Annotated in this window: 49 protein-coding genes (1 of these 49 running past the window's edge); 34 read left to right on the top strand and 15 right to left on the bottom strand. The window is 70.2% G+C overall.

Features of this window, described 5'->3' with window-relative positions; translation table 11 throughout:
- Positions 1–73 precede the first annotated feature (73 nt).
- The 7 genes from ABT352_RS32560 to ABT352_RS32530 form a co-directional block, all read right to left on the bottom strand.
- Positions 74–622, bottom strand: coding sequence for a DUF8788 domain-containing protein (locus tag ABT352_RS32560; RefSeq protein WP_350948829.1), 549 nt, complete (start codon positions 620–622; stop codon positions 74–76).
- Positions 619–1,086: a DUF8788 domain-containing protein gene (locus tag ABT352_RS32555; protein ID WP_350948828.1), complete on the bottom strand. Its 468-nt coding sequence runs from the start codon at positions 1,084–1,086 to the stop codon at positions 619–621. Before ABT352_RS32555 ends, ABT352_RS32560 begins: the two co-directional genes overlap by 4 nt.
- A gap of 38 nt (positions 1,087–1,124) precedes the next feature.
- A complete protein-coding gene (locus tag ABT352_RS32550; RefSeq protein WP_350948827.1) occupies positions 1,125–1,907 on the bottom strand; it encodes a hypothetical protein in 783 nt (260 codons plus the stop codon).
- Between the two features lie 25 nt (positions 1,908–1,932).
- Complete coding sequence (locus ABT352_RS32545; protein WP_350948826.1) at positions 1,933–2,433, bottom strand: DUF8788 domain-containing protein; 501 nt, start codon at positions 2,431–2,433, stop codon at positions 1,933–1,935.
- A gap of 44 nt (positions 2,434–2,477) precedes the next feature.
- On the bottom strand, positions 2,478–4,019 hold the full coding sequence (locus ABT352_RS32540) for a phenylacetate--CoA ligase family protein (protein WP_350948825.1): 1,542 nt from the start codon (positions 4,017–4,019) through the stop codon (positions 2,478–2,480).
- A complete protein-coding gene (locus ABT352_RS32535) occupies positions 4,016–5,605 on the bottom strand; it encodes a pyridoxal phosphate-dependent decarboxylase family protein (protein WP_350948824.1) in 1,590 nt (529 codons plus the stop codon). The genes ABT352_RS32540 and ABT352_RS32535 overlap by 4 nt, the downstream gene beginning before the upstream one ends.
- 772 nt (positions 5,606–6,377) lie before the next feature.
- Entirely contained in the window at positions 6,378–7,181 is an 804-nt protein-coding gene (locus ABT352_RS32530; RefSeq protein ID WP_350948823.1) for an IclR family transcriptional regulator, read from the bottom strand.
- A 133-nt stretch (positions 7,182–7,314) separates the two neighbouring features.
- Here ABT352_RS32530 and ABT352_RS32525 point away from each other — a divergent pair, with 133 nt between their 5' ends.
- From ABT352_RS32525 to ABT352_RS32490, 8 genes are all read left to right on the top strand, one after another.
- Positions 7,315–8,847: an ABC transporter substrate-binding protein gene (locus tag ABT352_RS32525; RefSeq protein ID WP_350948822.1), complete on the top strand. Its 1,533-nt coding sequence runs from the start codon at positions 7,315–7,317 to the stop codon at positions 8,845–8,847.
- Positions 8,848–9,020: 173 nt separating this feature from the next.
- Positions 9,021–9,944, top strand: coding sequence for an ABC transporter permease (locus tag ABT352_RS32520; protein ID WP_350948821.1), 924 nt, complete (start codon positions 9,021–9,023; stop codon positions 9,942–9,944).
- The gene (locus ABT352_RS32515) at positions 9,941–10,804 is read left to right on the top strand and encodes an ABC transporter permease (protein WP_350948820.1); all 864 of its coding nucleotides are present in this window, start codon (positions 9,941–9,943) and stop codon (positions 10,802–10,804) included. The genes ABT352_RS32520 and ABT352_RS32515 overlap by 4 nt, the downstream gene beginning before the upstream one ends.
- The gene (locus tag ABT352_RS32510; RefSeq protein WP_350948819.1) at positions 10,794–11,813 is read left to right on the top strand and encodes an ABC transporter ATP-binding protein; all 1,020 of its coding nucleotides are present in this window, start codon (positions 10,794–10,796) and stop codon (positions 11,811–11,813) included. Before ABT352_RS32515 ends, ABT352_RS32510 begins: the two co-directional genes overlap by 11 nt.
- Entirely contained in the window at positions 11,810–13,120 is a 1,311-nt protein-coding gene (locus ABT352_RS32505) for an ABC transporter ATP-binding protein (protein ID WP_350948818.1), read from the top strand. The genes ABT352_RS32510 and ABT352_RS32505 overlap by 4 nt, the downstream gene beginning before the upstream one ends.
- 11 nt (positions 13,121–13,131) lie before the next feature.
- Positions 13,132–14,223, top strand: coding sequence for an LLM class flavin-dependent oxidoreductase (locus ABT352_RS32500; protein ID WP_350948817.1), 1,092 nt, complete (start codon positions 13,132–13,134; stop codon positions 14,221–14,223).
- Between the two features lie 119 nt (positions 14,224–14,342).
- Entirely contained in the window at positions 14,343–14,861 is a 519-nt protein-coding gene (locus ABT352_RS32495) for a flavin reductase family protein (RefSeq protein ID WP_350948816.1), read from the top strand.
- A complete protein-coding gene (locus ABT352_RS32490; protein ID WP_350948815.1) occupies positions 14,861–15,322 on the top strand; it encodes a cupin domain-containing protein in 462 nt (153 codons plus the stop codon). Before ABT352_RS32495 ends, ABT352_RS32490 begins: the two co-directional genes overlap by 1 nt.
- Positions 15,323–15,524: 202 nt before the next feature.
- Here the strand turns inward: ABT352_RS32490 and ABT352_RS32485 are convergent, their stop codons facing one another.
- Entirely contained in the window at positions 15,525–16,130 is a 606-nt protein-coding gene (locus ABT352_RS32485) for a class I SAM-dependent methyltransferase (protein WP_350948814.1), read from the bottom strand.
- A 286-nt stretch (positions 16,131–16,416) separates the two neighbouring features.
- Here ABT352_RS32485 and ABT352_RS32480 point away from each other — a divergent pair, with 286 nt between their 5' ends.
- The 4 genes from ABT352_RS32480 (at position 16,417) to ABT352_RS32465 (ending at position 23,951) form a co-directional block, all read left to right on the top strand.
- Entirely contained in the window at positions 16,417–16,977 is a 561-nt protein-coding gene (locus ABT352_RS32480; RefSeq protein WP_350948813.1) for a hypothetical protein, read from the top strand.
- Positions 16,978–17,381: 404 nt separating this feature from the next.
- Positions 17,382–19,919 (top strand): glutamate--cysteine ligase, encoded by a 2,538-nt coding sequence (locus tag ABT352_RS32475; RefSeq protein ID WP_350948812.1) that lies wholly within the window; start codon positions 17,382–17,384, stop codon positions 19,917–19,919.
- A gap of 79 nt (positions 19,920–19,998) precedes the next feature.
- The gene (locus ABT352_RS32470; protein ID WP_350948811.1) at positions 19,999–21,786 is read left to right on the top strand and encodes an N-acetylglutaminylglutamine amidotransferase; all 1,788 of its coding nucleotides are present in this window, start codon (positions 19,999–20,001) and stop codon (positions 21,784–21,786) included.
- Entirely contained in the window at positions 21,786–23,951 is a 2,166-nt protein-coding gene (locus tag ABT352_RS32465) for a S9 family peptidase (protein ID WP_350948810.1), read from the top strand. Before ABT352_RS32470 ends, ABT352_RS32465 begins: the two co-directional genes overlap by 1 nt.
- A gap of 186 nt (positions 23,952–24,137) precedes the next feature.
- On the opposite strand, the gene ABT352_RS32460 is transcribed toward ABT352_RS32465, so the two are convergent.
- On the bottom strand, positions 24,138–25,382 hold the full coding sequence (locus ABT352_RS32460; protein ID WP_350948809.1) for an ROK family protein: 1,245 nt from the start codon (positions 25,380–25,382) through the stop codon (positions 24,138–24,140).
- Between the two features lie 508 nt (positions 25,383–25,890).
- Here ABT352_RS32460 and ABT352_RS32455 point away from each other — a divergent pair.
- Positions 25,891–27,093 (top strand): CaiB/BaiF CoA transferase family protein, encoded by a 1,203-nt coding sequence (locus ABT352_RS32455; RefSeq protein WP_350948808.1) that lies wholly within the window; start codon positions 25,891–25,893, stop codon positions 27,091–27,093.
- A gap of 63 nt (positions 27,094–27,156) precedes the next feature.
- Here ABT352_RS32455 and ABT352_RS32450 read toward each other — a convergent pair whose 3' ends face one another.
- From ABT352_RS32450 to ABT352_RS32440, 3 genes are read right to left on the bottom strand one after another with little or no spacing between them, the layout of a single operon-like run.
- Complete coding sequence (locus tag ABT352_RS32450) at positions 27,157–28,413, bottom strand: MFS transporter (RefSeq protein WP_350948807.1); 1,257 nt, start codon at positions 28,411–28,413, stop codon at positions 27,157–27,159.
- Between the two features lie 10 nt (positions 28,414–28,423).
- The gene (locus ABT352_RS32445) at positions 28,424–29,452 is read right to left on the bottom strand and encodes an acyl-CoA dehydrogenase family protein (RefSeq protein ID WP_350948806.1); all 1,029 of its coding nucleotides are present in this window, start codon (positions 29,450–29,452) and stop codon (positions 28,424–28,426) included.
- Positions 29,452–30,552 (bottom strand): acyl-CoA dehydrogenase family protein, encoded by a 1,101-nt coding sequence (locus tag ABT352_RS32440; RefSeq protein WP_350948805.1) that lies wholly within the window; start codon positions 30,550–30,552, stop codon positions 29,452–29,454. The genes ABT352_RS32445 and ABT352_RS32440 overlap by 1 nt, the downstream gene beginning before the upstream one ends.
- A 352-nt stretch (positions 30,553–30,904) precedes the next feature.
- Here ABT352_RS32440 and ABT352_RS32435 point away from each other — a divergent pair, with 352 nt between their 5' ends.
- From ABT352_RS32435 to ABT352_RS32415, 5 genes are all read left to right on the top strand, one after another.
- Positions 30,905–32,452 (top strand): AMP-binding protein, encoded by a 1,548-nt coding sequence (locus ABT352_RS32435; protein WP_350948804.1) that lies wholly within the window; start codon positions 30,905–30,907, stop codon positions 32,450–32,452.
- A 63-nt stretch (positions 32,453–32,515) separates the two neighbouring features.
- Entirely contained in the window at positions 32,516–33,649 is a 1,134-nt protein-coding gene (locus ABT352_RS32430; protein ID WP_350948802.1) for a thiolase family protein, read from the top strand.
- Positions 33,650–33,672: 23 nt separating this feature from the next.
- Entirely contained in the window at positions 33,673–34,818 is a 1,146-nt protein-coding gene (locus ABT352_RS32425; RefSeq protein WP_350948801.1) for an acyl-CoA dehydrogenase family protein, read from the top strand.
- A gap of 19 nt (positions 34,819–34,837) precedes the next feature.
- Positions 34,838–35,602 (top strand): SDR family NAD(P)-dependent oxidoreductase, encoded by a 765-nt coding sequence (locus ABT352_RS32420; protein WP_350948800.1) that lies wholly within the window; start codon positions 34,838–34,840, stop codon positions 35,600–35,602.
- A 26-nt stretch (positions 35,603–35,628) separates the two neighbouring features.
- On the top strand, positions 35,629–36,555 hold the full coding sequence (locus tag ABT352_RS32415; protein ID WP_350948799.1) for a LysR family transcriptional regulator: 927 nt from the start codon (positions 35,629–35,631) through the stop codon (positions 36,553–36,555).
- On the opposite strand, the gene ABT352_RS32410 is transcribed toward ABT352_RS32415, so the two are convergent.
- A complete protein-coding gene (locus tag ABT352_RS32410) occupies positions 36,500–37,393 on the bottom strand; it encodes a LysR family transcriptional regulator (RefSeq protein WP_350948798.1) in 894 nt (297 codons plus the stop codon). The genes ABT352_RS32415 and ABT352_RS32410 overlap by 56 nt on opposite strands.
- Before the next feature lie 318 nt (positions 37,394–37,711).
- Here ABT352_RS32410 and ABT352_RS32405 point away from each other — a divergent pair, with 318 nt between their 5' ends.
- Genes ABT352_RS32405 through ABT352_RS32395 form a run of 3 tightly spaced genes read left to right on the top strand, consistent with a single transcriptional unit; the run spans position 37,712 to position 41,077 of the window.
- Positions 37,712–38,716 (top strand): LLM class flavin-dependent oxidoreductase, encoded by a 1,005-nt coding sequence (locus ABT352_RS32405; protein ID WP_350948797.1) that lies wholly within the window; start codon positions 37,712–37,714, stop codon positions 38,714–38,716.
- Between the two features lie 39 nt (positions 38,717–38,755).
- Positions 38,756–39,871, top strand: coding sequence for an acyl-CoA dehydrogenase family protein (locus ABT352_RS32400; protein ID WP_350948796.1), 1,116 nt, complete (start codon positions 38,756–38,758; stop codon positions 39,869–39,871).
- A 12-nt stretch (positions 39,872–39,883) separates the two neighbouring features.
- Positions 39,884–41,077: an acyl-CoA dehydrogenase family protein gene (locus ABT352_RS32395; RefSeq protein WP_350948795.1), complete on the top strand. Its 1,194-nt coding sequence runs from the start codon at positions 39,884–39,886 to the stop codon at positions 41,075–41,077.
- 67 nt (positions 41,078–41,144) lie between these two features.
- Here the strand turns inward: ABT352_RS32395 and ABT352_RS32390 are convergent, their stop codons facing one another.
- Together ABT352_RS32390 and ABT352_RS32385 are read right to left on the bottom strand one after the other, a co-directional pair.
- A complete protein-coding gene (locus ABT352_RS32390; protein WP_350948794.1) occupies positions 41,145–42,329 on the bottom strand; it encodes an FAD-dependent oxidoreductase in 1,185 nt (394 codons plus the stop codon).
- The gene (locus ABT352_RS32385; protein WP_350948793.1) at positions 42,326–43,387 is read right to left on the bottom strand and encodes an amidohydrolase family protein; all 1,062 of its coding nucleotides are present in this window, start codon (positions 43,385–43,387) and stop codon (positions 42,326–42,328) included. The genes ABT352_RS32390 and ABT352_RS32385 overlap by 4 nt, the downstream gene beginning before the upstream one ends.
- 308 nt (positions 43,388–43,695) lie before the next feature.
- On the opposite strand from ABT352_RS32385, the gene ABT352_RS32380 reads away from it, so the two are divergent.
- The 13 genes from ABT352_RS32380 to ABT352_RS32315 form a co-directional block, all read left to right on the top strand.
- Positions 43,696–44,499, top strand: a complete 804-nt coding sequence (locus ABT352_RS32380; protein ID WP_350948862.1) for an IclR family transcriptional regulator — start codon at positions 43,696–43,698, stop codon at positions 44,497–44,499.
- 125 nt (positions 44,500–44,624) lie between these two features.
- Positions 44,625–44,939, top strand: coding sequence for a non-heme iron oxygenase ferredoxin subunit (locus ABT352_RS32375; protein WP_350948792.1), 315 nt, complete (start codon positions 44,625–44,627; stop codon positions 44,937–44,939).
- A 61-nt stretch (positions 44,940–45,000) separates the two neighbouring features.
- On the top strand, positions 45,001–46,185 hold the full coding sequence (locus ABT352_RS32370) for an NAD(P)/FAD-dependent oxidoreductase (protein ID WP_350948791.1): 1,185 nt from the start codon (positions 45,001–45,003) through the stop codon (positions 46,183–46,185).
- 119 nt (positions 46,186–46,304) lie between these two features.
- Positions 46,305–47,279, top strand: coding sequence for an alpha/beta fold hydrolase (locus ABT352_RS32365; protein ID WP_350948790.1), 975 nt, complete (start codon positions 46,305–46,307; stop codon positions 47,277–47,279).
- Between the two features lie 191 nt (positions 47,280–47,470).
- A complete protein-coding gene (locus ABT352_RS32355) occupies positions 47,471–49,081 on the top strand; it encodes an enoyl-CoA hydratase-related protein (RefSeq protein ID WP_350948789.1) in 1,611 nt (536 codons plus the stop codon).
- Positions 49,078–49,830 carry an enoyl-CoA hydratase gene (locus ABT352_RS32350; protein ID WP_350948788.1) on the top strand — a complete coding sequence of 251 codons (753 nt, stop codon included), beginning with the start codon at positions 49,078–49,080 and terminating at the stop codon, positions 49,828–49,830. Before ABT352_RS32355 ends, ABT352_RS32350 begins: the two co-directional genes overlap by 4 nt.
- Before the next feature lie 159 nt (positions 49,831–49,989).
- Entirely contained in the window at positions 49,990–51,069 is a 1,080-nt protein-coding gene (locus ABT352_RS32345; RefSeq protein ID WP_350948787.1) for a phosphotransferase, read from the top strand.
- A 48-nt stretch (positions 51,070–51,117) separates the two neighbouring features.
- Positions 51,118–52,098: a DUF7064 domain-containing protein gene (locus ABT352_RS32340; protein WP_350948786.1), complete on the top strand. Its 981-nt coding sequence runs from the start codon at positions 51,118–51,120 to the stop codon at positions 52,096–52,098.
- Between the two features lie 345 nt (positions 52,099–52,443).
- Positions 52,444–53,493 carry an ABC transporter substrate-binding protein gene (locus tag ABT352_RS32335; protein WP_350948785.1) on the top strand — a complete coding sequence of 350 codons (1,050 nt, stop codon included), beginning with the start codon at positions 52,444–52,446 and terminating at the stop codon, positions 53,491–53,493.
- Between the two features lie 3 nt (positions 53,494–53,496).
- On the top strand, positions 53,497–54,339 hold the full coding sequence (locus ABT352_RS32330; protein ID WP_350948784.1) for an ABC transporter ATP-binding protein: 843 nt from the start codon (positions 53,497–53,499) through the stop codon (positions 54,337–54,339).
- Positions 54,336–55,238 carry an ABC transporter permease gene (locus ABT352_RS32325; protein ID WP_350948783.1) on the top strand — a complete coding sequence of 301 codons (903 nt, stop codon included), beginning with the start codon at positions 54,336–54,338 and terminating at the stop codon, positions 55,236–55,238. Before ABT352_RS32330 ends, ABT352_RS32325 begins: the two co-directional genes overlap by 4 nt.
- Positions 55,238–56,359 (top strand): phosphotransferase, encoded by a 1,122-nt coding sequence (locus tag ABT352_RS32320; RefSeq protein ID WP_350948782.1) that lies wholly within the window; start codon positions 55,238–55,240, stop codon positions 56,357–56,359. The genes ABT352_RS32325 and ABT352_RS32320 overlap by 1 nt, the downstream gene beginning before the upstream one ends.
- Positions 56,360–56,363: 4 nt before the next feature.
- A protein-coding gene (locus ABT352_RS32315) for a DUF7064 domain-containing protein (RefSeq protein ID WP_350948781.1) crosses the window boundary here: on the top strand, positions 56,364–56,980 show its 5' portion. It continues 340 nt past the right edge of the window; only the first 617 of its 957 coding nucleotides appear in the window; the start codon lies at positions 56,364–56,366; the stop codon falls past the right edge of the window.

The raw sequence follows: 56,980 nt of genomic DNA, 5'->3' as shown, positions 1-56,980 counted from the left end.
CGACCATGACCTCCCACCTGCGCTCTCCGGTGCTCTCACGGGGTCACGTCGCGCTCACGACCCCGCGGGACGGTCAGACGGGCAGGACCCGCAGGGCGGGGTAGCGAGGCGAGTTCAGGTACAGCTTGTCGGTGCCGTGCTCCTTCTCCAGCTCCAGGACGAACCGGTAGCGGTAGAGGCCCGGCCGGGCCTCGCTCATCACCGCCCCGGCCCAGTAGTAGTAGACGGCGGTGTACTGGTCGCGCATCCGGTCGGGGGCGCCGTAGACCTTGAGCTCGGTCATGATCCGGCGTTCGGCGACGTCGTCCTCGTCACCCTTCTCGATGTCGAGGAAGACCAAGTTGTTGATCTTCGGCATCGGCGGCCAGGTGCCGTCCGCGCGGCGGTGCATGTCGATGGGGCGGATGATCCAGTTGATCACCTGCCCCTGCTTGCAGATGGTCTCCAGGTGGTCGGTGCCCTGCCCGACCCCGCCGACGCTGTTGTCCATCATGTAGAGGCAACCGTCCAGGGACTTCGTCGCGGCGGCCCTCTCCATGTCGACGAGGGTCACCACGTTCAGCTGGACGGAGTTGAGCTGGCCACGATCGGTGAAGTCGGTGGCCGCGTACGCCTGGCTCATCGGCCCTCCTTTTCCTCGGTGACGGGACCGGCCAGGGCCGGTCGGGCGGTGGCGGTGAACGGCGTGCTGACGGTGCCGAGCAGGAACGAGAGCCGGTACGGGACCGGTTCGGTGAGGTCCTGCTTCACCTCGGCGGTCCAGAACACGATGTCGGTGCCGGGATACACCTTCTGCGTGGGTTCGGCGACCCGCGGGTCGATCTCGATGCCGGCGAGGGAGACGTAGGTCTCGCACTCCAGCGGGATCACGTTCCACAGCAGGGTGTCGCCCTTGCGCACCCGGCTGTGCAGCGCGGGGGTGCCGAAACCGGTGGACCCCGCGGTCTTGTTGGTGTCGTAGCAGTAGAGATTGTCGTCGAGGTTCTCCGACGCCAGCGCGGCCACGGGGTCGACCACCGCGGTGATCGTCACGGGCCGGGTGGGCTTGGCGGTCCGGCTTTCCTGCTGCTTGTTCCTCGGGGGCATGTGGTTCCTCCGCTCGAAGGTGTTCCGATTCGGACGGGTCAGCCGGCGGCGGGGACGGGTGGCAGGGGGAGCACGCCCAGTCCGGCACCGGTGAACCCGTTGCGCTTCGGATCGTTGATGATCTTGAGGCTGGACTCGCAGGTCAGGTCCACGGACTCCCAGACCATCTCGCCGCCCCGCTCGACCAGCTCGTGCAGCTGGATGTGCATCGTGTACGGATAGACCCCGGGCCGGCTCGTGTCCACGGTCGCGGCCCAGTACCAGCCGTCGTAGATCATGTCGGGGGACCCGTACTGGGCCGGATACATGATCTTCTCGCTCACGGCCTGGCCGGTGATGTCGGTGATCACCGGGGCCGGGTAGTTGTAGGCGCCGGAGCCGCTGGTGGTCTTGCCGGTGACGTCCAGCAGCTTGGCGTCGGTGAGACCGCGCCCGCCACCGCGCTTTTCCGCGTGCTTGCCGACCCGCCGCTGCAGCCGCTTGAGGTCGCCCTCGCTCACGCCACCCTCGGCGTTGAGCGAGGCGAGCTCGTTCAGCGTGCGCTGGTCGTCGGCGCGTTCCTGCTCGGCGAGGTAGTTGCGCGGCACCGTCGGCGGGATCGAACCCAGCGCCGCGGGCAACCAGTTGAGCACCTGCTCGGTCGCCTGCGACCCGTCGAGGAAATGGGTGCCGGGCACGATCGTCACCAGCTGCTCGGTGCCCACCCCGGTCGAGCCGAACAGCTTCATGTTGTCGAACCAGTACGTGTTGCCGTTGAGCGACCGCGTCTTGAGCGCGTTCTCGACGTCGAAGAGCACGATGATCCCGTGTTGCTGGGCCATGAGACCGCCTTTCGCGAAACGTGGCTCACACGCGCAGCAGCGCGGGCGAGTCGATGGACAACACGCTGTTGGGTCCTTCGTGGAGCCTGACGGAGAGCCGGTAGCGGTACGGGACACCGGGCGTCATGTCGTAGGGCACGACGCCCTCCCACACCAGCAGGTCGTGGTTCTCGTATCCGTTGGAGCCCATGGCGTCGACCGCCGCCCCGGACACGACACCGGGTGCCGGAACGGCGGAGTGGCCCACCGGGTGCGGTGACGCGGCCTGGCCGGCCGCGGGCGCGGCCGGGGCACCGGACAGGAACTCGATGGCCTGGATCTCGACCGGCGTCTGCACGTCCACGTGGATGGGCGTCCACTGGACGATCTGCCCCGGGGCGACCACCGTGACGAGGTCGGGGGTCCCCTTGTGCCTGCTTCCCGCCGCGCTGTCGTCGACGAGCGAGATATTGCCGTTGTGCAGCGTCCGGTCGGACAACGCCCCGACGGCGTCGACCATCACGACGATGCTGATCCTGTCTTGCATCGATCCTCCCTTGTCGGATGTGATTCGGGTCTGCGGGCCACCACTCAGCCCCGGTCCCTGACCAGCGGCGTCTTGCCGACGGTGGTCCGCTCGATCTGTGGTGAGGAGCGGGGCACGAACACCAGCCGGAACCCGTATCCGGTCTGCTCGATCGCCGCCGCGGTCGCCTCCCGGTCGTTGAAGAGCGACAGGGAGCTCGGCAGAGCCTGGGTGAACAGCTGCCGCGTCCCGCTCGGGCCGAGGGCGTGCTCGACGGCGGCGGCCGTCCCCTCGGCGTCGTCCACCGCGACCAGCAGGGTGAGGGTCCGGTCCTCGCGGTGGTTGTGGAACTGGACCTCGTGCGCGACCAGGTCCAGGTCGACACCGGTCGTCGAGCGCAGCCGCGCGCGCAGGGCCGCGTACGCGAGCGTCGCCGAGTACTGGCTGTCGTTGAGGTGCAGCACGTCGGCGGTGCGCCCGGCGAACTCGAACCGCTCGGTGCGCAGCCCCGGCCCGTTCAGGGCGGGGCGGCGGATCATCCGGTCGCCGAGCTTGAGCCGCAGCAGCGGCGTCTCGTCGGAGTGCAGCCGGGTGACGACCAGCTCGCCCTCCTCACCCTCGGCGACGGCCCGGCCGTGCTCGTCCACGATCTCCACCAGGTGCAGTCCCGGCACGGCGGAGAGCGCCGGCGAGGCGTGGTCGAGCTGAAGCCCGACGCACTCGGCCTGGGTCGCGGCGAAGTAGCTGAGGATCGACACGTTGGGGAAGAACGCCTGCAACTCGTCGCGCTTGCGCTGGGGCAGGGAGCCGCTGCCGTACATCGCGACCCGGAAGCTCGCCCTGGCCTGCGGGGACAGACCCGCGCCCAGCTCGGGCAGGAGCGCGATGCCCGCGGTGATGCCCATCAGCGCCTTGTGGCCCGGGTAGGAGAACATGTGCTCCAGCACCGGCGCGCTCACCGGGCCCGCACCGATGTAGTTGACCTCGGGGACGTGGGACAGGACGCCGCCGACCATGGTCCCGCTGCTCCACATCTGGTAGTCGGCCAGCGTGGTGAACAGCCAGCGCGGCGCGGGACCGCGCAGATAGCGGCCGAGCTGGTAGGCGCCCATGAACGCCCCGGAGATGCGGTAGGTGTCGCGCAGCTCCCGCAGGGAGTACACGATCTCCAGGGGCATGCCGTCACCGGTGCCGCCGCTGGCCACCACCTCGAACCCGCCCCGGTCGAGCGGCACGACCATCCCGGCCCGCGCGCCCATGAACATGTCACGCTGCACGGTCTTGTCCGAGAGGGGGATCCGCTCCCACTCGGACATGTCGGCGGGGGCGTCGCGGATCCCGAAGTAGTGCAGCCGCTCGCGCCACAGCGGGTTGAGCAGGGCGATGCCGACGAGCTGCTGAAGCCGGCGGAACACCAGCGCGTTCTGCAGGTCGAGCGGGGACTCGCAGTACGGGGCTCCGGTGAGCCGCCCGCACTCCTCCAGCTTGCCCGCGAACGACGGCAGCCCGATGACGTCGTCCACCGAGCGGGGCCGCAGCTCCTCCTCGGGGATCAGTCGTGCCGCCAGCTCCGCCGAGGTGGCGAGGTCCACATCCGTCATGGTCATGATTGGCTCCTGTTCCGCTGGTCGTCGCGGGTCGTGGCGCTCGTACGCAGCACCCGTTGCCCGATGTCCCTGATCTCGTCGATGAGCATGGTCAGGTGGCCCGCGTCGATCAGGTGGTTCATCACCACCACGCGCAGCGCCGCCACCTTGTCGATGTCGACCTTGGAGATGAAGAAGCGCCCGCCGCCCCGGATCCGGTTGCGGATCTCCAGTTGCAGCCGATGCGCGATCGCCGGTTCCAGGTCGTCCGGCAGATATCGGAAGCACAGGATGTTGGACTCCGGCTCGTGCGCCACGGCGAAGTCCGGTTCGGCGGCGAGCATCCGGTGCGCCTGCCGGGTCACCTCGCACAGCCGGTCGATCCGCTGTGCGAACAGCGCCGGGCCGTAGACCGACCAGACCGTCCAGAGCGGCATGATCATCGGGCGTTTCGTGCACTCGAGGTTCTTGTCCGCGCTGTCGTAGGCGCTGTAGACGTCGGGCTCCTCATCGAAGACGTAGCTGGCCCGCTGCCGGAACGCGCCGCGCGCCGCCGCGCCGTCGCGGTAGAAGAGCAGCGTGCACGGCGACGGCATGAACAGCATCTTGTGGGCGTCCCAGGTCAGGGAGTCGGCCTGCTCGATGCCGCGCAGCCGGTGCCTGTGCCGGTCCGACAGCAGCAGGCTCGCCCCGTGTGCCCCGTCCACGTGGAGCCAGAGCCCGTGCCGGCGCGCCACGGCGGCGAGCTCCTCCAGCGGGTCGAAGGCGCCCACCGAGGTGGTCCCGGCCGAGGCCACCAGGCAGAACGGCCGCAGGCCGCGCCGGTAGGCCTCGTCCAGCGCCGGGCCGGCCAGCTCCGGGCGGATCCGCCCGGCCTGATCGACGGGGAGACGGATGATCTGTCCTTCTCCGATGCCGAGGACTCCTGCCGCCCGGGTCACGCTGTAGTGGGCCTCCTCGCTGACCGCGATGGCCGGGGGACCGGGCAGGGCGCCCGCGCCGCGGGTCCAGATCTGCGGGAAGGCGCGGTTGCGGGCGGCGAGCAGCGCGGTCAGGTTGGCGAGGGAGCCCCCCGAGGTCGTCACCATGGCGAACCGGTCACGGTCCCAGCCGATGAACCCGTTGAGCTCCTCGGCCATGAGCCGCTCGGCGACGCTGGGGAGCTGCCCGGCCTCGTAGAAGGAGGAGGGCTGGTTGACCACCGAGCCGACCAGGTCGATGAGGCTGGCCAGCGGCACCACGCCGGAGAACTGCCGTCCCATGTAGCCGGGTGAGTAGACGGGGATGCCGGTCCCCGTGTACAGGTCGACGATCTGGTTCACCCGCTCGGCGTCGAAGTCGGCGATGCGCCGCCGTTCCCGGGTCATCAGCTCGCGCGCGGCCTTCAGCAGCACCGCGGGATCGAGGAGGTCGAGTCCCCGGACCGACCGGTCGCCCAGATACGTCGTCAGACGGCCGACGATGTCCATGGCGCCGTCGTGGAAACGCTCGGGGTCGAAGGCCGCGGTGAGGCCCGGCATGGCTGAACGGGAGCCTTCGCCGGTCGCCGGCTCGGGCGCCGTCGGCTCGGGAAAGGAACTCTGGACATCGGAAAGCGAACTCGTCATGGAGGGGCCTCCAAATGACCCGAGGTCGAGAACTCCCAAATGTTCGTGCCTGAATGGGAGCTCGGAGACGGTGAATCGAACTCCCGGCGATCACGTGAGGGTTCTCGCGAATAAACGCGTGGTCTTCGGTGATGCGTCGATCGAGAAAGAGGTCCTCGACGTCGGGGGACGCTAGGCGGCATTCGTGCCGTCACCGGCCGTTCCCGGTGTATGGAACGGTCCAATATCGAGGGGTGTCGATGAGTGATGGTGGAAGATGGTGCGAGAATGCCTCGCCACCCTTGATCAAGTGGTTGAGGTCGGTCTGGCGATCAGGGTCTGGAGGAGGGTCGTCGTGGACGAGTCACGGCTAATTCGCCCTGAATTTCAATCGCCGTATATGTTGGCACGCCCTTCATGTAAGTGACCTAATCATTGTTCACGGCAGGGGCGCAAGACCTCGGATGCAGGTGGAGTGGCAGATTGCGGCCACGGTTAACGCGTGTGGTGATCGGTGTGAGGAGATGGTCGGCGAGTCTCGGTTGTTTTACTTCTTATGGGTTTTTTCTCATTAAATTTCATTAAAGTCGGCATTCGGGACATTTGCCCCCGTGGGCCGTGCCGTGCCGTGTCGCGTCGTGTTGTGCCGTGCCGGGTGGGCTCGTGCCGTACGGTCGGGCCGTCACCTCGACGCCCCGCCGCGCACCCGTGAGCCGGCGGAAAGACGCGGCAGGCGGGCGCGGGGAAACCCGGCAGGCGTTTCACGAGCCGCGAAAGCAGGCGTGCGGGGTGTTCACGAGCCGCTCGCGGAGGCGTGCGCGGGTGCGGGGACCTGGAGGTCGTGGCCGAAGGAGCCGAGTCGTCGGGCGGTGGCGGTGAGCCGGGCGGTCAGCTCCGGGAGCCGGTCGTCACCCAGCCGTACCGCCGGGCCCTGGATGGCGAGCGCGGCCAGCACGTTGCCGTGGCCGTCGCGGACCGGGACGGCCACGGCCCGGACCCCGGTGACGCGCTCCTCGAAGTTGACGGCCGCGCCCCGGGCGCGTATGCGGTCGAGTTCGGTCTCCAGGCCGGCCCGGGTGGTGATCGTGGTGTCGGTGTAGCGGGCGAAGGGCTCCGCCATGCCCACCCTCGGATCCCCGAAGGCGAGCAGGGCCTTGCCCATCGCGCACACGTGGATCGGGTTGCGCTGGCCGGGCTCCTGCTCGTAGCGGAGCGGCTGTCTTGAGGGGACCTGGAGCAGCACGGCCACCTCGTCGCCGATGCGCACCCCCAGGTTGACGGCCTCCCCGGTCAGGTCGCGCAGGGCCTCGAGTTCGGGGAGCATCGTGGTCGCGCCGAGGCGTTCCAGGGCGAGGCGGCCCAGCGTGGCGGTGGTGATCCCGAGGTGGTAGCGCTCGGTCACCGGATCCTGGCCGAGCATGCCCGCCGCGTGCAGGGCGCGGACGATGCGGTGGGCGGTGCTGACCGGCAGGTGAAGCCGCTGCGCCACCTCGGTGGGGGAGAGCGTCGTCGACCGCTCGAACGCGCGCAGCACCGCGATGGCGCGTTCGATCGCCTGGGTGCCCCTGCGGGCGGCGTCTTCAAGCTTCGGCTTCATCGGGTCCACCGTTCCAGCTTAGGGCGGAGAGCTATTTCCTACACTCTTGACGGGTTTTTAGGGAATTACTACTATGTGGAATGAAGATCTTGCCATGTGGGATCTGGCTCGTTTCCCTGAGAGGACCCCCGTCATGCCTGTCCGTCGGCTTCTGCGACCACTGGCCCTGCTCATCTCGGTCGTTCTCGTGTTGACCGCCTGTGGCGGCGGCACCCAGTCGGTGGGCAGCGCCTCCGGCGCGGAGGGAGGCACCCTCAAATGGGGCTGGAGCCTTCCCACAACGTGGGATCCCGTCACCTCCAGCGCCGGTAACGACGTCAACGCCCTGTCCCTCGTCTACAGTGCCGTCACCCGCCTGGACGACAGGGGCGACGCCGTCGGTGGCCTGGCCACCGCCTGGAAGTACACCGACGGCGGCAAGAGGGTCACCTTCACCCTCAGGGCCGGGCTGACCTTCTCCGACGGCTCCCCGCTCGACGCCGAGGCCGTACGCAAGAACCTCCTGCGCGGCCGGGACCAGAAGGACTCGCTCATCGCCTCCCAGCTGCGCGGGGTGAAGGACGTCGAGGTCGTCTCACCGACCGAGTTCGGGATCCTGCTCGACCGGCCCGACCACCAGATCCCCAACCTGCTCGCGGGAAAGACCGGGATGATCGTCAACCCCCGGGCCTTCGAGGCGGACGCCAGGGCCGTCAGCGCCGAGCCCGCGGGCGCGGGACCCTTCACCCTCACCCAGCTCGTTCCCGGCTCGCACGCCAACCTGGACCGCAACCCGTCCTACTACGACGTCGCGAACATCCACCTGGCCAAGTTCGAGCTGAAGACCGTCTCCGAGCCCGCCACCGTCGTCGCCGGACTCCAGTCCGGCCAGTTCGACGTCGCGATACTGCCCGCCGCCCAGATCGACGCGGCCAAGGCGGCCGGGCTGAAGGTCGACCTCATCCCGTCGCTCATGGTCCGGGTCCTGGACGTCAACAACAAGATCGCGCCGTTCGACAACCCCAAGGTCACCGAGGCGCTGAAGTACGCGGTCGACCGTGAGGCGCTGCTGGAGACCTCGGGATTCGGCGTCGGCGAGGTGAACACGCAGCCGTTCCCCAAGGGCCACCTCGGCTACAACCCCGAGCTGGAGAACCTCTACCCGCACGACCCCGCCAAGGCCAGGAAGCTGCTCGCCGAGGCGGGGTTCCCCGACGGCGTCGACGTCCCGCTGACCACCGCCGACCCCGAGGGCCTGCCCGAGCAGGTCCAGGAGCAGCTCAAGGCCGCGGGCATCAGGACCACGATCAAACTCATCGCCCCGGCGCAGCACACCCAGCTCGTCTATGTCCAGCACAACGTGGCCCTCGCCCCCGACGCCTTCGTCGGCCGAGAGTCACCGCTGCAGGCGCTCGGCGTCGTCTACGGGCCGGAGGGCCTGATGAACCCCGGCCGCAACACCCCCAAGGCGCTGCTGGAGCAGTTCGACAGGGTCCGCGTCACGCCGCCGGACGATCCCGGCTACGCCAAGACCGTCCAGGACGCGGTCGCCATCGGGGTCAGGGAACTGCCCAACGTCTGGCTGTTCTCCACACCGCGCATCTTCGCCCGCAGCCCCAGGGTCTCCGAGCTTCCCACCAACCTCGCGGTGCAGCGCTTCGACGGCGTACGGGTGACGAACCCGTGACCGCGCTGGGATCACGCGCCCCCGCGTCCGCGCGGGGAGCGGGGGAAGACGGGGAAACCGGGGGAGCCGGGAAGGGCGGAGGGGACGAAGAGGTCGGCCGGCCCGTCGTGACCGCGCCCTCGGCAAGACCCTCCCGGGTCCGCCGGAGCGCGGGGACCGCCCGGTGGCGCGCGGTGGCGCGCGGATCGGCCGCCCTGGTGGTCGTGGCGCTCGCCTCCACCTTCGTCACCTACGGGCTGGGCGCGCTGGGCGACGCCAATCCGGCGGCGGCGGTGCTGGGAGAGACCGCGACCCCCGAGGACATCGCCAGGATGAGCCACGAGTTCGGGCTCGACCGCCCCTTCCTGGAGCAGTACGTCACCTGGCTGGGCAACGCGCTCACCGGAGACCTGGGCCGCTCCTGGTTCACCCGGCTCCCGGTCGCCGAGAGCATCGCGCAGCGCCTGCCCGTCGACCTGTCGATCACCGGCCTCGCGGTGCTCATCGCGATCCTCGCCGGGGGCGCGGCCGGCGTCGGCGCGGCGGTGAGCAACGGCGGCAGGTTCGACCGGATCGTGACCGCCGTCTGCGCGGTCGCCTCCACCCTGCCCGCGTTCGTCGTCGGCATCGGACTGATCGTGGTCTTCGCCGTGATCGTCCCGGTGTTCCCCTCGGGCGGGTACGTGCCGCTCACCCAGGATCCCGTCCAGTGGCTGAGGCTGATAACCCTCCCGGCGATCGCGCTCAGCCTCGACGCCACCGCCGACCTCGCCAGGCAGCTCCGTACCGGCCTGGTGGCCGCCCTGCGGGAGAACTACGTGACCGGCGCGGTGGTCCGCGGGCTCCCGGCGCGGCGGGTGCTGTTCCGGCACGCGTTGCGCAACGCCGCGGGCCCGGCGCTCACCGTACTCGGGATGCACATCCCACGCCTGATCGGCGGCGCGGTGGTCACCGAGGCGGTCTTCGCCCTGCCGGGTCTCGGCCAGCTCACCGGCGAGGCGGCGCTCAAGCACGACGTGCCGGTGATCCAGGGCGCGCTGCTCACCACCATCGCGCTGGTGCTCGTCTCCAACGTCACCGTCAACGCGGCCGTCGCCAGGCTGCGGGGTGCGCGATGAGCTCCTTCCGCAGGGCGTGGCGGCTGCCCTCCGTCAAGCTGTCCGTGACGATCCTCACCGTCGTACTCCTCGTCGCGGTGTTCGGCGACCTGCTCGCTCCGCACGACCCGCTCGCGCAGAACCCCCGGCTGCGCCTGCTCGGGCCGTCGGGAGAGCACCTCCTGGGCACCGACTACCTCGGCCGCGACGTGCTCAGCCGGCTGCTCGCCGGGACCGGTCTCTCGATCGCCGCGGCGGCGGAGGCGGTCGCCATCGGGCTGCTCCTGGGGGCGATCCCCGGCCTCGCCTCGGTGTTCTTCGGCAAGGTCTTCGAGTGGACGACGATGCGGCTGGTGGACGCGCTGCTCACGCTGCCGTTCGTCATCTTCGCCATCGCCGTCGCCGGGATCCTCGGCAACGGCCCGCACCAGGCGATGGCCGCCATCGGACTGCTGCTCGCGCCGGTGTTCTACCGGGTCACCCGTACGGCGGCGCTGGGTTTCACCCGCGCACAGTACGTCGAGGCGGCCGAACTGCTCGGCGCGTCCCGCTCCCGGATCCTGCGCACCCACATCGCGGGCAAGGTGCTGCCGACGGTCGCGGTGACCGCGGCGGGGGCGTCCGCCGCGGCGCTGCTGGTGGTCTCCTCCCTCGCCTTCCTCGGCATCGGTGTCGAACCCCCTGCCCCCACCTGGGGCGGGATGCTCGCCAGCGACCTGGGTTACCTCCACCAGCGGCCGCTCGCCCCGCTCGCGCCCGCCGTCGTGATCATGCTGACCGTCGGCGCGCTCAACGCCCTGGCCGACGCCGTACGCGACACGACCGGCCTGCACACCGACAGTCACCGTATCGACGAGAGCGAGGAAGTCCATGCCCGCTGAAGCGCTGTTGAGCGTGCGCGACCTGCGCGTGACCGTCTCCGGAGGCCGGGCCGAGGCCGTGCGCGGGGTCTCCTTCGAGGTCGCCCCCGGCGAGGCCGTCGGCCTGGTCGGCGAGTCGGGCAGCGGCAAGACCCTCACCTGCCGTGCGGTCCTCGGCGCCCTCGCCCCCGGCTGCTCGGTGAGCTCCGGCGAGATCGAGTTCGGCGGCCACGACCTGACGGGGGCGAGCCGCAGGCAGTGGCTCGGGATCCGCGGGAGCAGGATCGGCGCGGTCTTCCAGGACCCCGCCTCCTACCTGAACCCGTCCCTGCCGGTCGGCGACCAGCTCGCCGAGGTGCTGCGGGTCAAACTCGGCCTGCGGCGGCGCGCCGCCCGCGAGCGCGCCGTGGAACTGCTGGGCGCGATGGGCCTGCACGATCCGGCCCGGGTCCACGGCCAGTACCCGCACGAGCTGTCCGGCGGCATGCTCCAGCGCGTCCTCATCGCCGTCGCCGTCTCCTGCGATCCCGAACTGCTGATCGCCGACGAGGCCACCACCGCCCTCGACGTGACCGTCCAGGCCGAGGTGCTCGAACTTCTCGCCCGGCTGCGCGCCGAGCGCGGCCTGTCCATCGTCTGCGTCTCCCACGACCTGGCGGTCATCGCGGCGCTCTGCGACCGGATCGTCGTCTTCTACGGCGGCGAGATCGTCGAGTCGGGGCCGGCGAGAGAGGTCCTGGACAGTCCGGCGCATCCCTACACCGAGGCTCTGCTGCGGGTCGCCTCGGCCGGAGACTGGGGCAGGCGGACGCTGGAGGTCATCCCCGGCCAGCCGCCGCCCGCGGGCGCCTCGCTGCCGGGCTGCCGCTTCGCCGGCCGCTGCTCCTTCGCCGAGGAGGCATGCTCGGCGGCTCCCGTTCCCCTCACCGCCCACCCCGGTGGGCGCGAGGTCCGCTGCCTGCTGCGCCAGGAGCCGGTGGGGCGCGACGCGGTGGGCGTCGGCGCCGGAGCGCGGGGGAGCGACCTGTGAGCGGCCCCGAGAGCACCCCGGTGACCGGTTCCGGGTGGACTCCCGCGACCGCGGCCGGTCCCGCGAGCACCTCCGCGACGGGTAGGGCGACCGCGGACGGCTCAGCGGCCACCCCCCGCACCGGCCCGGCGGGGACGCCGCTGCTGGCCGTGCGGGGCCTGAACGTGTCACTCGGCAGACCCGCCGTGCGGATCCTCAGCGAGGTCGACCTCACCGTCAGGGCCGGGGAGATCCTCGGGATCGTGGGGGAGACCGGCTCGGGCAAGACGACCCTGGCCAGGGCCGTCGTCGGCCTGGTCGGCCCCGACTCAGGTTCGGTCGAGGTGGAGGGGGTCGAGATCTCCTCGCTGAGAGGCAGGGCGTTGCGGGCGCATCGCCGTACGGGAAAGGTGCGGTTCGTCTTCCAGGACCCGCTCCGCTCGCTCGACCCCGACCACAGCGTGGGAACCGTCGTCGGCGAAGGGCTGGCCGTGCGGCGCGTGCCCCCGGCCGAACGCGCGGCCAGGGTGCGGGCGGCACTGGAGCTGGTCGGCCTGGATCCCGCCCTCGCGGCCAGGACGCCCGGCCAGATCTCCGGCGGGCAGCGGCAGCGCGTCTCGATCGCCCGCGCGATCGTCGCGGAGCCGTCGCTGCTGATCTGCGACGAGCCGGTCAGCGCGCTGGACGCCTCCAACCGCAACCACATCCTGCGCCTCCTGGACGACCTGCGCGGCAGGCTCGGCGCCGGTGTCGTCGTCATCTCCCACGACCTCAGCTCCCTGGCGGGCGTCGCCGACCGGGTCGCGGTCCTCTACCGGGGCCGGATCGTCGAGGAGGGCCCGATCGGCGAGGTCTTCGACGACCCCCGCCACCCCTACACCGCGCTGCTCGTCGCCTCGGCCCCACGCGTGGCCGGTGCCGCCCGCCACAGCCTGGAGCGGCTGCGGGCGGCACCGACCGACGGCGCCATCGGTGCCGTCGGTGGCTGCGTCTTCGCCCACCGCTGCCCGTTCGCCACCGAGACCTGCGCGGTCGTTCCCGAACCGGTCGTCAGGGGCGGGCGCGCGGTCGCCTGCCACCACACCGGCACCTGGCCCGCACGGGCCGCCGCGTCGACGCCCGCCCCCGATCCCGTCCCGGTGGCCGTTCCCGGCCGCGGCTCCGCCCTCGAAAGCCCTCTTTCCGAAAGCCCTGCTCCAGAAAGCCCTGCTCCCGGCTCCGTTTCCTTCCGCGGGTCCGCGGGCGGTCCCGGTCCCGCACCGAACCTCGCCTCCGCTCCCGTCCCCGATCCGGCCTCCGGTTCCGTTCCCCGCTTCGTCGCCCGCTAAGGAGTACACGCATGTCCATCGAGATTCTCGGCATGGTCGGTACGAAGGACTTCTCAGAGACCCACGGTTCATTCGTCGACGGCCCGCCCATCGACGTTCCCTACCTGGCCACGTTCGCCCGCGCCCACGAGGCCGCCGGGTTCGACCGGGTGCTGATCGGCTACGGCTCGTCCTCGCCCGACGGGTTCGCCGTCGCCGCGTCGGTGCTGCACGCCACCGAGCGGCTGCGCGTGCTGATCGCGCACCGGCCCGGCTTCGTCGCCCCGACGGTGGTGGCGAGGAAGCTCGCCACCCTCGACCAGCTCACCGGGGGAGGCAGGGTCGCCATCCACCACATCACCGGCGGCGACGAGGCCGACCAGCGCCGCGACGGCGACTTCCTCGACCACGGTGGCCGCTACCGGCGTACCGGCGAGTTCATGTCCGTGCTGCGCCGTACGCTCACCTCGGCCGAGCCGTTCGACCACGAGGGCGAGTTCTACCGGTTCGAGGGCGCCTACAGCTCGGTCAGGGCCGACATTCCGCTCTACTTCGGCGGGGCCTCCCCGGCGGCCGTCCAGACCGGGGCCGAGCACGCCGACGTCTACATGCTGTGGGGCGAGCCGCTGGCCGAGACCGCCGAGCGGATCCGGCGCGTCAGGCAGGAGGCGGCCAGGCACGGCCGGGAGATCACCTTCAGCCTGTCCACCCGGCCGATCGTCGCCGCGACCGAGGCCGAGGCGTGGGAGCGGGCCGAGCGGATCAGGGCCGCGACCGCCGCGCGCGTCTCCGGCGGCGGACTCGGCTGGAGCAAGGGGAAGAGCGAGTCGACCTCCGTCGGAGCCGCCAGGCTCCAGGAGCAGGGCGCCGAGCGGGAGGTGCACGACGAGCGGCTCTGGTACGGCGTGACCAACCTGATCGGTCCCGGCGGCAACTCCACGGCCGTGGTCGGCACCGCCGAGCAGGTCGCCGAGGCGCTGCTGAAGTACCACGACCTCGGCGTCACGACCTTCCTCATCCGCGGCTTCGACCCGGTGGACGACGTCGTGCGCTGGGGCGACGAGCTGGTGCCGCTGCTGCGGCAGGGGGCCGAGCGGCGCGAACCCGCGGGCGTGGGCGCGTGAGCGCGACACGCGAGGCCAGGGGTGCCGGCCCCGAGCAGCCCGGGCGCCTCCGGCCGGGCAGGGCAGGACACTCGCGGCGAACCGATCACCAGGGACACGGCACAGGAGGTGGTGGCACGATGAGCGCCGAGGCGGTCGGCGGCGGGCAGCCGCGCGATGTCTTCCTGTCCGCCTTCCGCAGGCACGCCGCCGGGGTCGCCGTCGTCACCGCCCCGGGTCCCGCCGGTTTCACCGCGACCTCGCTGACCTCGATGTCGCTCGATCCGCCGCTGCTGTCGTTCGGCATCTCGGTCGGCTCGTCGAGCTGGCCGGCGATCCGGGACGCGGACGCGTTCGTCGTCCACATCCTCGCCGGAGACCAGCGGGACGTGGCGGAGCTGTTCGCCAGGAAGGGCGCCGACAGGTTCGCCGACCGGGATCGCTGGGAACCCCTCCCCGGAGGGGAACCCCTGCTGTACGGGGTGGCCGCGTGGCTGCTCTGCCGCACCCAGGAGCGGTTCATCGCGGGGGACCATCGGCTGGTCGTCGGCCGGGTCGTGGAGGGGCACACCGATCCCGCCCACCCTCCGCTGCTGTACCACGATGGAGGTTTCGGCGCGCTCGCGCCGCACCCTTCCGACCGAGCCAGGAGTGACTGATGCCGATCGTCCTTCCCGAAGACCCCTTCCACCGCCGCCTGCACCACATCGCGCCCGGCGGTCTCACCTCCGAGACCGCCCAGACCGGTGGTATGCGCCGCCGCGCGGCCATCAGCGGAGCCACCGTCGGCTCCAGCCGTCTGTGGATGGGGCAGACCCACGTGGCGCCCGCCACCGCCTCGGCGAACCACCACCACGGCGAGTCCGAGACCGCCATCTACGTCGTCAGCGGCCACCCCTCGTTCGTCTTCGCCGACGTCGAGGGGGAGGAGCCCGTCGAGGTGCGCATCGACACCGAACCCGGCGACTACATCTTCGTGCCGCCTTTCGTCCCCCACCGGGAGGAGAATCCCGACCCCGACCTGGAGGCGATCGTGGTCATCGCCCGCAGCACCCAGGACGCCATCGTGGTCAACCTGGACGATCTCACCTGGACGGGACCGGTTCTGACCTCACGGTGACGGCGGCCCGTCGCGGGCCACCGTCACCGTGAGGTCAACGGGAAGTCACTGGGAGATCATCGCGAGGTCATCGCGTGCCCGCCGCCCGGAACGCCGGGCGGCGTCCAGGCCGGTCGCCTCTCGCCCACCGGCGCGGAGGGTGCGCCGGTGGTGAAAAGATCGCGGGCGTGTCCGAGGCGCCGGGCGGTGTCCGACCGGCCGTTCACCCGCCGGTGTCCCCGGCCGCCAGGCCGCCGGCCGCATCCCCGGCCAGCCGGTCGTCCGCCACGACCCCGGCGTACACCAGGGCGGGAGGTACGTTGCGCCAGATCGGCCCCAGGGCGTCGACGGTGGTGAACGTGCTGTTCATGAGGCCGCGGAAGTGCCGGGAACGCTGGAACGGCATCACGGTCAGCGTCGTGATCGTGCTGAAGGCGCCGCCGGGGGCGAGACAGGCCGCGATCTCCTCCAGAACGCGTTTCTGCTGGGCCTCCTCGAACAGGGTCCAGGGGAGCGAGGAGACGATCGCGTCGGCGTGGGACAGACCGGCCTCCCGCAGTATCTTGCCGAGGTCACCCGCGTCCCCGCAGATCACTTCCAGCCAGGGCCTGCTGCGCCGCAGGTGGTGCACCATGCCCTCGTTGAGCTCTATGGCGAGCTGCCGCCCTCCCACGGGGAGACGGTCGCGGATCGCGTCGCTGATCACTCCGCCGCCGGCGCCGAGTTCGACGACCGTGGCTCCGGGGGTTGTGGGAACGATCGAAGCCGCCAGGCGTGCGACGGCCTTCGAACTGGGAGCGATCGCCCCCAGCTGGTGGGGATTACGCATGATCGCACCGAGGAATGTGAACGTGTCACTACCGGCAGGACGATTTTGAGAGAGCATCGACAGCTTATTCCCCCTGTTGAGGGGGTTATGCCAGATACGGGCTTCGATGATCGGGGTTCCACCGCCGTACGGTCGCCGTACAGGTGCCGGTCCGCCGGGCGAAGGATACGGGCGTTCCGGCGGCGGTGTGGTTCACCGTCGGTGACGGTCGCGACCCTCCTCTGCCCCGGGAAGGCGAGGCGAGGTACCGTCGTCTTATCGGATCCCGGTCATGAGGGGAGCCGCCATGCCAGACGATTCCGATCACGTGCTCGACTCCATCGACGGTGCGGTCGACGAATGGCTCGCGATGAGCGACGACTCGATGCGCTGGACACCGCCGGAGAAGGCACGGCCGAAGCCCCAGCTCGGCCTGCCGGTGCCGCCGCTGCCGCAGGTGCTGGAGGACTTCATTCAGGAGGTCGGAGCCCGCCTCGGCCCGCCCGCCCAGGCCGTGGTCGACGCGTTCCGTCCCTTGGGGGAGGGGGTGGTCGACGCGGTCTCCACGTTCCTCGACAGCCCGCCCGTACGGCAGCTTCTCGATCCGCCCGGCCCGTCGGGTGACCGGCCGGAGGAACTCGGGGTTCACGCGTTTCCCGACACGTTCGGGACGCAGCCGGAGGACGCGTCCAGGCCGCCGCGTATGATCGAGTCACGGCTGGAAGAGGCCGAGCCGCCCGCGGGCCCGTCCGATCGCGAGGGTCCGCTCGGGCCGCCGGATCGGTCCGGGGCCTCTCCCGTGCGGGAGCGGCCGGACGCCGGGCCGTCAGGAGACGGGGATTCTCCGGCCGGGTCGCAACCGGCGTAGGTTTCGGGGACTTCCCGGTCGTCTCCGGTCATCGAGCCGGGCCGGACGGGGCCGCACCCGCGCGCAGGGAGCCTTGTGGGCGGAGCCCTTTGGACACGGGCCCTTGGAAGGGACCGCCTTGGGCGGAGCCTCCTGAAGGAGGCCCCCTTGGAGGGATTGGACGGATTGGGCGGACCTTCACCGTGGCCGGTCGCCGACGGTGCTTTGTCCGAAACTCCGGTGAGATCTTTCCGCGGAAACAGGTGAGTCTTCCCGTCGGAGGGGAAGCGGGTGTGTCCCGATCGCGGGGGAGACGGGCGCACAGTTTCACTTTCGCCCAAAGTGTGCGGTGAAGTGCGAAACTCCCTTTTTCGGGCAAAGAACAAAAAACGCATTAACCGGCGTAGTTCAGGGGTGATGAGGCAATGGCGGGTCTGGCGGGGCCGATCGCGGTCGGCGTCGAAGAGGAGTTCCACGTCGTCGATGTCGACACCCGGCACCTGGTCCCACGGGCCGGTGTCCTGCTGGAACAGCTGCCGGCCGAGCGCTTCACCCATGAGCTGCAGCGTTCCGTGGTCGAGGCCAACAGCAGGCCCTTCATGCACCTGGAGGACCTCGGGCACGACCTGACCGCGCTACGCCGCACGGTGATCCAGGCGGCGGACGGACTCGGCCTGGGAATCGTGGCGGCGGGCAGCGTGCCGATGGTGGATCTGGAGGCGCTGAAGATCTCCCCTGACCCCCGCTACGAGCAGATGCTCGCCGACTACCAGCTGCTCACCCGCGAGCAGCTGATCTGCGGGACGCAGTTCCACGCCGACGTCGAGGACCGCGACCTGGCCGTCGCCGTCGCCCATCGCCTCGCCCCGTGGCTGCCCCCGTTGCTCGCCCTCAGCTCCAGCTCGCCGTACTGGCTGGGGTCCGACACCGGGTATGCCAGCTACCGCCCGCTGCTGTGGCAGCGCTGGCCCACCGCCGGCCCCGTACCCAGGTTCGAGTCGGCCGCCGAGTACGACCAGGTGGTGCGCGACCTCGTCGCCTCCGGGGTGATCACCGACCCAGGCATGATCTACTTCGACATCCGGCCCTCGGCGCACCTGCCCACCATCGAGCTGCGGGTCTGCGACGCCTGCCCCCGCGTGGGCGACATCGTGCTGATCGCCGGACTGTTCAGGGCCCTGGTGGCCAGGGAGCTGGACGCGGCGCAGAACGGCCCCGAGCGCACGGTCCGCCTGGAGATGGTCCGCGCCGCGTCGTGGCGGGCCTCGCGCTCCGGGCTGGAGGGTGACCTCGTCGACCCGGTCGAAGGCACCCCACGACCGGCCGCCGAGGTGATCCGGCGGATGGTGAACAGCCTGCGCCCGCAGCTGGAGCAGTACGGCGACTGGGAGCTCGTCACCTCCCTGGCCACGGAGTCACTCGCCAGGGGGAGTTCGGCGGCCCGCCAGCGGCAGGCGTACGCCCGCGGCGGCCAGTTGTCCGACGTGGTCGACCTCGTCATCGCCGAGACGCGATCACAGGAGTGGGAGACCGCCTTCGGCGGGCCGACGCCCAGGATGCACACCAGCCTCCTGGACGGCTACGAGGCCCCGGGCGACGAGGCGATCATCGAGGGCACGGTGCGCGAGTCCTACCAGCCGGTGCTGCGGGTCCTCGACCGCCTGGGCCTCGATGGACTGCGCGAGCGGGAGGAGAGGCGCGACGCCTACCAACGCGACAACGGCATGACCTTCCAGGTCGAGGGAGGCGGCGAGAGCCGGATCTACCCGTTCGACATGGTTCCCCGGCTCGTCCCGCCCGGCGAGTGGACGGGGATCCAGCGGGCGCTGCCGCAGCGGGTGCGCGCGCTGGAGGCGTTCCTGCACGACGTCTACGAGGGACGCGAGATCATCAGGGACGGCACGATCCCCGCGTGGGTGGTCGACGAGTCCCCCGGCTACCGCAGGCCGGGCCGCAGGGTGCCGCAGGGCACCGTACGCTGTGCCGTGGCCGGACTGGACCTGGTCCGCGACAACGTCGGCCGCTGGGCGGTGCTCGAGGACAACCTGCGGGTGCCCTCCGGGCTCGGATACGCCGTGACCAACAGGCGGCTGATCAACGAGCTGATGCCGGAACTCGCCCCCGGCGAGGAGGTCGCCGACCCGGGCGCGGGCCTGCGGATCCTGCGGGAGGCACTGCTCGCGGCGGGCTCCGGTGACCCGTCGGCCCTCGCCGTCGTCTCGGCGGGACCCGAGGACTCCGCCTACTACGAGCACAGGATGCTCGCCGAGGAACTGGGAGTGGTCCTCGCCGTACCGGCCGACCTGTCCTTCAAGAACGGTCATCTGGAGATCGACGGGCGCAGGATCGAGGTGCTCTACCGCAGGATCGAGGAGAGCGCGCTGCTCGGCGGGCGCCTCGGGCTGGAGATCATGGACGCCGTCGAGCGTTCCGCGCTCGTCCTGGCCAACGCGCCGGGCAACGGCGTGGCCGACGACAAGTGCCTGTACCGGTACGTGCCGCGCATCATCGAGTACTACCTCGGCGAGCGACCCCTCATCGACAACGTCCCCACCTACCTGTGCCGTGACGCCGCGGACCGCGAGCAGGTGCTCGACCGGCTGGCCGAGCTGGTCGTCAAGCCGGTGGACGGGTTCGGCGGCCAAGGCGTGGTCGTCGGCCCCGACGCCTCCGCCGACGAGCTCGAACAGGTCAGGAAGACGATCCTCGCCGCCCCCGAGGGCTGGGTCGCCCAGGAGACGGTCCGGCTGTCGACGCACCCGACCTTCGACGGAGACCGGTTGAGCCCGCGCGTCGTCGACCTTCGGGCCTTCGTCTGCTTCGGCGAGACCGCGAAGGTGCCGCCGACCGCGCTGACCCGCGTCGCCCCGGCCGGCAGCATGATCGTCAACTCCTCCCAGGGGGGTGGTTCCAAGGACACCTGGCTGCCGAGTGGGGACGTCGAGGTGGGGCTTGAGCGATGAGCTCAGGCGCGAGCCCGAGGCGTGAGATGTGCGATCTGAGCGGTGAGCTCCGGCGTGAGCCGGTCACCGGGGGGTTTCGATGTGTGGTTTGAGCGGTGAGCTCCGGTTCGACGGCCGCCCGGCGGACGTCGCCGCAGTGGCCCGGATGAACGATGTGATGCACGACAGGGGCCCCGACGGGGCCGGCCTGTGGTCGCTGGGGCCGGTCGCCCTCGGCCACCGGCGCCTGAGGATCATCGATCTGTCGGACCGGGGTGCCCAGCCGATGGTGGACAGCGACCTCGGCCTGACGGGAGTCTTCAACGGATGCCTGTACAACTACCGTGAGTTACGGCGCGAGCTGGAGGGTCTGGGCTACCGCTTCTTCTCCACCTCCGACACCGAGGTGCTGGTGAAGTCCTTCCACCGCTGGGGGAGTGGCTGCGTCGACCGCTTCAGGGGCATGTTCGCCTTCGCGGTCGCCGAGCGCGACACCGGCAGGCTCACCCTCGGCAGAGACCGGCTGGGGATAAAACCGCTGTACGTCACCCAGGACGCGAGGCGGCTGCGTTTCGCCTCGTCGTTGCCCGCGCTGCTCGCCGGGGGCGGGGTGGACACCGGCATCGACCGGGTCGCCCTGCACCACTACATGACGTTCCACTCGGTGGTGCCCGCCGAGCGCACCATCCTCGCCGGGGTGCGCAAGCTCCCCCCTGCCACGGTGCGCACCGTCGAACCCGACGGCACCGTCACCGACCACCTCTACTGGCAGCCGCTCCACACCCGCTCGGCCCTGCCCGAGTACGCCGGGCTCACCCCGGACGAGTGGTGCGAGGCCGTGCTCGACCAGCTGCGGACGGCCGTACGCAGGCGCATGGTCGCGGACGTGCCCGTGGGCGTGCTGCTGTCGGGGGGCCTGGACTCCAGCCTGATCGTCGCGCTGCTGGCCGAGGAGGGTCAGGCGGGCCTCGCGACCTTCAGCATCGGGTTCCCGTCGGCGGGAGGGGAGCGGGGGGACGAGTTCGTCTACTCCGACCTGGTCGCCAGGGAGTTCGGCACCGATCACCGGCGCATCCTCATCGACGACACCCGCATGCTGCCCGCCCTGGAGCACGCGGTGCTCGCCATGAGCGAGCCGATGGTGAGCCACGACTGCGTCGCCTTCCACCTGCTGTCGGAGGAGGTCTCCAAGCACGTCAAGGTCGTCCAGTCAGGCCAGGGCGCCGACGAGGTGTTCGCCGGCTACAGCTGGTACCCGCCGCTCGCCGGCGTGTCGCGCGAGGACGCCGCCGCCGTCTACGAGAGGGAGTTCTTCGACCGCTCGCACGCGGCGCTGGCCGGGATCCTGTCCCCCGAGTACCTGCTGGACGAGGACGTCAGCGGCGACTTCGTCCGCCGTCACCTCGCCAGGCCAGGCGCGGACACCGCGCTCGACGCGGCGCTGCGCCTGGACACGAACGTCATGCTCGTCGACGACCCGGTCAAGCGCGTGGACAACATGACCATGGCCTTCGGGCTTGAGGCCAGGACCCCGTTCCTCGACCACGAACTCGTCGAGCTGGCGGCGGCCTGCCCGCCCGAGCTCAAGCTCGCCTCCGGCGGCAAGGGCATCTTGAAGGGCGCCGCGCGCAAGCTGCTGCCCGCCGAGATCATCGACCGGCCCAAGGGGTACTTTCCGGTCCCGGCCATCAGGCACATCCACGGTCCGTATCTGGAGCTCGTCAGGGAGGCGCTGACCGGCCCCGCCGCGAGGGCCCGCGGCCTGTTCGACCAGCCATATGTCGACAAGTTGCTGGCGGCTCCGGACGAACACCGCACTACCCTGGGGGCGAACGCGTTGTGGCAACTCGGACTCCTGGAGCTGTGGTTGCAGGCACAAGGAGTTTGATGACCGAAATTCTCGGCGCCCGTTCCCGCCCCTCGATGGGCACGGGCCTGACCGCCTGGAGCTGCCGGGCGCCCGCCCTGGCGCCCGACCTGAGCGCCGTCGCCTTCATCGGCGACCGGGACGGCTCGCCGAGGGTCTGGATCCAGCCCCTCGGAAGAGACCTGGAGGCGTGGCCTCCCGGGGAGCTCGAGGATCTCCTGGATCTCCACCAGGAGGACCGAGGCGCCTGGCCGATCGACACGGGGGCCGAGCCCGTCGCCGACGTGAGCTGGTCCCCCGACGCCCGCAGGCTCGCCGTCCTCGTCGTGCCCGGCGGAGGGGAGCACACGCAGGTCTGGACGGTGCGGGCCGACGGCGGCGACCTGCGCCCGCTGGCCGCGCCCGAGGGCGGGTCGGCGTCGTTCGTGCGCTGGACGGGCCAGGGGGAGGTCCTCCTCGTCGCGGAGGTCTCCTCCTCCGGCCGTACGGACGCGGTGCTGATCGACGCGGGCTCGGGAAGCCGGGAGGTGATCGCGGCGGGGGCGCTCATGCACCCGGCCGCGGTGAGCCGTGACCACCGGCGGATGCTGCTGCGGCGCGGCCCGCGCGGCGTGCGCCGGATGTACGTGGCCGATCTTCCTGCCCTCGCCGGCGACCCCACGGGCCACCCTCCCGCCCTCGCCGGCGATCCCGCGGGTCCCGGCGCCCTCGTTCCCGGTCTGTCCCATCCCGGGGATCTCGCCGCGGACCCGTCCGGTGACCTCTCCGCCGACCTTCCCGCCGGGATTCACCTCGACCTGCCCACCGAAGATCTCTCCGATCTCTCGCCCGGCCTGCCCGCCGACCCTCCGGCCGGGATTCGCGTCGATCTTCCCGCGGGCCATCTCGAAGACGTCCCGCCCGGCCTGCCCGCGAGCCTTCCCGACGAGGCCGCCGGTGACCTGCCGGGCCACGGGGAGCTGCCGTTGCTGGCCGGGCTGACCGGCACCACCGACTACGGCATCCTCTCTCCCGACGGGAGCACCGCCTACCTGCTGTCCGACGTCGGCCGCGACCGGGCCGCGCTGGTCGCGGTGGGCGAGGACGGGGTGGGCGTCGTGCTGGCCGAGCGCTCGGACGCCGAGCTGGACCAGTTCGCGCTGAGCTCCGACGGCCGCCGCGCGGTGCTGGTGTGGAACGACTCCGGCCGCTCGGAGCTGGAGGTGATCGAGCTGGACACCGGCCGGACGCGTCCGCTCCCGCCCCTGCCCGCCGAGGTGGTGTCCTCGATCAGGGTGTCCCTGGACGGCAGTCTCGCCGTCCTGGCCGCCGAAGGGCCCGGCCACCCCTCCCACGTGCTGCTCTGCGACCTGGAGGTGGGCGGCTACCGGCGGATCGCGGGATCGGACCGGATCCCCGAGGCGGCCGGCGCGGAGCTGATGCGCTTCCAGGCGGGCGACGGCATGGAGCTGACCGGCTGGCTCTACCGCGTCCCCGGCGTCCCCGGCCCCGCGCCCTTCGTCGTCTACCTGCACGGCGGCCCCGAGAGCCAGGAAAGACCCACCTTCAACCCGCTGTTCCAGAACCTGCTGGCCGCCGGGATCGGGGTGTTCGCGGCGAACATCCGCGGCTCGTCGGGTTTCGGCCGGGCCTTCCGCAACGCCGACAACCACGCCCTCCGCTTCGACGCGATCAACGACGTCGCCGACTGCGCCCTGGAACTGGCACGGGCGGGCATCGCCGACCCGGCCAGGATCGCCTGCATGGGCCGCTCCTACGGCGGCTACCTCACGCTGGCCGCCCTCGTCACCCACCCGCGCCTCTTCCGCGCCGGAGTCGACGTCTGCGGCATGGCCGACTTCGAGACCTTCTACGAGCGGACCGAGCCGTGGATCGCCGCGGCGGCGGTCAGCGAGTACGGGCACCCCGTCACCGACCGCGAGCTGCTGCGGGCCCTGTCACCCCTGCACTCCTTCGACCGGCTCGCCGCTCCGCTGCTGGTCGTGCACGGCGCCCAGGACACCAACGTCCCCCTGTACGAGGCCGAGCAGGTGCTCCAGGCGGCGCGGGCCCGTCAGGTGCCCTGCGAGCTGCTGCTGTTCGAGGACGAGGGGCACGAGATCCGGCAGATCCCGAACCGGGTGACCTTCGTCAAGAACGTCGTCGAATGGCTCAGATGGCACCTCGCGGTCCCCGATTCGGAGTGAGGCCGCCTCACTCCGGCACCCCGGAGCGAGGCCGGTCACCGTGGCGAGGGAGGCCGTTGGCACCTGGCGGCCCCCGACCCGGAGCGAGGCCCGACGCCGGTCTCACCTGGGCGTGAGACCACGGGGGGATGATCGCGCCCATGTGGGGAGGGGCCCGGTGCCGGTCTTAGCCGGGCGCGAGGCCGGTCACCGCGGCGTGGGGGGCGCCGCCTCCGTCTCGGTCCGGCCGGTCCTTGTGGCGAGCACCTCCAGGGGGTTGGCGAGGAGCTCGGAGAAGGCGAGTTCGGCCGCGCCGACCAGGGTGGCGTCGTCCCCGAGGGCCGAGACGCGCAGCCGCACCCTCTCCCGGGAGATCACCAGCACGTTCGCCTCCACCCGCCTGTGCACCTGGGCCGCCGCGCCCGGGTAGACCTCGCGCAACATCCCGCCGAAGATCACCAGGCCGGGGTTGAAGAGGTTGATCAGGTTCGCCACCCCGATGCCGAGCCAGTCGCCGATCCGGAGCAGCGCCTCCGTGGCCGCGGGGTCCCCTCGGTCGGCGGCCTCCACCACGGCTCGTACGCCCTCGCGGCCGGTGAGCTCGGAGGAGCGGCCGGCGGCGTCGATCAGGGCCTGCTCGCCGACCTCCGCCTCAAGACAGCCGCGCGAGCCGCACCCGCAGGGCCGTCCGTTGTACGGGTTCACCATCATGTGCCCGAGCTCGCAGCCGTACCCGCCGTCACCGTCGAGCAGCTTGCCGCCGACGATGATCCCGCCGCCCACGCCGACGTCCCCGTGCAGGTAGACCAGGTTCTGGAAGCCGACGCCCACCCCGCGTTCGAGCTCGGCCAGCGCGCCCAGGTGAGCCTCGTTGCCGACCGCCACCGGGAGCCCGAGTCCCAGCCTGAGACCGAGTTCGGTGCCGAAGGCCTGGTCCACCCAACCCATGTTCGGCCCGAAACGCACCATCCCGTCACCGGGCCTGATCATGCCGCAGTAGGCGGCGCCGACCCCGACGCACACCGAGTCCGAGGGTGCCTCGCGGTCCATCTCGCGGGCGAAGGCGGCGAGGGTGCCGACCACGTCGTCGAGATCGGCCCCGGCGCGGGGCCGGACCGCCTCCCTGCGGTCCAGGATCGTTCCGCCCAGCCCGACCCTGGCGGCGACCAGCCGGTCCACGCGCACGTCGAAGGCCATCACGTGGAACCGGCAGGACTCCGGGCGGACCACCAGCGACGGCCGGCCCGCCTTGCCGGTGTCCTTGGGGAGCTCTTCGCGGACCAGGCCCGCCGAGGTGAGGTCCGCGGTCAGTCCCATGATCGTGCTGCGGTTCAGGCCCATCCGGTCGGCCAGTGCCGTGCGGGAGAGCGGGCCGCCCAGGTGGACGTGCCGGAGCAGAACGCCAAGGTTGTGCCGGCGAATCTCCTCCTGGGAGCGACCGGCTTTCAGCATCGTGGGAATCCTGACGACTGAGGGCTTGCCAACGTGGTGCGTCACGACGGCGGGACAGGATCGCCACGCCGACCTGAGGCACTGTGATAGATCCTGTCACACCGGGGGAACCCCGGCCGATGGCTGCGGAAGCGTTTTCCGTCACTCCTGGCCGGCGCCCCGGGCTCGCCGTTCGGAAGGTGCCGGATCTCGCGATCACAGATTATGAATCTACATTGTAAAGGGCGCGGTCCGGTGAAGAACGCCGGAGGTGTTCCAACTGTCGGAACTGTGAGGAGTGCGGTGCGGACAGCCACATTAGTGTCCGGACGTGACGGCCGGCGACGCGGTGTCGGCGCTCGTCGATCGTGCGGGCCGGCCGGAACGCGAAGAAAGGCGCTCGCGCGTTCGTCGGGCGCGGGCCTTCGGACTTCACCGATTCCTGACCATGCGGTGACATACCACCAAGCTGGAAAGGAAGACCGGTCCACCGGGCGGCGTCGGTACGGAGGGAAGGGAACAGTCACATATGTCAGGTCCTTTGGAAGGCGTCAGGGTCATCGACCTCGGCCGGGTCGCGTCGGCGCCGTTCGGAGCTCTCATACTGGGCGACCTCGGCGCGGAAGTCATCAAGATCGAGGATGTCAACGGCAGCTTCGACCGCCGGATCGGGCAGCCGAGCCGTAACGGTGTGGAGGCCTTCTTCATCAACACGAACCGGGGTAAGAAGTCCATCGCCCTGGATCTTCGTTCGCCCGAGGGGCGCGAGGCCGCACTCACGCTGATCGCCGATTCGGACGCGGTGGTCGCGAACTTCCGGCCGGGTGTGCTGACGGCGATGGGCCTGGACTACGAGGCGATCCACGCTCGCAACCCGCGGGTCGTCGTCGCCGAGATCACCGGCTTCGGGGAGAGCGGCCCGTACCGGGACATGCCCGCGTTCGATCCGGTGATCCAGGGTCTGGCCGGCATGATCGCCCTGCAGCGGCCGGCCGCCGGCGGGCCGCCGGACGTCATCCACAACATGATCGTCGACAAGATCACTTCGCTGTTCGCCGCCAACGCCATCAGCGCGGCGCTCTACGCGCGCGAGCGCACCGGTCTGGGGCAGCGGCTGGAGATTCCGATGCTCGACTCGGCCGTCTACTTCCTGTGGCCCGAGGGCATGGCGGACCAAACGTTCGTCGGCGACTTCGAGGCCGGCCGGATGGGGGTCAAGACGCTGCGGCTCACCGAGGTCGCCGACGGCTTCGTCGTCTACATGGCCATCGCCCTGAAGCAGCGGCTCGGTCTGCTCGACGCCGTCAACCGGTCCGACCTGCGCACCGACCCGCGGTTCGCCACGCAGAGCGAAATGATCAAGCGCGAGAATCTCGACGCGCTCGAAACGATTGTCCGCGAGGAGGCGCTGAAGTTTCCCAAGGAGGACTTCATCAAGCGCATGAACGACGCGGGGGTGCCCTGTGGGCCGGTGTTGGAGACCTCTCAGGTGGTGCGCAACGAACACGTCGAGCAGGTCGGTCTGCTGCGTCAGTGGACACATCCGGTCGGTGGTGAGGTGCGTTCGCCGCGCCCGCCGGTCCGGTTCAGTGACACCCCGGCCGATCCGACGCTGGAACTGCGCCCCTTGGGGGGCGACGGTCCTGATCTGTTGCGCGGCAGCGGCTACAGCGAGGAGCGCATCGCCGAACTGATCGAGGCGGGCGTGCTCAATCCGGGCGAGCCGCGGTAACGTCCGCGTGATCACGGCGGCACGCCGGAGCCGCCTGCGCTGCGCCGGTGTACGAGGGCCGGATCAGGTGGCCGGGGAGGAGTCCGGGCCGAGCACCGCCGGTCGGCACAGGTAGGCGGCGCCTGCGATGACGACGGCGGCCACGATCAGTGACGTCGGCAGTCCCGCCGTGTCGGCGAGTACCCCGGTGGCGGTGGTGGCTATCGGGCGTACACCGAGGAAGGCGAGGAACCACAGCGCCATCACCCGGCCCCGGACCGAGTCCGACGCTTTTTCCTGGATCAGCGTCGTGACGCAGATGAAGGCGAGGGTCATGCCGATGCCGCTGAGTCCGAACGCACCCAGCGCCACCGGCGGGATCCAGGCGACCGCGAGCGCGAGCAGCCCCACCGCCATCAGCAGCATGCTGGCACCGGTGAGACGTTGCATGCTGACCCAGCGGCGGATCACCCCGAACAGCAGGAAACCCACGCAGGCACCGATGCCGAAGCCGGACGTCAGCCAGCCCGCCAGTGCGGAGCCGCCACCGAGGTCGGCGGCGATCGTCGGGGACAGGGTCACCGACGGTTCCGCGGCGACCCCGATCGCCGCCACCGCCAGCAGCAACGCCGGCAGCGGCGCATGGTCGCGGACATAGCGCAGCGACGCGGTCACCGACAGGTCGTCGATATCGGTCCCGACGGGCGTGGTGGCCCGCCGCACCCGCAGTGTCAGGACCGCGACAGCGTGGATGAGGTATCCCGCCGCGGCCACCAGCAGTGCCGCCACCGGTCCAAGATGCAGGGCCAGGAACGCGCCCGCCGCCGGCCCGATCGCCCGGGACAACGTCATCGGCACGCTACTCAACGCCATCGCCGCCGGCATCTCGCCGGGGCGGATCAGCAGCGGGATCATCGTCTGACTGGCCGGGCCGACGAGCACCAGACCGAAGCCCATCAGCGCCGCCGAGACGCACATCAAGACGGTGCCCTCGACGCTGCCGACCGGATCGAACGCCCACAGCCAGATCGCCATCGTCAGCGGCCCGACCGCCGACACCAGCCGGCCCAGCGCGATGAGCCGGCCGAGATGCCGGCGGTCGGCGAGTTTGCCGCTCAGCAGTGAGAAGATCTGCGGGACGTTCTGTGCCACGACCACCAGGGCGACGACGGAGGCGGAGTCGGTCAGTTCGTACGCCAGGATCGCGGTGACGATACTGAAGATCCACAGTCCGGTCGCGGCGCACGTGTTGGTCCAGAAGTACACTCCGTAGCGCGCGTCGAACATCAGCCGGTAGGAGCCCCGGGGGCGTGCCGTGCCGTGCAGTTTCGCCGTGGACACCGTGTGCCGCCTAATCCGCGACAGCGGTCAGCAGCGCCCACGTGCCGCCGGTGCCGCCGGTGAGGGCGGCATCGGTCAGCCAGTCGTCCCAGTGACGTACCGCCCCGAACTCGGAGCGCCATGCCAGAAGCCGGGTGGTGAACAGGTGCAGGTCGTGTTCCGCGGTCGTGCCGATCGCCCCGTGCACCTGGTGGGAGTTGCGCACCACCACCGACGCCGCGTGCCCGACGCAGGAGCGCGCCACGGCCACCGCGAACAGGGCCTCGTCGGTCAGCAGCGACTTCGTCGCGACCCGCACGGCGGCGTCGGTCGCCGCCCGTGCCAGCGACGTCTCCGCGGCGAGATCGCTGACGAGCTGCTGCACCGCCTGCAGTTTCGCCAGCGGGCGTCCGAACTGCACCCGTTGCGTGGTGTGCTCGACGCACAGTTCGAGGATCTTCTCCATCGCGCCGCACATCTGTACCGTACGTGCGAGTGCTCCTCGCAGCCGGAACTCGGCGACGACCTCGTCGGCGATCGGAACCCCGGCGAGCCGGTCCGTGGCCACCGTGACATGGTCGCGGGGTTCCCCGGCGAGGTTGTGCCCGGGACGCAGGGAGACCTCGGCAAGTGCCACGTCCGCGGCGTACCAGGTGCCGCCGTCGGACCAGAGCACCACCAGCGACCGCACGTGGCGAGCCCATGGCACGGCGGTGGCCGTCCCGTCGGCGTTCAGCACGCACGCCGAGCGCAGAGCGTTGTCGACGGGGAGCCCGGCCGTCTCCAGCAGCCAGCCGGCCAGCAGATCGTGTTCGGCCAGCGGCACCGTCGCGGCGTGTTCGGCGGCGGTGGCGAGCAGCGCCGCCGCCTCCGGCCAGCCCGCGCCGCTGCCGGAGTCGGACTCGCGGCCGGTCAGCCGGGTCAGGCCCAGCGATTCCAGGGTGTTCCACAGCTCGGTGTTGAAGGTGCGCTCGGTGGTCCGTGCGCCGGCGGTCCGCGTGTGATCCTTGAAGACCTGCCGCATCATGTCGAGTAGTTCGGCGTTGTCGTGGCCGGACATCAGCGCATCCCCAATCCGCGGGCGATCACGCCGCGCAGTACCTCGTTCGTGCCGCCGCGCAGTGTGAAACCGGGCCGTTGGATCAGGCTCTCGCGCAGTAGTCGCTCGTAGCGTTCGGCGCCCAGTGTGTCGTCCGAGATCAGGTCGGCGAACTCCGCCAGGTCGCCCTCGGTCGTCGTGCCGAGTAGTTTCACCAGCGCCGCCGCCGTGTCCGCGGGCTCGTCCCGTTGCAGGGCGCCCGCCACCGCCAGCGACATGCGGTGCAACCCGGTGAGCCGGGCGAAGAGCCGTCCCAGGTTCGCGTCGCGGCGTAGTGAGCCGTCACGCATCCCGTCGATGACCTCGGTGAACAGCTGGTAGGTCGAGAGCAGTCGCTCCGGGCCACTGCGTTCGAAGCCGAGTTCGTGGTTGACCTGCTTCCAGCCCTCGCCGATGGTGCCGAGCACCGACTCGTCGGGGACCAGCACGTCTTGGAGGAAGACCTCGTTGAAGTGGTGTGAACCGCCCATCGACACGATCGGCCGGATGTCGACACCCGGCGAACGCAGGTCGACGATGAACTGGCTCAACCCCTGGTGACGGTTCTTCGGGTCCTGCGGGGCGGAGCGGGCCAGTACGAAGAAGGCGTGTGAGCGGTGCGCGTTCGATGTCCACACCTTGTTGCCGGTGATCTGCCAGCCGCCGTCGACCCTGACCGCCCTGGTTCGTACGCTGGCCAGGTCCGAGCCCGAGTCGGGTTCGCTCATCCCGATCCCGAAGTACGCCTCGCCGGCGGCGATCTTCGGAAGGTAGCGCTGTTTTTGTTCCTCGGTACCGAACGCGAGCAGTGACGGCGCGATCTGCCGGTCGGCGATCCAGTGCGCCGCGACCGGGGCGCCCGCGGCGAGCAGCTCCTCGGTGACGACGAACCGTTCCAGATGGGTACGGCCCCGGCCGCCGTACTCGGTAGGAATGGTCATGCCGATCCAGCCGTGGGCGGCCAGCGTTCGGCTGAAGTCCTCGTCCCAGCCGGTGAGCCAGGTGTCCACCCCGGGGGTGAAAACGCCTTTCTGAGCGATCTCTCGGAGGAAACTTCGAACCTCAAGGCGGAGAGCCGTCATCTCTGACGTCTCCTCCAGAGCCGGAGGGACAAGATTGCCGAGCACCGTGCCTCCCTGATCGGTGGCAGTTTTTTCGTGAAAAACGCGTGAGGATCCTCAAAGCGCGTCGCCGCCGACTACAGCACACCGTTTATCCGGGTGACAAAGACGTTCTCGCAAACATTCGGATAGGAGCGACCTATGAGAGCGCCGAATACGTCCGCGTTCTTCGACGCCATAGGCGGCGCCTATCCGAATGTTCGACGGTTGCTCTTTGACGTTCCGGTGGCTCGTGCCGTGAACTGCTGTCGAGGATGGTCGGCTGGAGAGACGTCAAGGTCTGTGCGCCTTCGGCGGAAGGGAAGTGTCAGGCATGTCGAGCAGCACCGCAGCCGCCCCCGTCGGTTTCGCCGCCGTCGCCGCCGCCGATCCGGATCGTGTCGCCGTCATCGACACCGACGGCACGTCGATGACCTTCGGCGAGCTGGCGCGGCGGGTCAACCAGCTGTCCCGGGCACTGCGGGAGAGCGGCCTGCGGCCCGGAGAGTGTGTTGTGGCGATGCTGCCCAACCGGCGTGCGTACTACGAGTTGCGGCTGGCCACCTTCCAGGTCGGGCTTTACTTCACCCCGGTCAGCCACCACTTCACCGCGGCGGAGATCGCATACATCCTGCGGGACAGCGGCGCCGGTGCCGTCGTCCTCGACGCGTCACTGATCGACGTCGTCGCGCCGGCCCTCGCCGAGGTGGACCTGGATCCGCGGCGGTGCATCTCCGTCGGCGGTGCTCCCGGCTGGGTCGACTACGAGGCACTGCTGGCCGGGTATTCGACGGCGCCGCTGGAAGATCCGATCGCCGGTGAGTACATGGGCTACACCTCCGGCACCACCGGCCGCCCCAAGGGCGTCCGCAAGGGGTTGTCGGGGAGGGCGCCCGCCGTGTCGGCGTTCACCATCGGATTCATGGGGCGCCTCGGGATCCGTCCCGGCCGTGAGGTGCACCTGGCGGCCGGCCCGCTGTACCACGCGGGACCGGGCACGTTCTCGTTCATGGCCCTGCAGTTCGGGCACACCGTCGTGGTCGCCGAGCGCCCTCGTCCGGAGAAGATCCTCGCCCTCGTCGAGCGGCATCGGGTGTCGGTGACGTTCACCGTGCCGACGGTCGTGCATCGGCTGCTGCGGTTGCCCGAGGAGGTCCGCGCTCGCTACGACGTGTCCAGTATGCGTGCCATGGTGCTCTCCGGCGCGTCGTGCCCGCCGGAGGTCAAGCGGGCCGCGATCGCCTGGTTCGGGCCGGTCGTCTGTGAGTTCTACGGCACCACCGAGGGGTCGGCGGCCGCGCTGAACTCCGAGGAGTGGCTGAGCAAGCCGGGGAGCGTGGGACATCCCCTGCCGGGAATGCGGCTGCGGATCCTGGACGCCGACGGCGTCGAGTTGCCCACCGGAGAGATCGGCAACGTGTACTTCATGCCGCCGGTGCCGTTCGAGTACCACAACGATCCGGACAAGACCGCCTCGGCGATGCGTGACGGGTTCTTCTCCGCCGGTGATCTGGGTTACCTGGACGCCGACGGCTGGCTGTACATCGTCGACCGGCGCGTCGACCTGATCCTCTCCGGCGGGGTGAACGTCTACCCCGCCGAGATCGAGGTGGCGCTGATCACCCACCCGGCCGTCGCCGACGTCGCGGTCATCGGCGTGCCCGACCCCGACTGGGGGCAGCGGGTCGTCGCCGTCGTACAGCCCGAGCCCGGTACGCGGGCCGGCGACGCGCTCGCAGAGGAGCTCACCGAGCACTGCCGAGCCGTGCTGGCCGGATACAAGGTGCCCAAGGCTTTCGAGTTCCGGGGGGAGCTGCCCCGCAACGGTGCCGGCAAGCTGCGGCGCAGCGAGGTGCGAGAGACGTTCCTCGCCGATGAGTGAGATGAGTGACGAGTCGCACCACACCGTCGACCGCCGCGAGGCCACGACCGTAAGGGAAGAACCATGAGAGACGCGGTGATCGTCGACGCGGCCCGTACGCCGGTCGGTAAGCGCAACGGTGCTCTGGTCGGCCTGCATCCGGGTGATCTGTCGGCGTGCGTGCTGCGTGCGATCGCCGAGCGCAACGGCCTTGACCCCACCGAGATCGACGACGTGGTGTGGGGCTGCGTGACGCAGGTGAGCGAGCAGTCCGGCAACATCGGGCGGGTGTCGGTGCTCAGCGCCGGATGGCCCGAGTCGATCCCGGGCACCACCGTCGACCGGCGCTGCGGCTCGGGACAGCAGGCCGTGCACTTCGCGGCGGCGTCGGTGATCGCCGGGCACTACGACATCGCGATCGCCGGTGGCGTCGAGTCGATGAGCCGGGTACCGATGGGCTCCAACGTGCAAGACGGGCAGCAGTACCCGGAGTCGGTGCTGGAACGCTACGGCGTCGGCGGTTTCAACCAGGGCATCGGCGCGGAGCTGGTGGCCCGGAAGTGGAAGCTGTCGCGCGCCCGGCTCGACGAATACTCGGTGCGTTCGCACCGGCTGGCCGCGACGGCGATCGACGCGGGAGCCCTCGACGCGCAGCTCGTTTCGGTGAACGGGCTGCTCACCGCCGACGAGGGGGTGCGCCGGGGCAGCACCACCGAGGTGCTGTCCGGGCTGCGCACCGTGTTCCGCGAGGACGGTGTGATCACCGCCGGTAACTCGTCGCAGATCTCCGACGCGGCGGCGGCGTTGCTGATCACCACCGGTGAGCTGGCGGCGGCGCGAGGTCTGCGGCCGATCGCCCGGATCCACACGGTGGCGCTGGCCGGCGACGACCCGGTGATGATGCTGACCGCGCCGATCGAGGCGACCGCGAAGGCGCTGCGCCGGGCGGGCCTGAGCATTGACGACATCGGCGTCTTCGAGGTCAACGAGGCGTTCGCGCCGGTGCCGCTGGCCTGGCAGGCCGAGACCGGGGCGAGGACCGAGCGGCTGAACCCGCTGGGCGGGGCGATCGCGGTCGGGCACCCGCTGGGCGCCTCCGGCGGGGTGCTGATGACCCGGATGGTGCACCACATGCGTGACAACGGCATCCGTTACGGCCTGCAGACGATGTGCGAGGCCGGCGGCCTGGCGAATGCCACGATCCTCGAACTGCTGTAGACGGCGCTGGAAGAGACGAGACGATGAAGAGCACCCTGTACGGCCCCGATCACGAGGCGTTTCGCGCGACGGCGCGTGAGTTCCTCAACCGGGAGGTCGTGCCGCACTATCTCGACTGGGATGAGGCGAAGATCGTTCCCAGGGGCATCTTCCGCAGGCTGGGTGAGCTGGGCGTGCTCGGTGTCCAGATCCCGGAGGAGTACGGCGGGGGCGGGCAGGACAGCTTCCTGTTCTCGGCGGTCTGGATGGAGGAGACCCAGCGCGCGTACGTGAACCTGGGCGGCCTGGCCGTGCACATGAACGTCGTGCTGCCGTACTTCCTGTCGTACGCGAACGAGGAGCAGAGGCGGCGCTGGCTGCCCGGCATGGCGTCCGGCGAGTTGATGACGGCGATCGCGATGACCGAGCCGGGAACGGGTTCGGACCTGGCCGGTATCGCCACCACCGCGCGGCTCGACGGTGAGCACTGGGTGCTCAACGGGGTGAAGACGTTCATCACCGGCGGTATCCACGCCGATCTGGTCGTGGTGGTGGCACGCACCGGCCAGGGCGGCGGACGTCGCGACGGGTTGTCGCTGCTGGTGGTCGAGAAGGAGATGGCGGGCTTCACCCGGGGCCGCAACCTCGACAAGGTGGGTCTGCGCACGCAGGACACCGCCGAGTTGTTCTTCGACGACGTCCGGGTGCCGGCGGCGAACCTGCTCGGTGAGGAGGGCGGGGCCTTCGGCTACCTGACCGGCAACCTGCCGCAGGAGCGTCTCGGTATCGCCGTCGCCGCGCAGGGCGCGGCGGAGGCGGCTTTGGCGGCGGCGCTGGAGTACGTGGCGAACCGCAAGGCGTTCGGTGTGCCGGTGGCGTCGTTCCAGAACACGAAGTTCGAGCTCGCGTCGTGCGCGGTGGAGATCGAGGCGGGCCGGGCACTGCTGGAGAAGGGCCTGGCGGAGCACGAGGCGGGCGAGCTCGGCCCCGTCGACGCCGCCAAGATCAAGATCTTCTGCACCGAGATGCAGTCCCGTGTCGTCGACCGCTGCCTTCAGCTGCACGGCGGATACGGCTACATGCGCGAGTACCCGATCGCCCGGCTCTACGCCGACGCCCGGGTCACCCGCATCTACGGCGGCACCACCGAGGTACTCAAGACGATCATCGCGAAGTCGTTCGGGCTCTGACGGTCACAAGGGGAAGACAATGAATCTCGATGGACTCAACACGGCCGTCACCGGGGGGGCGTCCGGCCTCGGCCTGGCCACCGCCCGCCGGCTGATCGCCGCCGGCGGGACGGTCACCGTCATCGACCTGCCCACCTCCGACGGGGCCGCCGTCGCCAAGGAGCTGGGGGAGCGGGCGCACTTCGCGCCGGGCGACGTGACCGACCCGGAGTCGTTCGCCGCCGCCCTCGACGTCGCCGACGCGCGCGGCGGGCTGCGCGGGCTCGTGCACTGCGCCGGGGCCTCCCGCAAGGTGCGTGTCATCGACAGGGAGGGCCGCCCCGGCAGCCTGGAGGACTTCGAATGGACGATCAGGCTCAACCTGATCGGCTCGTTCAACGCGTTGCGCCTTGGCGCGGAGCGCATCGCCCGCCAGGAGCTCGTCGACGGTGAGCGCGGCGCGATCGTGATGACCGCCTCGGTGGCGGCGTTCGAAGGTCAGATCGGCCAGATCCCCTACACCGCGTCGAAGGCCGGCATCGTCGGCATGACCATCGTCGCCGCCCGCGACCTGGCCGGCCGCGCTATCCGGGTCTGCACCATCGCCCCGGGCATCATGGACACGCCGCTGCTGGCCCGGTTGCGCGACGACGTCAAGAAGTCGCTGGAGGCCACCGTGCCGAACCCGGCCCGGCTGGGGCGCACCGACGAGTTCGGGCAGCTCGCCGCCACCATCCTGGAGAACGGCTACCTCAACGGGGAGACCATCCGCCTCGACGGTGCCATCCGGATGGCACCCCGCTGACGTGCCGGCTCACCGTGGTGGGGCGCGTGCCGGACAGTAGGGTTCTCGGAGTGGACCTGCACAACCTTGAGTACTTCCTCGCGGTCGTCGACCATCAGGGCATCAACGCCGCCGCGGAGAGTCTGCACCTGTCCCAGCCGACGATCTCCCAGTCGATCCGCGGCCTCGAACGCGAGCTGGGCACCGAACTGTTCCACCGCATCGGCCGGGGCATGGTGCTGACCTCGGCAGGGCACTCCCTGGTCGGCCCTGCCCGGCAGATCCTGCGCGACGTCGTCGCGGCCGAGAGCTCTGTGGTCGACGCGGCGGGCCGGCTGCGCGGGCGGCTCGACATCGTCGCGTACGCCACCTTGTCGGCCGGGTCGCTCGCCGAACTGATCGGCCGGTTCCGGGAACGTAGTCCCCAGGTGCACATCCGCATCGGTGACCTGCAGGACGAGGAGGCCGCCGCATCGCTGATCGTCGACGGGCACTGCGAGATCGTCGTCTGCTATCTGCCCACGGCGACCGGTGGGTTGGACACCTTGCCGCTGGGTGTGCAGGAGTTCTGGGCGGTCTTCCCGCCCGGCACCGAGGTGTCGCGGGCCGATCCGCTGCCGAGGGCCCAGTTGCCCGACGTACCCCTGATCGTCGTGCCGCCGGGCAGCTCCTGGGCGACCGAGATCGAACGCGCGGTGACCGCGGCGGGGCGGTTGCGCCGGCCCGCCGCGATCATCGCGCACCGGGAGGCTCGGCTCGCGTTCGTGCTGGCCGGGCTCGGCGGAACCTTCATGGAACGATCCACGGCCGAAGCCGCCGCCGCCCGTGGGGCGGTGGTCCGGGCGGTCGACCCCTGTTTCAGTCGCCCCTACGGGCTGCTGTTCGACCCGGAGGCGCTGTCGCCGGTCGGACGGGCCTTCATCGAGCTGGTACGGGAGCAGGTGGCGGATACAGCCGCCGCACACAGTCGATGAACGCCTGCGCGGCGGGTGACAGCGCTCCCGGCCGGAACACCAGGCCCACCGGACGCTCCAGACGCGGCGTCGTCGAGCGCACCACGACTCCGGTGACCTCCTGTTCGGCCACCTGGCGCGGCAGCAGGGTCGCCCCGGCGCCGTTGGCCACCAGCGCCCAGATGGCCTGCCGGTGGACGCACTCCACCGCGACCTGCAACGTCACCCCGGCCGGTACGGCGTGTGCCGCAGTCCGGTTGGGCCCCGCCGACCCCTCCAGGACGAGCGGGATCTCGGCGATGCGGGCCACCGGCACCGGATCGGGCAGCCGCTGTGCCAGTGCGGGCGGCAGCACCAGGCAGATCTCCTGGGTGAACAGCTCCATGGACCGCAGCGTGTCGCTGCGCACCGGCAGTTCGGAGAGTCCCAGCTCGACGCCTCCCTGGCGGACCATGGACACCACCCCGGCCGGACTGCCCGGGTCGCTGACGCTGACCAGCACTCCGGGATGCTCCCGGTTGAACGCGCTGACCAGCCGGGGCAGCGGTTCGACGGCGAGGGTGGAGAGCGCGGCCATGTCGAGGCGTCCGCTGCGCAACTCCCGCACCGCCGCCACCCGCTGCCGGGCCCGGACCACATCGGCGAGGATCCGGCGCGCCGACACCGTGAACGCCTCTCCCTCGTCGGTCAGCCGCAGTTGCCGTCCGGTCCGGTCGAACAGCTGCACGCCGAGCCGGCGTTCCAGGGTGCGGATCGCCTGTGACAGCGACGGTTGCGCGATGTAGAGCGCCTGCGCGGCCCGAGTGACCCCACCGTGATCGACGACGGCGATGAAATACTCTATGAGCCGGAGATCCACGCTGACACCCTACTGTCGCCCGGGGCCTGAATCCCGTCGGCATCCCGTCGGCATCCCGTCGGCATCCCGTCGGCGTCGCCGAGTTCCGTCCGGCGGCAACCGGCGCCGTGCGATTCAGAAAATAGCGTGCCATCTGGCCGGAAGCGCGACAGGCACCTCCGTTCCAGTCGTTGGAACAGAAACACAGTTCCCGCCATGTCGGCGACTAGTTTTTGCATTCGAGTCACCAGTCCGGCCGCCGGAAACGCCGTATCGGCACTCCCGGCAGGCCCGTGCCGTGCATGTTTTTGCGTGCGCCGAAAGAGCAAGGGCGTTGCGATGGAGATCTGGCAGGTCAATTTTCCCATTCCAGGTCGTACCGGCCGGATGGCCAAACGGGCCGAGGACGCGGGCTGGGACGGTCTGGCCTTCGGTGACACCCAGTGCCTCACCGGCGACGTGTTCGTCGGCATGGCGCTGGCCGCGGAGGCCACCGAACGGCTGCTGGTGGCCCCGGGTATCTCCAACCCGGTGACCCGTCACCCGTCGGTGATGGCGGCGGCCGTGCAGTCGGTGCACGAGGCCTCCGGTGGCCGGGCCGTGCTCGGCATCGGCCGAGGTGACTCGTCGCTGACCTACATCAACCGCAAGCCCGCGAAGCTCGCTGACTTCGGTAAGTATGTGCGTCAGGTGCGCGGTTACCTGCGCGACGAGATCGTCGACCTCGACGGCTTCGAGAGCCGCTCGGAGTGGATCGGCAGGTCGACGCTGCCGCCGGTGCGTGTCGACGTGGCCGCCAGCGGCCCCAAGGCCATCGCGATGGCCGCTCGTGAGGCCGACGGCATCATGTTCGCCCTCGGCGCCGACCCGGAGCGGATCGCCGCCGCGATCGCCTGGGCCCGGCAGAGCCGCGCCGAGGCGGGCAAGGATCCCGCCGACCTCACCTTCGGCGCCTACATCAACGTGATGACCGGCTACGACGTCGAAGCGGCCCGTTCGATGCTGGCCGGCGCGGTGCTGACCATCGCCCGCTTCTCCGCCACCGCGCGGTTCGCCACCGAGGATCCCGCGCTCCAGGAGCAGTACCGGCGGGCCGCCGAGGCGTATGACCGGATCCACCACGCGAGCAGTGTCAGCGGGCACGGCACGGTGCTGGAGCCCGAGTTCATCGACCGCTTCGCCGTGGCCGGGCCACCACAGGCGTGTGTCGACCGCCTCCAGGCGCTCAAGGCCGCCGGACTCGACCGGGTGGTGGTGCTGATGGGCGCCCGCGACGGCGACCGCGAGGTGGTGAACGCCGGTTTGAAGCTGTTCACCGAGAAGGTCCTGCCGAACGCGCGGTGAGCAGCCGTCGGCCGGTCTCCGCTTGAAGAAAGGTGCTCCATGTTTGTTCTTTCCTCGTCCACCGAGGACCAGCTCATCGCCGAGACGGCGCGTCGGCTGGCACTCGGCCCCGTGGACCAGGCGGCACGTGAGGTGGACAGGACCGGCGTCATCGCGGAGGGGCTCTGGCGCCGGCTGCGCGACTTCGGCTTCACCGCCCCGGTGGCCGAGCATCTCGGCGGCACTCCGAACGCGGTCACGCAGCTGCGCGCCGTCGAGAACCTCGCCTACGGCGACCCGGGCATCGTGGGTACCGCCGTCCTGGCCGGTGGCTCCACGTTGATCATCGACGCCGCCGGTACCGGGGAGCAGCGGAACCGCTGGCTCGCCGGGGTCGCGGACGGGGCGCGTCCGGCGCCCGCCCCGGCCCTCTACGAGCGCCACGGCCTGCCGCCCGAGGAGTACGGCACCACCATCACCGCCGAAGGCGACGGCTGGCGGGTGCGCGGCACCAAGTACGCGGTGGCGCTGCTCGACGGCGTCACCGAACTGCTCGTCGTCGGGGTGGATCCGCGAGGCGGTCTGCGCGCCGCCGTCGTCGGCCTCGACCGGGAGGGCGTCGACACGAAGCGTGTCTCCGGCACCTCGCACATCGCGCTGAGCGCGGCGCGACTGTCCAGGGTCCACCTGGATGTGCTCGTCGCGGCGGACGACCTGCTCGGCGGCGTGGACGCCGACGCGCGGTCACTCGCGTTCGCCGTCGCCCGGACTCGGCTGCTGGCGCCGGCGGTGGCGCTCGGTGGCGCGAACCGGGCCCGGGAGTACGCCACGAAGTACGCGACGGAGCGCATCGCGTTCGGCAGGCCGATCTTCGACTTCCAGGGAATCTCCTTCACCCTCGTCGACGACCAGATGCGGCTCGACGCGGCCCGGCTGGGCCTGCTGTCGGTGGCGAACGGGCTTGACCAGGGGCGCGAGAAGGCACTCGCCGACGTCGGCCGGATCGTCAACGAGACGCACGCCGCGGCGACCGAGGCGACCCGCAACGCCATCCAGGTGCTCGGTGGCCACGGATTCCTCACCGACCACCCGACGGAGCTGTGGTACCGCGCCGCCGCGCTGCTGTCGACCCTGGACGCCGACCCGTATTTCGCGAGCTTCGCGCCCGCGGTCTGAGAGGTAACCACAGTGACGCTCGCCTTTGAATTCAGCCCGGAGCTGCAGCGCTACGAGCGCGAGCTCAAGGAATGGTCGGTGGCCCGGATCCGGCCGCACGCGCGCCAGGCCGACACCGACCATCGGCCGCCCGCGAACTACCGGGAGATCTTCGAGACCTGCCCGGTGAAGATCAGTAAGCACGTCGCCAAAGGCCGTGACAACGACCTGCCGAAGTTCCCCGACGGTGAGCTGATGCGGGTGATGGCCCAGTACGAGGGCCTCAACTACGGCGACACGTGGGCGCAGAGCTACGTGAGCGGCGGTATCGGCCACGTCGTCGTCAGCCTGCTCGGCACGCCGGAACAGATCGACCGCTGGTACGAGCCGGTGGTGCGCGGTGGCGGCGTCACCGGGTTCGGTCTCTCCGAGCCGGGCGCGGGCTCCGACACCAGTGGGCTGGTGACCCGGGCCGTCCGTGACGGCGACTCGTGGGTCATCAACGGTTCGAAGATCTTCTGCAGCCACGCCGCGTCCGCCGAGTACGTGGTGGCGTTCGCCGTCACCGATCCCGAGAAGGGCATCGCCTCGGCCGAGGCGTTCGTCATCGAAAGGGGCACCCCCGGCCTGGTGATCCTCAAGGAGAACGAGGACAAGCTGGGTCTGCGGGCGTGGGAGACCACCCAGATCGGATTGGAGGACTGCGTCGTGCCGTTGGGGAACCGGCTCGGCCACGACCCGTCGGCCGGCGCGAACGGCGCCGGTGGCGCCCGCCTCAGTGCGCTGTCGGTGCTGAACCAGAACCGGCCCAACGTCTCGGCCTTGTCGACGACGGTGGCGCAGGCCGCCCTCGACCTGACCGGTGAGCTGCTGCACGAGCAGCGGCTGGGGTTCCGCGCCGACCGCTGGTCGCTGATCCAGCGAGAGCTGGAGGGCATGGCCGCGGCCCTCACGCGTAACCGGCACCTGAACCGGTACGCCCAGTGGATGCGGCAGCACGACCTGCAGAACCGCGTCGAGGCGTCGATGGCGAAGGCGTTCGGCCCGCCCACGTCCGAGCGGGTGGTGCGGCGCTGCATGCAGCTGCTCGGGCCGGAGGGCACCAGCACCGAACTGCTGCTGGAGAAGTGGTACCGCGACCTGAAGATCCTGGACATCTTCGAGGGCACGGGTCAGATCCAGCGCGTCATCGTGGCCAAGGATTTCGCCAAGAAGGCTCGGGGCTGACCCGGCGCGACGCGAATCGGCCGGTTCCCCGCCCTGGGGAACCGGCCGATTCGCGTTGTCGCGCCGGTCAGTTCCTCAACGTCGGGGTCTTCGTGTCATAGCCGGCCTTCAGGAAGCGGCGCAGCAGGTCCCGATCGCCGACGACGCGCCGGAACCGTTGCACCTCCCGGTCGAGCCGTCGTGGATCGTCCATGTTGAAAACGAACTGCTTGAACTCCGACGACAGCGGTGAGGCGTGCTCGGTGAACGCCTGGCGGCGCAGCTGTGAGTAGCGGTCCAGCACGGCCGGGTCGTCGGCGTCGATGATCACCCGGGTCAACGTCTCGATCAGCGTCCACACGTCGAAGAACCCGCCGGCGAAGCCGACCGCCGACGACGGGTTGGTGACGTGGGCGGCATCGCCCACCAGTATGCCCCGGCCGACGCGGAAGCGGTCGGCGACCCGTTCGTGCATACGGAACGCCGACCAGGCGTGCACCTCGATGTCGTCACCGCCGGGCAGTGCCCGTTTCAGTGCCGCGGGAATCCGCTGCGCGATCTCCTCCACGGGCAGGCGCAGCGATTCGGCGTAGGTGTAGCGCCACAGGCCCTCACCGTCGATCTCGGCGACGAGCGCGCCGTCGACCGGGTCGATCATGCCGGTGCAGCGCTGGACACCGAGGCCTGCGAAGTCGTAGGTGATGTTGGTGGCGACGAAGCTTTCCGGCCAGGTCATGCCGGGGAAGCCGAGGCCCATGCCGCGCCGGACGACACTGTGGGCGCCGTCCGCCCCGATGACCCAGGAGGTGCGGTGTCGCAGATTCCCCTCGGGGCCGCTCGCGACGATGGTGGCGCCGTGCTCGTCGAGGGTCACCTCGGTGGCCCGGCTGCCCCAGTGCACGGTGACATTGGGCAGCTTGGTGGCATGCCTGAGCAGGATCTCGGCCAGCCGGTCCTGTTCCAGGTGCAGGTTGAAGGGCCGGTTCACCTCGTCGCCGAGGACCCCGAGGTCGAACCGGAACGTCTCGCCGGTGGCGGTGATCCGCAGTGACCAGGAGTCCTGGACGAGGCCGGCGCTCAGTACGTCGTCGAGGATGCCCAGCCGGTCGAGGCCGTCGAGGACCGACCAGTGGATGATCATCGCACGGGGGGCTCGGACGACGTTGCTCGCGGCTTCCAGGACGGTCACGGGGATGCCGGCCTGTGCCAGGCCGAGTGCGGCGAGCAGTCCGATCGGGCCACCGCCGACCACGGTCACGTCATCGCGCGTCATCGTGTTTCTTCTCCACTGTCGAGTCCGCTGTTGAGGCGATCACCGCTTCGCCCGGTGAGCAGGGCCACCGCGTTCGCCGAGCGCAGCGCGCCTGACTCGTCGTCGGTGATGGTCCCGTCGCGACGGGCCGTCTCGATGTCTTCGGTCGCGGTATGGATCTGGCGGGTGATGAACGGGTGGTCGGTGCCGGTCATGACCCGGTCGGCACCGAACCGGTCGATGATCAGACGCAGGTGCCCGGGATCGAAGGTGAGCGAGTCGACCCAGAACCGGCGGACGGTGGCGGCCAGGTCGATGGTGTGGTCGACGTCGCCGAGGCGGGCGCCCCTGGCCAGCCGGGGCCAGGCCCAGGGCAGGGTGCCGCCACCGTGCGAGAGCATCACCCGCAGCCTGGGGAAGCGCTGCATGACCCCGCCGAAGATGAGCGCTCCGGCGGCCATCGCCGTGTCGGTGAGCATGCCGAGGCCGAAGTCGTAGGGCTGACCGCGTCGGCGGATGGCGCCGCCGCCGCCGTCCATCGGGTGGACGAACACGATGGTGTCGGTGGCTTCGGCCGCCGCGAAGAAGGGGGTCAGCGCCTCATCGTCGAGTTCGAGGCCGTTGACGGTGGTGCCGATCTCGACACCGGTCAGTCCGAGCGTGCCGGAGAGGTGTTCGAGTTCCCTGACGGCGGCGGCGGGATCCTGCAACGGTACGGTGCCCCAGGCGGTGAGCCGCCCGTCGGAGGCCCCGGCGGTCCGGGCGAGGGCCTCGTTGAGGGCGCGGGCGTAACGGGCCGCGGGTTCCGGCTCGGCGTCGTAGACGAGGGTGACAGGTACGGGGGAGATGACCTGGTGGTCGATGCCGGCCTCGTCGAGTTCGCGCAGGCGTTCGGTGACGTCCCAGAGGCTGGGGCGTACGCGCCGGAAGAGCGAGTCGCCGATCAGGATCTGACCTTCGGTGTCGCCGGTCCGAAGGCGTGGCCACGGGGGTCCCGCGGTCTCGCCCGGCCAGCCCGGCAGGTGCCCCGGGAGGAAGTGCGCGTGGACGTCGACAGTAGGCCGGCGTTCCTGCCCCATGGTGCCTCCTCCGCTGCGGGCGCGAGCAGGCGATGGTCGTCGCCGGGAGACGGTTCGGCTCCCGAGGGTCGCACTGCTGATTGATCCATTTACATCCGGGCATGTTAGGGCATCCGGAAATCGGTTGCGGAGATTTGTTCCAACCACCGGAATCTCTCCGGGGCCGGGTAACGTGCGTCACACTCTCCGCAAGATCCGCTGTGACTGTGTTATCCTCCACGAAACATGCAGGAAACAATGCGGGATTTTGTGGAAAAAGGGTCTCGGCGTAGCTCTACCAGGCCGGATCAAGCTCGACGGGGGTGCCGATGGCGGAATTCGAATCGGTGGATCCCGTCGATGGGGATTCCCCTTCCATTCTCACCAAGGCATTCGATATTCTCCGGGCTTTCAGCGCCGACGACCGAGTAATGACCTTGAGTGAACTCGCGCGTGCGGCCGGATTGCCGAAATCCACGGTGCACCGCATCATCGCCCGCCTCATCGACCTGGGCGCCATCGAGCAGCACCGGCGCGGCTACAAGATCGGCCTTGGTCTCTTCGAGATGGGTGTGATCACGCCGGCCGGCAGCATGCGGGACAAGGCGATGCCGTTCCTCGCGGCACTGCACCGGTGGACCGGGCTGACCGTGCACCTCGCCGTGCTGCGCCAGTTCGACGTCGTCTATCTGGAGAAGTTCGCGTCCGCGAACTCGCCGGTCACCGTTTCCCGGGTCGGCGCGCGACTCCCCGCGAACTGCACCGCGATCGGTAAGGCGATGCTCGCGTGGGAGAACTTCGAGGATCTCGAGGCGTTCCTCCCCTCGCCGCTGCCGCGGCTGACGCCCGCGTCGGTCGCCACGATCGACGAACTGCTCGTCGAGCTCCGTAAGATCCGAGCCGAGAAGAGCGCGCACGAATCGAACGAGTCGCAGGCCGGTGTCGCCTGCATGGCCGTTCCCGTCATCGTCCAGGACGCCGCCGTCGCCGCCGTATCGGTCGCCTACGACTCGGCCACCCGGCTCGACTTCAAGGTCGAGGGCGCGTTGCGGCAGACCACCGCCCGGATCGCCGCGGCCTGCCGCATGGGTCTGGCCAACGGTCACTCACACTGGTTCCCCCGCGACTACTGAAGCAGCCCAGGACGGGGTTCTTCGGCACGGATGTTCCGGTTGCCGGGACACGCTGTCGGAGTCGGCACCCATGGTGCCCGACAATCGGCGGCGTAGTAGACCGTGAGCGGCGACAAGGGGGACTGATGGAGTGGCGCTTGGCCTGTGGTGTCGATGACCTGGAGCCGGGGACGTCCATGACGTGGAAAGGCGCGGGGGAGGAGCCCATCGCGATCTACCGCACCGAGGACGGCGAGTTCTACGCCACCCACGACGTCTGCACGCACGACAGATGGTCGCTCGGCGAGGACTCCGACCTCGAAGGCGCCGAGATCGTCTGCCCGCTGCACATGGCCCGCTTCGACATCCGTACCGGTGCGGCGCTGTGCCTGCCCGCGACCATCGGCCTGAAGACCTACGAGGTCCAGGTCGAGGACGGCAAGATCTACGTCCAGTGCTGAGGGTTCCGGTGACTGGCACCGGCACTTCCCGGCCATCGTGCCCTGCACGACGATGTCCGCCATGGGAATCCTGATCGTCGGGGCGTCGATCGCCGGAGTGCGAACCGCACAGAGCCTTCGCAAGTCCGGATTCGCCGACCCCGTCACCATCGTGGGGGCCGAACCGTACCTTCCGTACGACAAGCCCCCCGTATCCAAGGACATGATCCTGCCGGAGACCGACGGCGCCCCGGTGCCCCTGCTCGGGGCCGAGGAACTCGACGCCCTCGGCGTCGACCTGCGCGTCGGGGTACGCGCGGTGGCGCTTGATCCGGTGGCCCGCGTCGTCGTCACCGACACCGGCGAGGAACTGGGCTACGACATCCTGGTGATCGCCACCGGTGTCTCCCCGCGAACGCTGCCCGGTGCCGAGGGACTGATCGGCGTGCACACCATGCGCACCGTCGAGGACGCCCTCGCCGTGCGCGCCGCGCTGCCCGCGGCCCGGCACGTGGTGGCGATCGGTGCCGGATTCATCGGGGCCGAGTTCGCCTCCGCGGCGAGGTCGCACGGCGCCGACGTGACCGTCGTCGAGGCTCAGCCCGTGCCGCTCGCCCATCTGCTCGGCGCGCGGGTCGGGGCGCTGCTGGGCGGCCTGCACGAGGCCAACGGCGTCACCCTGCTGACCGGAACGCAGGTCGAACGCTTCGAGGGCACCGGCCGGGTGACCGGGGTGACCCTCGCCGACGGCCGGACCCTGCCGGCCGACCTCGTCGTCGTCGGCGTCGGCGCGACCCCGGCCACCGGCTGGCTCGCCACATCGGGGCTGCCCGTCGACGACGGCGTCGTCTGCGACGAGCGGCTGCGGGTCCGTGGCTTCGACGGCGTCTACGCCGCCGGTGACGTCGCCCGGTGGCCGCACCCGATGTACGGCGTCGAGATGCGCATCGAACACTGGACCAACGCCAACGAGCACGCCGAGATCGTCGCGGCGGCGGTCACCGGTGCCCCCGCGCCCCGTGTGCGGCCGCCGTACGTCTGGTCCGACCAGTACGGCCATCGGATCCAGATCGTCGGCCGACCCGGCCTCGGACGAGCGGTGCGGGTGCGTACCGCCGCCGACGACCACCAGGCCGCGGCGGTCTACGCCGACGAGGACGGCACGGTCGTGGCGGCCGTCGTCGTCGACGACCCCCGGCTGCTGATGAGGTTACGCCGCGCCGTCATCGCGCGCACACCGCTCGACGCGCTCGACGCGCCCTTCTGACACCGACCCGCATCGCCTCGCCGACCGGCGATCGGCGGCGCCCCACCATGTCGCACGCGTGTTCCCACCCCCTGCGAGGCGGCGGATCACGCGACGGGCAACCGAGAGGAGACAACGAGATGGCACTGACAGAGGAAGGCATCATCGAGGTTCCCGGCATGCACAGCCGCTGGGTACGGCTGGCCAGTGGCGCACGGGCGCACTACATGACCTCCGGCACCACCGGTCCTGCCGTGGTCCTGCTGCACGGAGGTCTGCCGGGCTCCTCCGGCACCGCGGGCTGGCGGTTCATGGCGCCGTTCCTCGGCGAGAATGGATTTCGGGTCTACTGTCCCGACATGCCGGGTTTCGGGCTGTCCGACACCCGCGAGGAGTACCGGCCCACCGGCCTGGAGAGCCACGTCGACTTCGTCCACGAGTTCGTCCGAGCGCTCTGCCTCGACCGGTTCCACCTCGCGGGAAACTCGATGGGGTGCATGAACACGGTCAACTACCTGGTCGCGCACCCGGAGAAAGTCGTCAGCTTCGCGCTGATCGCCGGCGACGTCGGCGATGTGGTGCCCGATGACGCCGTCAAGCCCCCGGCGAAGGTCGCGATCCCCAAGTACGACGGTACCGAGGAGGGCATGCGCGCCCTCATGGGGGCGATCATCCACCGCGAGGCGGCGATCAGCGACGACCTGCTGAAGATGCGCCACGCCGCCGCGGAACGGCACCGTGAGGCGCACGCCCGGCTCTGGCCGAGCGTGTTGCAGTACGGCCGGCGTATCCCGTGGCAGGACCAGAACATCGCCGCGAGGCTCACCACCCGGGGCCGCCTTGACCGGCTGACCATCCCCGGTGTCTACCTCTATGGCACCGAGGACGTGCTCACCCCCGTCGAGTGGGGTTATGAGCAGGAGAAGGTCCTGCCGAACATCCAGTTCTTCTACCCGGAAGAGTGCGGTCACCAGGGGCAGACCGACCGCCCAGATCTGTTCAACCCGCTGTTCCTGGAGTTTCTCCGGGACGGCCGGATCACCCGCGCCACCGCCGACGCGGCCGGGATCTCGAAGAACCGCCCCGAGATCGCGTCGCTCGTCGAGCAGTCCTGAGATCCGGACTGTCCAGAGATCCGGACTGCGGGGCGGTGAGATCAAGCCCGTCCCACGGCCCGTCCCACGGCCCGTCCCACGGCCCGTCCCACGGCCCGTCCCACGGCCCGTCCCACGGCCCGTCCCACGGCCCGTCCCACGGTCCGTCCGGTGTTTCACCTCAGAGTCGGCACGGGAAGGAGCGCAGCGGTTTGACCGCCGAGACCGCGATCCGCTGGGAGCGCGACGACCATGGTGTGGTCACGCTCACCATGGACGACCCACATCAGAGGGTCAACACCCTCAACGAGCTGTTCATCCGGTCGTTCGCGGCCGTGATCGACCGGTTGGAGGCCGAGCGCGACACCGTCATCGGGGTCGTGCTCACCTCCGCCAAGAAAGGCTTCCTCGCCGGTGGCGACCTCAAACGGCTCGTCCGGATCGGCCCCGCCGACCGGCAGGCGTTCCTCGACGATCTCGAACTGCGCAAGTCCCGGATGCGACGGCTGGAGAGGCTGGGACGCCCTGTCGTCGCGCTCGTCGAGGGCGGCGCCTTCGGAGGTGGCCTGGAACTCGCCCTGGTCTGCCACCACCGGATCGCGCTGGACTCCACCGAGGTGATGGTGGGGCTGCCCGAGGTGACGCTGGGGCTGCTACCGGGAGGTGGCGGCATCACCCGTACCACCCGGCTGATCGGCCTGCCGCGCGCCCTGCGACTGCTGGTCGGCGGCACCAGGCTGAACGCCCGCCAGGCTCACGGACTCGGCCTGATCGACGACCTCGCCGCCTCGCGCGCCGAGGCGCTGGAGAAGGCCCGCGCCTGGATTCTGGCCAACCCCGACGCGACCCAGCCGTGGGACCGGGGCCGACCGGCGGCGTTCGGTGACGAGGCCGGTGAGGACCCGGTCGTGCCGCAACCGGCGCGCGACCTCGCCCCCGCCGTCGCCACCATCCGCGAGGTCGCGATGATCGCGGCGAGTGCCGACGTCGACACGGCCCTGCGTGCCGAGAGCGAGGGACTGGCCGACCTCGTCGTCTCCGACGCGGCGCGGGCGACCATCGCGGTGGCCTTCTTCGACACGGTCCGGACCCGATCGCGGCTGCGTCAGGCAGCCGGGGACGCACCGGCCCGCACACCGGTGCTGGTGGTCGCCGGGCCGGTGGGCCGCCGGACACTCGCCGCCGGCGGAATCGCGTCGGTGGCCGTCGTCAGCGACGGTGACGCCGCAGGGCTGTCCCGGCTGCGCGCCGAGGAGGGCAACGTCGTGCTCACCGTCGCCGAGCCGGGCGTCGAGCCGCCCGCCGGTGATCCGGTGCTCTGGATAGCCCCGGACCGCCTGGGCGACGGCGGATACGTCATCGAGTACGCGGCCGCTGACGAACCGGTCGACGACGTCGTCGCGCGGCTCGCGCGCACCGGAGCACTGGCGGTGCCGCTGGCCGACGGGGAGCGCGAGGGGTTCGGAGGTCGCGTCGCGGAGGCCGTGAGGGCCGCCGCCGACGAGGCGCGCCGTGCCGGGACCGACCCGGCCGTGATCGAGCGGGCGCTGGTCGTGGCGGGACTGCGGCCCGCGCCGCTGACCGCCGCCCCCTTCGCGCGAGAGCCGGTGGTGACCGAGGAGGAGGCAGGTCTGGGCAGGCGTTTCGTCGACGCGGCGGTGGCCACGGCGGTGAGGCTGTGTGATGAGGGTGTGCTGCGTCACGCCGACGACCTGGACGTGGCCTCGGTACGCGCCGGAGGTGTTCCCGCCTGGACGGGAGGCGCCGGCCGCTGGTCGGCGGACGTCCGACAGAGAAGCAGAGAGAAGGAAGAAGAACGATGACCGAGTTCACGAAGCTCACGGCCGACGGCCCGATCCGGCACCTGATGCTCGACGCGCCGCAGCGGCGCAACGCCCTCAACCTGCCGATGCTGCGGGAGATCGCGGAGGCGGTCCGGACGGTGGCCGCCGACGACGAGGCCCGCGCGCTGGTGGTGAGCGGCGCGGGCAAGGCGTTCTGCGCCGGCGCCGACCTGAACACCATGTTCGGAGACATCGACCGGAGACCGGCGGAGATCCGCGAGGACCTCAAGCGGGTGTACGCGTCGTTCCTCGGTATCAAGGATCTGACGATCCCCACGATCGCGGCGGTAGGCGGGGTGGCGGTAGGTGCGGGCGTGAACATCGCCCTGGCCTGCGACATCGTGATAGCCGGCCCGCGGGCGAAGTTCGCGCTGACCTTCGCCGAGATCGGGCTGCACCCGGGGGGCGGGTCGAGCTGGTTCCTGACCCGCAGGATGGGGACCGGGCGGGCGATGTGCGCACTGCTGGGTGCGGAGGTGCTCGACGCCGGGCAGGCGTACGAGACGGGCCTGGCGACCCGGCTCGCGGACGATCCGCTGGCCGAGGCGACGAGCCTGGCCCGGCTTTACGCGCGGCGTGACCCCGCGCTGGTGCGGGACCTGAAGCGGGCCGTCCAGATGTCGCAGGCCGCGGATCTGGACACGGTGCTGGAATTCGAGTCGTGGGCACAGGCGTCGGCCGTGACCAAGCCCCGCTTCCAGGAGTACATGGCGGACTTCCTGAGATAACCGGCTGAGACGACGCGGGGAGCACCGGATGAGTGAGACCACCGCGCTCACCGGCCCTCGCGGATTCGTTCCGGGAACCGGAACGGTGGCTTGAGGCCTGGCACGCACTGCCCGCACCCTGACCGGGAGCCACCCGGCAGCACGTTGCGAGGAGATGACATGGCGTTCCCCCGTACCTCGTCGGAGATCACTCTGCCCTGGCTGGCCGAGCTGCTCCGCGAACACCATCCGGACGCGGCGGCGCCGGTGGCGTTCGAGACGACCCCCCTGAAGTCCGGGGTCGGCGAGATGGGAACCCTCGTCCGTGTCGGCCTCGGCTACGCCGACGGAGACCGGGCCGGACCCGCGAGCCTCATCGCCAAGTTCGCCACCGACAACGAGCACCACCGCGAGCGGGCCCGGAGCATCCGGCTCTACGAGCGCGAGGTGCGCTTCTACCGGGAACTCGCCGCGCACGTGCCGGCCCGGGTGCCCCACGCCTACCTCGCCGCCGTCGATGACGACAGCGCCCGCTACTGCCTGGTCCTGGAGGACTTCTCCGACCATATTCCCGGCGACGAGGTGCGCGGCTGCACGCCAGGGGAGGCGGCCCTGGCGGTGGCCGAGGTCGCCAAGGTCCACGCCGCGTTCTGGAACCGCACCGATGGCCCCGAACTGGCGTGGGTCCCTCGCCACGACGGCGTCTTCGCCGCCAACCGCCACCGGGCCGTCATCCAGGGATGGCCGAACATGATCGCCAATCATGAGGCGCGGTTCGGCGACCAGGTCCGCGCCTACGAGCAGGCGTACGTCCAGGCCTTCCCCCGGTTGCTGCGTCTGATGGCGCGGCAACCGGTCACCTTCGTCCACGGCGACCTGCGGATGGACAACCTGCTGTTCGGCCGATCCGGCCGGCCCGATCCGGTGGTCCTGCTCGACTGGCAGGGCAGTGTCGTCGGCCGCGGCGTCCAGGACGTCGCCTACCTGGTCACCCACAGCATGACCACGAACGACCGGCGCGCCGCCGAGAGCGGGCTGATCGACCTTTACGTACGCACCCTCAACGACGCCGGGGTCGACTACCGCCGTGACGAGGCCGAGGAGCACTACCGCCTCGCCATGCTGTTCATCTTCTCCATCGTCGTCGGTATCACCGGGGGCATGAACAACAAGGACCCGCGTGCCATCGCGCGCAAGAAGGGACTGGTCGACCGCGCGTTGACGGCGATGGACGACTGGAAGGCCTGGGATCTGCTCTGAGCGCTCCCAGCACGGCAGAACCACTCACCACGAACCGAAGGACCATCCATGCTGCTTCCCGCCGACGAGTCGATCCACGAACCCCCTCAAAGTGAGGCCTGGCAGGAGAACTACCTGTTCCACGGCTGGGACGAGGCGTTCGGCAACGGGGTCTACCTGCATCTCCAGCACATCCCTGCCGAAGGTCTCGTGGACGTGCGCGCCGCCTCGTGTGTCGACGGCGTGCTGACCTCGACGGTCAGGCAGCAGGCGGGCAGCAGTGCTTTCGGCGCCGACGGCTTCGACGTCGACATCGCCGTGCCGTTCGAGAAGATGCGACTCGGTTATGACGGCCGTGGCCGGGTCGGTCTGGACGAGTCCGGCTGGCTCTGCTCCGGGGCGGGGGACTCCCCGTTCGGCTTCGACATCGAGATCGGCACCCGTTGTGCGCCGATCTCTTGGCGGCCGATCACCACCGAGCTGTTCCCGGTCGACCCGACCAACATCTTCACCGTCGCCGAGCACTACGAGGTCGGCTCGGTGTGGAAGGGCACGGTGTGGAGCGGCGGCCGGAAGATCGAGGCGAGCGGCCTGATGTGGCGTGACCACTCGTGGGGCCAACGCCGCTTCCGCAGCAACGCCGGATACTGGACGCCGGTCGTGCTCGACGGCGGGCGGCGCTTCCTCACCGCGCTGACCAAGCGCTATGAGGACACCTGGTACAGCTTCGCCGCCGAAGCCGTCGACGACCAGGTCGTCAACGTCTACACCGACTACCTCGTGCGGCAGAACACCGCCCACGGCGAGGTGTTCACCGACGCCAGTTCGCTCGCGGTGCGCGACGAGCGGGTGACCCGCTTCGACATCGACGTCGTCCGGGTGATGGGCGCCCCCCGTAACTGGGACGTCAACGGCCTGCCGAACTGGGGCCTGGTCGACCACGTCGGGCACGTGCGCTCGGGCGATTCCGCGGGCATCGGCTCGTTCCAGACGGCCCCGGTGTCGACCGCGTCGATCATCAAGGCATCGGGTTCCGGCGCGGTGCGCTGACCTGCGCGCTCAGAGCCGCGCCCGTGGTGTTTCCGCGATCCGGAGGAGAGGTTTCCCGGGCGTGGTAGCAGGCTGCCCTCTGACACGTCAGCCCCGGTCAAGAGGCTGTGTCGGGCCGGTGACGCCGATGTTCCAGTGCCCGGAACTTCTGGTGGCTGTGCGTATTCGGTCATCTTAGTGTCCCCCCAAGTGGTCCAGGGGGCGCTCGCGCAGCGCGGTCCCGTCGACCTCCGAGAGGCGACAAAGAACCTGGGGCGAGGTTCGGAAATCCAAGTCAGTACGCGACTCGGGGCAGGGCCGCGCGAAGCGGTGAGAAGCTCCCCGATTCCAAATGTGAGGCAGCGGATGTTCAAGCGTAAGAGAGTCTCAGCAATCCTCACGGCCGGTCTGCTGGCCGTCGTGACCCTGGCGGCCTGTGGCGGCTCCGATGACGAGGTTGCCACCGGTGCGGCCGGTGCCGCCGGTGAAACCAAGGTCCGGCTGCTGCTCGCCGCGGACACCACCGGTTTCGCCGACGTGATCACCGCCAAGAGCGCTGGCTACTTCGAGAAGAACGGGCTGAACGTCGAGTTCCTCCCCTATATCGCGAACTCGGGCACCCAGGTGCAGGCGGCCGTCACGGGTGACACCGACATCGTCGGCGGGGCGATCTCCGCGCTCTTCTTCGGCACCGCGAGCGATCGTGACGTCGTCGCCGTCGCCCGGGCGTCGAACACCCAGAACGGCGTCCTGCTCGTCAACAGCGACTTCGTCAAGGCGCAGGAGGCCAAGGGGGTCACCCAGGCGTCTTCGGTCGAGGAGCGCATCAAGGCGCTTGAGGGCGCCAAGTTCGGCGTCGCCTCCCGCGGTCCCGGTAGTGAGGCGTCGCTGCGGGCGCTGCTGCTGCACTACAAGGTTCCGTTCGGTGAGAACAGCTTCGTCGCCCTGGGCTCGCCCGCCGGCCTGGACTCCGGTCTGAAGGCCAAGCGCGTCGACGCGATCTACACCGGCCTGCCCGGTGGCCTCAATCCGGTCAAGAACGACTACGGCGCGATCTGGCTCGGCCCGGCGGACTATGCCGAGACCGGTGCCTGGGACGCGGGCAACATCGCCTACATGGCGGCCGGTCCGTGGGTCGAGCAGAACCGCGAGACGGTCAAGAAGTTCCTCGCCTCGCTCAACGAGGCCCGTCAGCTGCTCGCCGGTGACCCCTCCAAGGCCGCTGAGGCGTATCTGACGTTCTCGCCGAAGAACGACGCGGCGTCGGTCAAGGAGTCGTTCGAGATGGTCAAGGCGAACTACGAGGGAGACGCCAAGATGACCGAGAACTACTTCGAGAAGAACAAGGCGATCTACGAAATCTCCAGCGACAAGCCGTCGACCCTCACCTTCGCCGACGGTGTTTGGACGGAATAGGAGATGTCCTTCACCGGAACGCGGCAGACCACCACCGCCGGCGCCCAGACATCGGGCGCCGGCGGGGACGAGAACTTCCTCCGCGCCGAGAACGTCTCCGTCAAATTCGGCAAACGAGGCAAGAACGAAGTGCAGGCGCTGTCGAACGTCAGCCTCGGTATCCGGCGCGGGCGGTTCGTATGCTTCGTCGGGCCCAGTGGCTGCGGCAAGTCGACGCTGCTCAACGTCTTCGCGGGGCTCCTGCGCCAGACCAAGGGCCAGGTGTACTTCGACGGCAGGGAACTGGGCGGCGTCAACACCGGTGCCGGGTACATCACCCAGCACGACACCCTGCTCCCGTGGTCGACCGTCGAGTCGAACATCGAACTGGCGCTGCGGGTACGCGGCTACGGCAAGGCCGAGCGCAAGGCACGCGTCGAGCGGGCACTGGAGAGCGTCGGCCTGGAAGGTTTCCGTACCCTCTACCCGTCGCAGCTCTCCGGCGGCATGCGCAAGCGGGTGCTGCTGGCCCGTACGCTCGCCTACGAGCCGTCACTGATCCTGATGGACGAGCCGTACGGCGCGCTCGACGCACAGATGCGCCAGCGCCTCCAGACGCAGCTGCTGGAGACCTGGAGCGCCGGTGACAAGACGATCGTCTTCGTCACCCACGACCTGGACGAGGCTCTGCTGCTCGCCGACGAGATCGTCGTCTTCGCGGCGCGTCCCGGCCGGATCGTCTACCGCACCGAGGTGAACCTGCCCCGGCCGCGCGACCTCACGTCGCTCCGTACCGACCCGGGCTTCGGCGAGCTGTGGCAGGACCTGTGGAACCGGATGGACCACACGGCTCAGGAGGACGAATGAAAGGCAGAGTCGCGCCGGCCGAGGAGGCGGAACCGGCGCGGGCGCCCGCCGGCCGGCCGCCGGTCGCGGAGCCCGGCAAGCTTTCACAGCGCCGTACGATCGGCACCCGGGTGCGGGAACGGATCACGCCGCGCGCCTTGGTCGTCGGCGCCGGAAACATCGGGGTCCTGGCACTGCTCATCCTGGCCTGGCAGGTCTTCGCCGGTCGTCCCGGTGAAGGGCTCGCCATCGTCGACGAGTTCTACGTCGGCCGTCCCGGTGAGGCGTGGGCCGCGTTCGTCGGGTGGGTCGAGGACGGCACGCTGCTCACGAACACCGTCATCACCCTGCGCGAGACGCTGTACGGTTTCGCGATCGGTTGTTCCCTGGGCGTCCTGGCCGGTTTCGCGCTGGGCCTCAGCAACATCCTCGGCGACATCCTGCGGCCGCTGGTCATGGCGGCGAACACGATCCCGAAGCTGGCGCTCGCGCCGATGCTGATCATGTGGTTCGGCATCGGTGAGGCGTCGAAGGTCGCCGTCGCCGCCCTGCTGGTCTTCTTTCTCGTCTTCAACAACACCTACCAGGGTGTCCGTGAGGTCGACCAGCACCTCGTGAACGCGTTGAAGATGCTGGGCGCCTCGCGGATGCTCATCCTGCGGCGCGTCACGATTCCGTCCAGCCTGGTCTGGGTGGTGACCAGCATGCGGATCTCGGTGCCGTACGCGTTCCTCGGGGCTGTGGTCGGCGAGATGATGGCCGCCCAGGACGGGCTGGGCACGCTCATCCAGAAGTCCAGCAACGCTTTCCAGCCGTCCGCGATGGTGGCCGCGATCCTCGTGCTCATCGTCATGGCGCTGATACTCAACGCGGTGATCAGCGTGCTGGAGCGGGTGCTGTTGCGATGGAGGTACGTCTGATGAACCTCAAGAACGATGCCGCCCTCTCGCCGGCGACCGTCGCCGATGTCACGGCCGGCTGGCTTTCCCCGATCCTCGCCGCCGACGGGGTGGCCTCGCCGCCGACCGGTGTGCGTGTCCAACCCCTGGGGGAGGGCGTCGGTGAGATGTCCCAGGTGGCGCGGGTGCACCTCGACTACGGCCCGTCCGAGTCGGGCACCGGGCCGGACAGCGTCATCGTCAAGCTCTCCAGTTCGTTGCCCAAGCGCATCGAGATGGCCGTCGAGATGTCGACGTACAAGCGGGAGTTCCGCTTCTACGAGACCATCGGCGACGACAGCCCGCTGCGCTCACCTCGGTGCCACCACCGGGAGATCGACGACGACGGGGCCCGGTTCGTCCTGGTCATGGAGGACTTCCCGCATCACATCCCCGGCGACGACGTCGCCGGGTGCACCGTGGAGCAGGCCGCCCTCGCCCTGGAGTCGGTAGCCTCGCTGCACGCCCGGTACTGGCGCACCCAGGATCCGGTGCTGCATCGGACGTTCGCCCGGCACGACGCGAGCCACGGGCCGTCGATCGCGGCGAAGGTCGAGAGCGGCTGGGCCACGATGATCGCCGACTTCGGCGACCTGCTGCCGGAGCGGCTGCGCGGCATGCGTGACGAATATCTGGCAGCCCTGCGGTCGCTGCAGACCTGGCTGTCGGAGGACGCCACCATCGTGCACGGCGACTTCCGGCTCGACAACCTCATGTTCGGCCCGCCGGGACACCCGGACGCGTTCGTCGCCCTCGACTGGCAGGGCATCATGCGGGCCAAGGGCATCCAGGACGTGTCGTACCTGGTCACCCACTGCATGGACACCGAGGTCCGGCGACGCCACGAGCAGGATCTGCTCGGCGTCTACAGCGCCGCCCTCGGCCGGCACGGGGTCGCCTACGGCCTGGAACAGGCCTGGCAGGAGCACCGGCTCGCGACGCTGCTGTTCTTCTCCTACGGGGTGGTCGTCTGCGGCTCGCTGAAGACGGACAACCCGCGGGCCCGCCGCCGCGCCGCCGGCCTCGTGCGGCGACTAGGCCAGACCCTGCTCGACCACGATTCGATCACGTTGATCGACGAGATCAACGCGAAGGGGGTGTGAGGTGATGGCGGAGTTGACCGGTGCCGACGAGTTCGCGCACGTTCCCGGCGAGGGCTCCTGGCAGGAGAACTACGCGTTCTACGGCGGCAACGCCGCGCTGACCGAGGGCCTCAGCCTGCACCTGCAGCACGTCGCCCGGGACGGGACCCTGGACGTACGCGCGGGGGTGACCGTCGGCGGCGTTTCCACGACCACCACCACGCACAGCTCCGGTGAGGACTGTTTCGCCTCACCCGGGCTCACCGTGGAGGTCGTCGAACCGTTCCGGCGATGGCGGCTGCGCTACGAAGGCCGCGGCTTCGTCGGGCCGGACGCCGACGGCTGGTACTTCACCCAGGACGGCGACGTGCCATTCGGCTTCGACGTGGAGTTGACGACCCGGCACCACCCGGTCTTCGTCTCCGAACTCGCCGCCAAGTTGTTCGCCGACGATCCGGGCGCCCGCGAGATGGGCATCTGGTTCGTCGCGAACCACTACCAGGCCGGCGCCGAATGGACCGGCAGGCTGTTCAGCGGTGACACCGTCACCGAGGCGTCGGGGCTGCTGGTGCGTGATCACACGTGGGGTCCGCGCGACATCAGGATCGACGACATCTTCTGGACGCCGATGGTCTTCGACGG

The sequence above is a fragment of the Streptosporangium sp. NPDC000563 genome (assembly GCF_040299985.1).
In the GTDB taxonomy this organism is placed as follows: domain Bacteria; phylum Actinomycetota; class Actinomycetes; order Streptosporangiales; family Streptosporangiaceae; genus Streptosporangium.
This window is presented reverse-complemented; position numbering and strand designations above follow the sequence as displayed.

Bases quoted from the DNA above. Each gene is read 5' to 3' on its own strand.
- ABT352_RS32560 (WP_350948829.1), bottom strand. From the start codon at position 622: ATGAGCCAGGCGTACGCGGCCACCGACTTCACCGATCGTGGCCAGCTC.
- ABT352_RS32555 (WP_350948828.1), bottom strand. From the start codon at position 1,086: ATGCCCCCGAGGAACAAGCAGCAGGAAAGCCGGACCGCCAAGCCCACC.
- ABT352_RS32550 (WP_350948827.1), bottom strand. From the start codon at position 1,907: ATGGCCCAGCAACACGGGATCATCGTGCTCTTCGACGTCGAGAACGCG.
- ABT352_RS32545 (WP_350948826.1), bottom strand. From the start codon at position 2,433: ATGCAAGACAGGATCAGCATCGTCGTGATGGTCGACGCCGTCGGGGCG.
- ABT352_RS32540 (WP_350948825.1), bottom strand. From the start codon at position 4,019: ATGACCATGACGGATGTGGACCTCGCCACCTCGGCGGAGCTGGCGGCA.
- ABT352_RS32535 (WP_350948824.1), bottom strand. From the start codon at position 5,605: ATGACGAGTTCGCTTTCCGATGTCCAGAGTTCCTTTCCCGAGCCGACG.
- ABT352_RS32530 (WP_350948823.1), bottom strand. From the start codon at position 7,181: ATGAAGCCGAAGCTTGAAGACGCCGCCCGCAGGGGCACCCAGGCGATC.
- ABT352_RS32525 (WP_350948822.1), top strand. From the start codon at position 7,315: ATGCCTGTCCGTCGGCTTCTGCGACCACTGGCCCTGCTCATCTCGGTC.
- ABT352_RS32515 (WP_350948820.1), top strand. From the start codon at position 9,941: ATGAGCTCCTTCCGCAGGGCGTGGCGGCTGCCCTCCGTCAAGCTGTCC.
- ABT352_RS32510 (WP_350948819.1), top strand. From the start codon at position 10,794: ATGCCCGCTGAAGCGCTGTTGAGCGTGCGCGACCTGCGCGTGACCGTC.
- ABT352_RS32500 (WP_350948817.1), top strand. From the start codon at position 13,132: ATGTCCATCGAGATTCTCGGCATGGTCGGTACGAAGGACTTCTCAGAG.
- ABT352_RS32495 (WP_350948816.1), top strand. From the start codon at position 14,343: ATGAGCGCCGAGGCGGTCGGCGGCGGGCAGCCGCGCGATGTCTTCCTG.
- ABT352_RS32490 (WP_350948815.1), top strand. From the start codon at position 14,861: ATGCCGATCGTCCTTCCCGAAGACCCCTTCCACCGCCGCCTGCACCAC.
- ABT352_RS32485 (WP_350948814.1), bottom strand. From the start codon at position 16,130: ATGCGTAATCCCCACCAGCTGGGGGCGATCGCTCCCAGTTCGAAGGCC.
- ABT352_RS32480 (WP_350948813.1), top strand. From the start codon at position 16,417: ATGCCAGACGATTCCGATCACGTGCTCGACTCCATCGACGGTGCGGTC.
- ABT352_RS32475 (WP_350948812.1), top strand. From the start codon at position 17,382: ATGGCGGGTCTGGCGGGGCCGATCGCGGTCGGCGTCGAAGAGGAGTTC.
- ABT352_RS32470 (WP_350948811.1), top strand. From the start codon at position 19,999: ATGTGTGGTTTGAGCGGTGAGCTCCGGTTCGACGGCCGCCCGGCGGAC.
- ABT352_RS32465 (WP_350948810.1), top strand. From the start codon at position 21,786: ATGACCGAAATTCTCGGCGCCCGTTCCCGCCCCTCGATGGGCACGGGC.
- ABT352_RS32460 (WP_350948809.1), bottom strand. From the start codon at position 25,382: ATGCTGAAAGCCGGTCGCTCCCAGGAGGAGATTCGCCGGCACAACCTT.
- ABT352_RS32455 (WP_350948808.1), top strand. From the start codon at position 25,891: ATGTCAGGTCCTTTGGAAGGCGTCAGGGTCATCGACCTCGGCCGGGTC.
- ABT352_RS32445 (WP_350948806.1), bottom strand. From the start codon at position 29,452: ATGTCCGGCCACGACAACGCCGAACTACTCGACATGATGCGGCAGGTC.
- ABT352_RS32440 (WP_350948805.1), bottom strand. From the start codon at position 30,552: ATGACGGCTCTCCGCCTTGAGGTTCGAAGTTTCCTCCGAGAGATCGCT.
- ABT352_RS32435 (WP_350948804.1), top strand. From the start codon at position 30,905: ATGTCGAGCAGCACCGCAGCCGCCCCCGTCGGTTTCGCCGCCGTCGCC.
- ABT352_RS32430 (WP_350948802.1), top strand. From the start codon at position 32,516: ATGAGAGACGCGGTGATCGTCGACGCGGCCCGTACGCCGGTCGGTAAG.
- ABT352_RS32425 (WP_350948801.1), top strand. From the start codon at position 33,673: ATGAAGAGCACCCTGTACGGCCCCGATCACGAGGCGTTTCGCGCGACG.
- ABT352_RS32420 (WP_350948800.1), top strand. From the start codon at position 34,838: ATGAATCTCGATGGACTCAACACGGCCGTCACCGGGGGGGCGTCCGGC.
- ABT352_RS32405 (WP_350948797.1), top strand. From the start codon at position 37,712: ATGGAGATCTGGCAGGTCAATTTTCCCATTCCAGGTCGTACCGGCCGG.
- ABT352_RS32400 (WP_350948796.1), top strand. From the start codon at position 38,756: ATGTTTGTTCTTTCCTCGTCCACCGAGGACCAGCTCATCGCCGAGACG.
- ABT352_RS32390 (WP_350948794.1), bottom strand. From the start codon at position 42,329: ATGACGCGCGATGACGTGACCGTGGTCGGCGGTGGCCCGATCGGACTG.
- ABT352_RS32385 (WP_350948793.1), bottom strand. From the start codon at position 43,387: ATGGGGCAGGAACGCCGGCCTACTGTCGACGTCCACGCGCACTTCCTC.
- ABT352_RS32380 (WP_350948862.1), top strand. From the start codon at position 43,696: ATGGCGGAATTCGAATCGGTGGATCCCGTCGATGGGGATTCCCCTTCC.
- ABT352_RS32375 (WP_350948792.1), top strand. From the start codon at position 44,625: ATGGAGTGGCGCTTGGCCTGTGGTGTCGATGACCTGGAGCCGGGGACG.
- ABT352_RS32370 (WP_350948791.1), top strand. From the start codon at position 45,001: ATGGGAATCCTGATCGTCGGGGCGTCGATCGCCGGAGTGCGAACCGCA.
- ABT352_RS32365 (WP_350948790.1), top strand. From the start codon at position 46,305: ATGGCACTGACAGAGGAAGGCATCATCGAGGTTCCCGGCATGCACAGC.
- ABT352_RS32350 (WP_350948788.1), top strand. From the start codon at position 49,078: ATGACCGAGTTCACGAAGCTCACGGCCGACGGCCCGATCCGGCACCTG.
- ABT352_RS32345 (WP_350948787.1), top strand. From the start codon at position 49,990: ATGGCGTTCCCCCGTACCTCGTCGGAGATCACTCTGCCCTGGCTGGCC.
- ABT352_RS32340 (WP_350948786.1), top strand. From the start codon at position 51,118: ATGCTGCTTCCCGCCGACGAGTCGATCCACGAACCCCCTCAAAGTGAG.
- ABT352_RS32335 (WP_350948785.1), top strand. From the start codon at position 52,444: ATGTTCAAGCGTAAGAGAGTCTCAGCAATCCTCACGGCCGGTCTGCTG.
- ABT352_RS32330 (WP_350948784.1), top strand. From the start codon at position 53,497: ATGTCCTTCACCGGAACGCGGCAGACCACCACCGCCGGCGCCCAGACA.
- ABT352_RS32325 (WP_350948783.1), top strand. From the start codon at position 54,336: ATGAAAGGCAGAGTCGCGCCGGCCGAGGAGGCGGAACCGGCGCGGGCG.
- ABT352_RS32320 (WP_350948782.1), top strand. From the start codon at position 55,238: ATGAACCTCAAGAACGATGCCGCCCTCTCGCCGGCGACCGTCGCCGAT.